A 57,671-nucleotide genomic window follows, 5' to 3' on the forward strand; every position below is an offset into this window, starting at 1 on the left:
ACCTGCGTCATGGCGCTGCTATATCTCTCTCTTATCCATCGAAAAATCCGTCAGGCCGGCCTGACGATGGGCTTGGACCGAGCCCTGGAGACGCTCCGCGGCATCCGTCGCGCTGTCTATCATTATCCCGGATCCGCTCAACCCATACGGAAACTCTGCCTCCTGGAGAGCACCGAACGCGAGCTCCTAACGGCCCTGAAGCTTGATCCCGAGGCCATTTAGGTACTACACCGAGATTAGGGCTATCATCATGATATATAATAAGTTCCGAGATGCCGACAAAGCTATTGGCGAAAGTCGGGTCCGGATCTCCCGTATCGAATCGTGGAATAGCCGCCGCCTCCGGTTGCCCACGTCTCGGGTTTGTCCCAGCCAAAAATTAGTGTATAATCTCCTCTTTTTCCGGGCTTTATACCCGATTATACCGGAATCCGGAGAAACATCATCAGAGGCAAGTTTTAGGAGAATCCGACCGTGAAGAAAACCCTCATCCCGCCCTGCGGCGGAAAACTCGTCGACATCCGCGTCCCGAAGGACGCCCTGCCCGAAGTCAAGGCCCACGCCGCCCGCCTGCCCTCGATCCAGGTCACCGAGCGCGTCGTCTGCGACTTCGAACTTCTGGCAACAGGCGCCTTCTCGCCCCTCGACCGGTTCCTGTCGCATGCCGACTACCGGCGTGTCCTGGGCGATATGCGGCTTGAAAACGGCCACCTCTTCCCGATTCCTGTGACGCTTCCCATCCGCCCCGAGGACGTAACCGGCGGCAAGCTCGAACTCGACAAGGACATCGTCATCCGAAACGCCCAGAACGAGCTTCTGGCCGTAATGACCGTCGAGGAGATCTACGACTGGGACATTCGGGAGACGTCTCTCAAAGTCTTCGGCACGGAAGACCTGCGCCACCCGCTCGTTGCTGAAATGCATCGCTGGGGCCCCAAGAACATCTCCGGGCGCCTCCAGGTGCTGCAGCTTCCCTCCCGCCACGATTTCAAGGAAATCCGCCTGACACCGGCCCAGACGCGGGAGCGGCTCGAAACCTTCGGCCATCCCAATGTCGTCGCCTTCCAGACGCGAAACCCCCTCCACCGCGTCCACGAGGAGCTGACGAAGCGGGCGATCCAGGAGGTCGACGGCGTGCTTCTGCTTCACCCCGTCGTCGGGTTGACCAAGCCGGGCGACGTCGACCACTTCACGAGGGTCCGGACCTACAAGGCCCTGGCCCAGCGTTATTACGACCCCGATCGCATCCTGCTTTCTCTCCTGCCGCTGGCCATGCGCCTGGCCGGGCCGCGAGAGGCCGTCTGGCACATGCTCATCCGGCGGAACTACGGCGCCAATTACCTGATCGTCGGCCGCGACCACGCCGGGCCGGGGAACGACTCGACCGGGAAGCCCTTCTACGGCCCCTACGACGCCCAGGACCTGGCTGAAAAGTGCAGCGACGAGCTCGGCGTCAAGACCCTGCCGTTCACGATGCTGGTCTATCTGCCCGATGAAGGCCGCTACGAGGAAGAGTCGAAGGTCGCCCAGGGCGTCCGCACGGCCTCGATCTCCGGGACGCAGGTCCGCGACGAATACCTCAACAACGGGCGGCTGCTTCCCGACTGGTTCACGCGGCCGGAAGTCGCCGAGATCCTGGCCGAAAGCTACCCGCCCCGCTTCAAGCAGGGCGTCTGCATCTGGTTTACGGGCCTCAGCGGCTCGGGGAAGTCGACGACGGCCGATATCCTGACGCAGTTGCTGCTCGAGCACGGCCGGCAGGTCACGGTCCTCGACGGCGACGTCGTCCGGACGCACCTGACCAAGGGGCTGGGCTTCAGCAAGGAGGACCGCGACACGAACATTCGCAGGATCGGGTTCGTGGCCGCCGAGGTCGTCCGCCACGGTGGAACGGCGATCTGCGCCGCTGTCAGCCCCTATCGGGCGACACGGAACGAAGTGCGGGCCATGGTCGGCGCCGACCGTTTCGTCGAGATCTTCGTGGACACGCCCCTCGAGGTCTGCGAGCAGCGCGACTACAAGGGGATGTACGCCAAGGCGCGGCGCGGCGAGATCAAGGACTTCACGGGAATCGACGACCCCTACGAGGCGCCCGAATCCGCGGAGATCACGCTGGACACGGTGGCGCAGACGCAGGTGGAGAACGCCGAGATCATCCTGAAGTATCTGGTGGAGAGCGGCTTTATCCGCGACGGCGGGGAGTGCGGGGGAAAGTAGGGAACCGGCTCCAATTAAAGAATGGGGTTGATATGAAGGAGAGATGGATTTCCGGGTTCGGCGGTGATGTCCTGCGCGTAACAGCCTTGAAAAGGCGGGCCTTTTTCCTTGCCGCCGACGGTCTCATGATCTATGCCGCCATTTATGCGGCGTTCCTGGTCCGCTTCGATTTTGCCGTTCCCGGAAAATATACGGACCATATCTTCGAATACGGACTTTTGGCGCTTGTGGTCAAATTTGTCTTCCTGATCCTCTTCGGCCAATACAATATCTCCTGGCGGTTTTACAGCCTGAGCGAGATGATGCGGCTTTTTCAAGCGCTGGCCCTGTCCTCGGTGGCCATGGGTGCGGCGATATTTCTTTTTCGTCCTCTTCCGCTTTTTGCGGAGTTTCCCCGGTCGATTCTCATCCTGGATTTCGTTTTCAGCCTGGCATTGATCGGCGGCTTGAGAATCGCAAAAAGAGTGGTTCTGGGTTATCGAATCTGGCCGGAACGATCCATGCAGGGCCGCACCCGCGTGCTGATCGTCGGCGCCGGATCGGCCGGCGAACAGATCGGGCGGGAGATGCTGAACAACCGGAAATCGAAATACTTCCCGGTCGGCTATGTCGACGACGATCCGGCCAAGAAAGGGATTTCGATTCATGGGATCAGGGTTCTGGGGGGGCGCAGGGACATACCGGAGATCGTGAAGAGCTACATGGTGGACGAAATCCTGGTGGCCATCCCTTCGGCCGCGTCCGGCGAAATCCGGAAGATTGTCGAAATCATCCGCGAGGGCAACACCGTCAAATCCATCAAGATCCTGCCGGGGATCATGGACATCATGGAGGGCGAGGTCACCCTGTCCGATATCCAGGAGATCCAGGTCGAGGACTTGCTGGGGCGGGATCCCGTGACCATCGACTATGAGTCCGTGCGCGGATTCCTGGCCGGGAAGCGCGTCCTCATCACCGGCGCCGGAGGATCGATCGGCGGCGAGCTAACCCGGACGGTGTTGTCGTTCAAGCCGGCGAAACTGGCCGCGCTAGATATTGATGAAACCGAGCTTTTCGACCTGATGAATCGCCTGCATCCTTTAGGCTTGAACGTCATCCCTGTGGTCGGCGATGTGCGGAACAGGGAGCGGATGGCCGTGCTGTTCGCGACGTTCAAGCCCGAGGTCGTCATTCACTCCGCCGCCTACAAGCACGTGCCCATTCTCGAGTCCTTTCCCGAGGAGGCCGTCGGCACGAATATCCTGGGGACGAAGATCCTGGCCGAGCTTGCGGCCGAAAACGGAGTGGAAAAGTTCGTCAACATCTCGACCGACAAGGCCATCAATCCGACGAGCGTCATGGGAGCGAGCAAGCGGGCGGCCGAGGAGCTTCTCCGGTCGATGACAAGCGGAAAGGAAACACGGTTCATCTCGGTCCGGTTCGGGAACGTACTCGGCAGCCGGGGAAGCGTCATCCCCTTGTTCAAGGAACAGATCAAGAAGGGCGGCCCGGTCACGGTGACACACCCGGAGATGAAGCGCTATTTCATGGCCATATCCGAGGCCGTGCTCCTTGTCCTGGCGGCGGCGGCGGCCGGCGAGGGCGGAGAGACCTATGTTCTGGACATGGGCGAGCCCGTAAAGATCGTCGATCTGGCCCGGGACATGATCCGGCTCAGCCGGTTCGAACCGGATGTGGAGATTCCCATTGTCTACACCGGGCTGAGGCCGGGAGAAAAGCTTTTTGAGGAGCTTTTGGGAGCCGAGGAGGGATCGGAACCCACGGATCACCCCAAGATTTTCAGGGCCAGGAGTTCGCGGAAAAGCGACGGGAAAAAACTTCTGGAGAAGGTCGAACGGTTGATCGATATGTGCCGCGGGAGCTGTCGCAAAGAGGATGTTCAAGCCCTGCTCAGGGACATCGTCCCGACCTATGTTGCGAACGGCGGGACTCTTTCGTCATCGCCGCGGCCCGCTGAAAAGCCCGGCGGGGGAGATCCTGAAGCGGAAGATTCCGGCGTCGAAGATCCCGGAGGGGGAGATCCCGGCGGGAAGGCTCGGCCGAGAAAAAGCCGCGGCCTGGTTTCCTGAAGCCGGGAATAAATGAAACACGACGCCTATCGATTGATGCTTGTCGCCGGGGCGCGGCCGAACTTTATGAAGATTGCGCCGCTCATGCGGGAACTGCGGAAGCACGGGGATTTCGCCCCGATCCTGGTTCACTCCGGCCAGCACTACGACGAGGCGATGTCGCAGCTCTTCTTCGACGAGCTCGAAATCCCGCGGCCGCAGATCAACCTCGAGGTCGGCTCGGCTTCGCACGCCGTGCAGACGGCGCGCATCATGGAGCGCTTCGAGCCGGTGTGTGTGGAGAACGAGCCGGACGCCGTGCTGGTCGTGGGCGACGTCAACTCGACTGCGGCATGTGTGCTGGTGGCCGCCAAGCTGGGGATCGCGACGATCCACTACGAGGCGGGCCTGCGATCGCGCGACCGGTCCATGCCTGAAGAGATCAACCGCATCGTGACCGACAGCATTTGCGATCTGTTTTTTACGACCTCCGCCGACGCCGACGACAATCTTGTGGCGGAGGGAAAGCCGCGCGACAGGATCCATATGGTCGGCAACCTGATGATCGACACGCTGGTCCATTTCCTGCCGAAGATAAGAGCGGCGAGGGTCGAGCCGGTGGTGATTGGGGGAGGAGCGGGGATTGCGGGCTTGAGCGAGCGCAATGAAGCGGATGCCCAGAGAGTGATTGATGCAGAGAAAATGCCGGGTGCAAAAAGCTCGGAGGGTGAAAAAGGCGTATCGGGCAGGGAGAGTACGGAAAAAGTGCGGGGAACGCAAAGCATGCGGAATACAGGAAAAGCCCAGGGCGCGCGCCCGTATGCGGTTATGACGTTTCACCGCCCCAACAACGTCGATGACCGGGAGGTGTTGGCTGGGCTTGTCGACCAGTGGCGCCGCCTGGCCGCGGACATTCCGATCGTCTTTCCCGTGCATCCGCGAACCCTCAAGCAGTTGAAAGCGTTCGGCCTCTGGGAGCGCATCGAAAAGGCCGAGGGGATGCTCCTCTGCGAGCCCCTGGGCTATCTCCCGTTCATGAATCTCGTCTGCGGCGCCGCGCTGGTGATCACCGACTCCGGCGGCATCCAGGAAGAGACGACGTATCTGCATATCCCCTGCCTGACCGTGCGTCCGAGCACTGAGCGGCCGGTGACCATCCGGCAGGGAAGCAACCGGCTGATCAAGCCCCACGAGGTGGAGAGCGAGTCGCGCCGGGTTCTGGAGGGCGGAGAGCGCTTCGATCAGGTGCCGCCCCTCTGGGACGGCCGTGCGGCCGGCCGCATCGTCGAGAAGCTCCGGCTTCATTATTATGCTTGACAAACATTATTATTGTCATACATAATAACACCAGGGTTTCATGTTCGTCGACAGAGAAAAAGAAAAAAACCGATTGTTGCGGGCGTTCGAGCGCGACAACACCCGTCTGATCGTCGTTTACGGGCGGAGGCGTTGCGGCAAAACCGCGCTTTTGCGCCGCATCCTTCCGCCGAAGGCCGTTTATTTCGCCGCCGATCTTCGGGAGACGGCCCTTCAAATCTCGGGGTTGGCCGACCGCATCGATGAGATCGTCCCGGGGTTCGGCAAGCCCGTATACCCCGACTGGGAAAGCCTCTTCAACAATCTCGGACTGGCCCTGAGGGAACGGACGATCCTGTGCCTTGATGAATTTCCCTATCTGGTCAAGAACAGCCCGGACCTGCCTTCCGTCATCCAGAAAATCGTCGACGCGGGATGGCCGCACATCCTCATCCTCTGCGGTTCTTCGCAGCAGATGATGTACGGCATGGCGCTCGACGGGTCGTCGCCTCTTTACGGGCGATGCGACGAGATTTTGCGGATTCGTCCCATGGAGATCCCGTATCTGAAAGAGTATCTCCGGATCACCGCGGAAGACGCCGTGAGGGAGTTCGGCGTCTGGGGAGGCGTGCCGCGTTATTGGGAAATCCGGCGCCGGTCGAAAAGCTTTGAAGAGGCCGTGAAAAATCATGTGCTGGATCGGGACGGCATCCTCTATGAAGAACCCGAGCGGCTGTTTGCCGATGAAATGCGGACGTCCGTCCAGGCGTTTTCCGTGTTGAGCTTGATCGGATCGGGATGTCATCGCATGTCCGAAATCGCCGGGAGATTGGAAAAACCGGCCACGCAATTATCCCGGTTGACGGCCTTCCTCATCGATCTGGGTTATATCCGAAGGGATGTGCCTTACGGCGAATCGATCCATTCCACCAAGAAAAGTCTTTACAAGATCGATGATCCGTTTCTGAATTTCTACTTCACCTTTCTGGTTCCCCATCGAAGCCGGCTCGAATTCGGTCTGATTGATCCGGTTTGGAATGACATCCGCGGTCGATACGACGGGTATCTCAGCGGAATCTGGGAAGACATCTGTCGCCGGGCCGTTCCACTCATGACGTTTCAAGGAAAAACGTTCAATCCCGCGGCCCGCTGGTGGGGAAACGGTTTGGATGGGAAGCCGATGGAGTTGGACCTGGTTGCGGAATCCATCGACAAAAGCGCGATCCTTCTGGGCGAGGTCGAATGGCGCATGAGAACGCCGGTTGCGAAACTTCAACGAGAATTGGAGCGGAAAAGCCGAAACCTTCCTTTTGCCGGGGGAAAAAGCGTGATCAAAGCGCTTTTTCTTCGAAAGGCGGACGGGGAAGCCGCCAGGGGCGCCGCCGTGCCCGATGAAACGACGCTCGTCATCCCGCCCGGCCGGGTCGTCTCGGCGATGGATGGGTGATCAGGGCGGGTGATCAAGCGGGCCTGCGCCCGGGGGAAACGGCAAAACCGGGCCTGCGTTATGAATGCGGGGCAAATCATGAGGCGAGCGGGGCCTTGACATGCCGGGGCGCACAATGTACAGTATGAATACGTACAATATCGAGAGGAAAGCCGATGCCGCAAATTCTTGACGAAAACAACAGGCGGGTTTCGCTGCGGATCCCGCCCGAGGACAAGGCGCTCCTCGTGCGCGCCGTGGCCCTGCAGCGGACTACTCTGACGGATTTCATGATCCGGCATGCGGTGGAGGCGGCGCGGACTCTGATCGATCAATCCGAAAGATTGGAGCTCAGCGAAAGAGACAGCCGGCTCGTCCTCGAGCTTCTGGAGAACCCTCCCGCGCCGAATGCGAGGCTCCTGAAGGCCGCCCGCGCCCTGCCCGACCGCACGTGACCGCGACTGTTCCTCCCTGGCATGAAGAACCGGTTTCCAAAGCCCATGATCGGTCTGCGTTCGACTGTGGCGACGACATTTTGAATGATTTCCTGAGGCGCCATGCCTGCAAGAGCCATGTCCGGGGCGGGGCCAAAACATTTCTTGCCGTCGAGGATGTCGACCGGAGGCGGATCCTCGGTTTCTACAGTGTCAGCCCGGCATCCATAGCTTTTAACCGCGCCCCCGATCGGGTCAGGAAAGGCCTGGCCCGTCATGACGTTCCCGTTTTCAGGCTGGCAAGGCTGGCCGTCGATCGGACGGTTCAGGGACGCGGCCTTGGCGGACAGCTTCTTCTCGCGGCGGGGCGGAGGTGCCTGTTGGTTGCAGCGCAGGTCGGTGGGGTTGCGCTTCTTATCGACGCCAAAGACGAACGCGCCGCGCGATGGTATGCGGGTTACGGCGCCGTTCCCCTCCTCGATCTGCCGCTTTCCCTGCTTCTGCCCTTCAAAACCATCGAGGCGGCGCTTGCGGAGGCGGGCAAGATTTGAATTGCGGGATATTGACAATTATATACTCGTAAGTATAATACTCGTGAGTATATAATATGTAAATCAGGGACGCTGTGGAATTCATCAACCGGGAAACGGAACTGGCCTTTCTGGAGGGATGCTGGCGCGAAGAGAGCGCCGGGCTTGTCGTCCTCTGGGGAAAGCGGCGGGTCGGCAAAACCGAGCTTGTCAAACGTTTTGTCGAAGGCAAACCGCACATCTACTTTCTGGCCGAAACGACCGGCCCGAAGGAGCAGCTCCTCAGGTTTTCGCGGGCCGTCGGCCGGTTCTTCAGCGAGCCCCTGCTCGAAACGCGGGGTTTCACCGATTGGGAGGAGATCTTTGTCTATCTCCGGAAGAAAAACCGCAGGATCGTCCTCGCCGTCGACGAATTCCCCTATCTGATCCAGTCCAATCCGGCCGCGCCGAGCCTTTTCCAGAAGGGTTGGGACGAACACCTGTCGAAGAGCCCGGTTTGCCTTGTCCTTCTCGGGTCGAGCATAGCCATGATGGAAAACGAGGTCCTGGGCCGCCGGAGCCCGCTTTTCGGACGGCGGACCGGTCAATGGCGGGTCGACCCCATGAGCTTTCGCGCCGCATCCGGTTTCAGAAAGGGTAGCTCGTTCGAGGACCGTCTTTCGCATTACGCCGTGGCCGGCGGCATTCCAGCCTACTGGCTCCAGTTCGATCGCCGGAGCGACATCTGGAGGAACATCGAAGAACGCGTCCTGAGCAAGGGGCGGTTTCTCTATGACGAGGTCGAGTTCCTGCTGAGGGAGGAGTTGCGGGAGCCGCGTTATTATTTCGCCCTGCTGCAGGCCGTCGCCCAGGGCAGGCGGAAGCTCTCCGAGATCGTCAACGCGACGGGGCTGGCCCAGGCCGCGGCCAACAAGTATCTGGGCGTTCTTGCCGATCTGAAGATCGTCGAACGCGAAACTCCCGTGACGGAGGAGCGCCCGCTGAAGAGCAAGAAGGGACTGTATCGGATTGTCGACAACTTCGTTCATTTCTGGTTCAAGTTCGTGTTTCCCCGGCGAGCCGACCTCGAGCTCGGCAAAACGGGCGATGTGCTGAGGGATATCCGGAGGGATTGGGCCGGGTGCGCGGCGCCGGTCTATGAGCAGGTCGCGCGGGAAATCCTGATGGAAAACGAGGACCGGTTTTTCCGGTTCGATGCCGTGGGGCGATGGTGGGACAAAGGCGAAGAAATCGACCTGGTCGCGCTGAACAGGGAGACCAAGCAGGCTCTTCTCGTGGAGGTCAAATGGAGCGAACGGCCGGTCGGACTGGACATCTACGAGGGACTGAAGGCCAAGGCGGGGAAGGTGAGGAAAACCTTGGGGACGTGGGGCGGAGAGGCCGATCTCCGTTTTTGCTTGTTCGGAAAGAAGGGTTTCACCGAGGCCGTGATGCGGAAAGCGGCGGAGGAGGGCGTCGCTCTCTTTACGGGCGAGGGGGATTTGCAAGCTTGAATCGATGGAATGTGGCCGAATGTTGAAAAATCCTTCGATTCTTGTTCTGAACCAGTATTATCCTCCGGATACGGCCGTGTCCGGCCTGTATGCGGCGGAGATCTGCGCGGGGCTGGCCGCCCGCGGATTCGACGTTCATGTCGTCGCGGGGCAGCCGAGCTATACGCGTCCGTCGCATGACGCGCCGGCCCGGGAAAGCCGGGACGGCGTCCGGGTCTATCGTGTGCCCATGGGGCGCGCCCGCGGCCGCGAACGAATGGCGAGACGGATTGCCGGGTATCTCCGTTATCTCGTCGGCGCCTGGAGAACCGGCCGGAAAATCCTGAAGGCGGGGCCCTGCTCGACCGTTCTTGCCTTCAGCAATCCGCCTGTCATCGGTTATGTGGGCGCGCGGCTGGCCGCGGCGGGAGGATGCCGGTTTGTCTGGGTCCTCCACGACATTCATCCCGATGTTCTCGCGGTTTCGGGCTGGCGATTACCCCGCCTGATGGTGTGGGCTTGGGAGGTTGCGAATCGCGCCGCTTTTCGCCGGGCCGAGACCGTCGTGGTGCTGAGCGACGACATGAAGCGGACGCTTGTCGAGCGGAAAGGCGTTCCCGAGAGCAAAGTCCGGGTGATCCCCGTTTGGGGAATCCCGGAAGTCGCGCCGGCGGAGCATCCTCCCGGCCCGAGGGACGAGTGGGGCGCGGCCGAGGGCGAGCTATTGCTTTTGACGTCCGGCAACATGGGCGTCATGCATCCCCTGGATGAGATCCTGGATGCGGCGAAGCGGTTTGCCGACCGGCCCGTCCGCTTTGTCTTTACGGGAGAAGGCGTGAAGCGCCGGCGCCTGGAAGCCCGAGCAGCCGCGGAAAAGATCGACCGGGCGGTGTTTCTCCCGCGGCTTCCGGATGAACAGCTCGTGCGGCTGTTGAGGGCGGCGGATATCGGCTTGGCCTGTCTTCATCCGGGGCTGGAGGATCTGGCGTTTCCATCGCGGCTCTGCGCCTATCTGTCAGCAGGCCGGCCGGTGATCGCCATCATGAATTTAATGAGCAGCCTGACCCGCTGGATCGAGGAAACCGGCTGCGGCTGGAGCGTCTCCGGCGGGCGGGAATTGGAAGATCTCGTCCTGGCGCTTCTGAAAGACCCCGCGGAAATCGCAAGGCGGGGGATCCGTGCGCGGCAGGTTTATGACGACATGTTTCAACGGGCCGAGATTATCGAGGCGTATGCGAAGCTGGCCGGGTCCGGACTTGCTCCCGCAAGGCGTTCAGAGAGATAATGCGGCATGAACAAGGAGAATTCATGAAAGTTCCATTGCTCGATCTCAAAGCGCAGTACGCCGGGATCCGGGACGACATCCGCCGCGCCGTCGATGAAGTCATGGACTCCCAGTATTTCATTCTGGGGCCCAAAGTCGAAGAGCTCGAACACCGGATCGCCGAATATTCCGGAACTGAGCACGCCGTCGGCGTCTCATCCGGAACGGACGCACTTCTGGCCGCCCTCATGGCCGCGGACGTCGGGCCCGGCGACGAGGTCATCACCACGCCCTTCACATTCTTTTCGACGGCAGGGGCCGTCTCGCGGCTGGGCGCCCGGCCGGTCTTTGTCGACATCGATCCCGTGACCTTCAACATGGACCCGGCGAAGATCGCGGGGGCCGTTTCGCCGCGGACGAAGGCGCTGATCCCCATCCATCTTTTCGGGCAGTGCGCCGACATGGACCCGATCCTGGAGGCGGCCCGGGCGAGCGGGCTCTGCGTCATCGAGGACGCCGCCCAGTCGATCGGCGCCGAATACAAGGAGAAGCGGGCCGGGTCCATGGGTCATATGGGAATTTTCTCGTTTTTCCCGTCGAAAAACCTGGGCGGATTCGGCGACGGCGGGATGGTCGTGACCCGGGACGAGGCGCTTCGCGAAAAGCTCGAGATGATCCGCGTCCATGGCTCGAAGCCCAAGTATTTCCACAAGATCGTGGGTGCGAATTTCCGGCTGGATGCGCTGCAGGCGGCCGTTCTCATCGTCAAGCTCGGCCATCTCGACGCCTGGTCAAAGAAGAGACGGGAGAATGCCGCGATCTACGACGCCGGGTTCGCCGAGTCCGGGCTGGTCGCCGCCGGGCATGTCGTGACGCCGGTCGCCGTGTATCGAGAGGGCGGAGATGTGAACCATCACATCTACAACCAGTATACGATCCGGACGACGGACAGAGAGCGGAGAGACGCCCTGCGGGCCTTCCTGGCTGAAAACGGCATCGGGGCGGAAATCTATTATCCCGTGCCGCTTCACCTGCAGGAATGCTTCCGGGATCTGGGCTATAAGGAAGGAGATTTTCCGGAGAGTGAAGCCGCGTCGGCCCGCGTCCTGTCCCTTCCGATCTATCCCGAACTCACGGCGGAGCAGCAGCAGTATGTCGTCCGCAAAATCGCCGAATTCTTCTAGCCGAGCGCCTTATCCTGCTTTGGCTGCTGGATAGCATTGATAATAAAAACATCGATCGTCATGCCCTGCCTCGATGAAGAGCGATTCATCGGGCGGGCGGTCGAAAGCCTGCTCGAAGGCGCGGGGGACGATGTCGAAATTCTCGTCGTCGATGGGGGAAGCCGGGATCAGACGCGAGATCTCGTCCGGGGATTCGCCGAGCGCGGCGCCCCGGTGCGGCTTCTCGACAATCCCCGCCGTCGCGTCAGCGCGGCCATGAACATCGGGATCCGCGAGGCGCGCGGCGATTGGATTGTGCGGGCCGATGCCCACTGTGTCTATCCGCCGCGATACGCGCGGCGGTGCGTCGAACTCCTGGAGAAGACGGGCGCGGCCAACGCGGGCGGCGTCCAGGTCCCGGTCGTCGAGGCATTGGAGGCGCGCGCCGGGGGCGGTTCAGGCCGCGGCTTTCAGGCGGCGGTCGCCCTGGCTCTGCGCCATCCGCTGGGCGTCGGAAACGCCCGCTGGCGCCTGGGACGGCGAAGCGGATTTGTCGATACGGTCTATCTGGGCGCGTTCCGGCGGGACCTCTTCGAGGAGATCGGCGGCTTCGACGAGGAGGCCGACTCCAACCAGGACGCCGAGTTGAACATGCGGATCCGTGCCGCCGGCAAGACGGTTTATCTCGACCACACGCTCGAGGTCCTCTATTATCCGCGGGAGAGTCTCCGCGGGCTGGCCCGCCAGTTTTTCCGCTACGGCCGGGGCCGGGCCCGGACGGCCCTGAAGCACCGGCGGCTGACGTCGTGGCGCCAGGCGGCCGCGCCGCTTCTCCTCGTTGGATTGGGAGGATCGCTGGTTGCGGCGGTCCTGAATCCGATGTTTCTGCTCGTCCCGGCGGCTTATGCGGCAGGGCTTGCCGTATTTGCGCTTCTCTCCCGATTCCCCGGCCTGAAATGCGGCGGCCGTGAGGAAAGTCCGGGGCCATTCGCCGGAACCGGGCGCGTCCCGGCTTCGACGAGGTCCGCGGCGAACGCGCAAGGACAGGCGGGGGCCCGAGCCGGTTTGGGCTGTCGCCTCCGCGTTGCCCTCGTCTGGGCGGTGATGCACATCAGCTGGGGTGCGGGATTCCTCAGCGACCCGTTTCTCCGGAGGAAGTCCGCCGTCATCGGCAATGTCGACTCCGGATCGATGCGGTAACCGGGCTCTTGATCGGCTCTTGATTTAAGATATGATGGATGGGGCGGGAGGTTATGCCATGAAAAAAATCGTCCGGATCTTCAGGGGGTTGTTTGCCGCGGTCGGAATCCTGACGGTTCTGTTTATCGCCTGGATGGCGGCCGGCCTGCCGATCTTCATCGACCGGTGGCTCGTGAAGACGGAGCCTCCGGTCGAGGCCGATTACATTGTCTGCCTGACGAACGGCTTTTTCGCGAACAATATTCCCACCGAGGCGGGCTTCCAGCGGATCTACACCTCCATCCAGCTCCATGCCGACGGCTATGGAAAAAAAGTCGTGATCTCGGGGGGCGGCGCGGGGCGCGTGACCGAGGCGGAAATCTACGGCGAGGCGGCCGTATGGATGGGGCTTCCGCCCGAGGCGTTGGCCTTCGATCCGAAATCGGGATCGACGGTCGACCATCCCCGGTATATCCTGGAAGCGGAAGGCGTGGAGATCACGCGCGACAGCAACCTTCTGATCGTGACCTCGCCCCATCATGCGCGGCGTGTCTGGCTGTGTTTTAGGAAGGCCGGCTACACGAACTACCGGATCGTCGCACGGCATACGGCCCGAAAAGCCGGACCGGAGATCGTGCGCACCCAGCGGGTTTCCGAGTTCAAGGAGTTCCGGCCCAGCGGGAAAGTCTATGACGACCCCATCCTGACGTCCCGCCGCAGAGTAACGAATCTCATGTCCGCGCTCCGGGAGTGGGCGGGGATTGCCTATTATAAGGTTAAGGGTTATATCTGACGGTCCGTGATCCGGTGTTTTCGAGATTGGGAGTGAGGTCGCGCCGTCGGCGATGGACGCCCGCGGCAGCCGTCATCGTCACCGCGGCGGCCGTCTGGCTCAGCGTAAGAAAGACGGATTGGGGGGGCGTTCGGGAAGCCTTTGTCCGGGCGGACTATGGACTTGTCGCGGCGGCGGTTGGTGTTTCGCTCCTGGCCGTTGTTGCACTCAGCGTGAGGTGGCGTTTTCTGCTGCGGCCGGGCGGTGATGTCGGTGTGGGCGAGCTTTTCAAACTGAACATTGTCTCGCAGGCCATCAACATCCTGGCTCCGGGGCGCTTCGGCGAAGTGGCCCGATCGGTGATGGTCGCCCGGACCGGAGGCGACGCAGGCGGGGGGATTTCGACCGCTTTCGCGCTGGGCACGGTCGCCGTCGAAAAGGCGCTCGATTTCCTGGTGTTTGTGGTTCTGTGGGCGCTTGTCCCAGCGCTGTTTTCGATGCGGACGGCCGTGCGGGAATACACGGCGGCCGCGGTGCTGGGAGGCGTCCTGGCCGCGGTGCTTGCCGTCTTTGCCTGGAAACCGGAGTCCGTGCTGCGGGCGGCCGGAAAGGCCCTGCGTTTTCTGCCGGCGAAATTCCGAAGCGGCGGGGCGGACTTTGCGGAGAAGGGCGTCGAAGCCTTCCGGATCCTGCGGCGGCCGGGCGCGGCGCCTGTTCTGGGCGGCCTGACGCTGCTTGTCCTGGCCGGGGAGGTCCTGCCGATCTGGCTGCTCTTTCGGGCCCTCGGACTGGACGTTCCGTTCTGGACCGCCTTTTTCGTCCTCATCGTTCTCCAGGTCGGGAAACTGCCGCCGTCCCTTCCGGGGAAAATCGGCGTCTACCAGTTTGCCGTGATTATGGCTCTGGCGCCCTTCGGTGTGGAGAGGGACGCGGCTCTTGGCTACGGCATCATGCTTCATATTGTGACGTTCGTGCCGCGAATTGTGCTGGGTTTGGTTTTCGGCGCCGGGATGGGCGCTGCGATATGGAGGGGTGGAATGCCGGCGGAAAACCGGGAGGCTGGTGCGAAATGAGGTTTTACGGTTTTTCGCCGCGGCGTGTGCTCGTCCGGAAACACCTCGGGGAGCGGCCGGAGGACGTCGTTTTGGAAATCGGCCCGGGGTCGGGAAACACGGCGCGGGCGGTCCTCGGCCGGACGGCCGGATATTGGGGCGTCGATATCTCCGAGGCGGCCGTGCGGAACCTGCGCGAGGCCTTCGATGGGCGCCGGGATGTCGTTTTCGAGGCGGCCGATGTCTGCGGGGGAGGATTTTTGGGTCGGACCTTCGACCGGGTGTTCTCCGTGGACACGCTGGAGCATGTCGCGGATGGTGCGGCTTTTTTTGGGTTTGCAGGGCGGCATCTTGCGGAGGGAGGAACAGCGGTTGTCTGCTTTCCGAACGGGATGCCGGAACCGAAGGGGGACGCGGGGGTGCGGCACGGCGCGACCTGGTTCGAAACGCGCGAAGAGCTGGAGAGCGCGGCGCGGGCGGCCGGCTTCGAGATCGAGGAGATGCTCGAGATCCGCGACACGGCGTGGCAGCGTGGGGTACGGGTCGTGTTGTGGGAGGGACCGAGGCTGGTTGCCTTGGGGTTGTTGCGGGTCTTGAGGGCGATACGGGAAAATAAACCGGATGTCCCGGTAGGCCGAAGTTCGAGAGTTTCGCGTCCGGGAGAGGCGACTTGCGAAGCTGACAAATGCGATTCGGGCTCGAGACGGCCGTCGGATCGGGACACCTATGAGGGAACGGAGTCTTTCCGCATCAATGCGCGGGGGGGCGTTGTCCGCGATGCGGCGGCCCTTTGGGCGGGGATGGCGCAGGGCGCGGCCCGCCTGTTTCCGCCGTACAGGGCTTTTCCGGCCGGAGCGGATATCATGGAGCGGCGGATTCTTCTGCGACTGCGAAAGACCCGTCCGGAGGCCTCAAAAGAAACCGGTGTTTGACTCAAGAGCTTGTTGGAATTATTCTTGCCCTATGAATTGTTGGGGCGGAGAGACGGCATGACAACCCTGGCGCGCGGCGGCCGGATCGAACGCGTCGGCACGGACTTCGAAGTTCGGCGCCGGGCGGGCGGCGCGGCCCGATATGCCGGGGGGTGGGCCAAACGGGCGATCGATGTTCTTGCGTCGGCGCTTCTTCTTGGGCTGAGTCTTCCCTTCTGGCCGATGCTCGCCCTGATGGTCAAGATCGGGTCGGAGGGGCCCGTGTTTTACAGGCAGACGCGCATGGGGCGGGAAGGGCGCGTGTTTTTCATCCGCAAGTTCCGGTCCATGATTCACCCGGCCGAGGAGAATGGCGCGCTGTGGGCGGGGGAGGGCGATCCGAGGATCACGGTTGTCGGCCATGTTCTGCGGCGGCTGCACCTGGATGAGCTGCCTCAGATGCTCAACGTCCTGCGTGGAGACATGAGCCTGGTCGGCCCGCGGCCGGAGAGGCCCGAGTTCGTGCGGCGGCTTGCGGAGGAAATCCTGCATTACGATCTTCGTCACCGGGTCAAGCCGGGCATCACGGGCTGGGCCCAGGTCAACTACCCCTACGCCTCGTCCATCGAGGCCTCGCGCGAAAAGCTCGACTGGGATCTGTTTTATGTTTTGAATGCCGGGATGGCCCTGGATATGAAAATCCTGTTGAGGACGGCCTTTGCCGTGCTGAAGTGGCGGGAGTGAGGCCTTGGTTCTGAGCCGGTGGCGGGTGCTGGTTTTCGCGGCGGCGGCGGGGTTGATCCTCCATTTCGCTGTTCCGCCGTTCCACAATCCCGACGAACCTCAGCATTTTTCCATCGTGGTGAGAAAGGCCTGGGGGGACGAAAAAAAAGACGAAATCGAACGCGGCATCATCGAAATGATGGATCGGGCGGGTTGGTGGCGGATGGTGGGCATGGGCCAACCCGAGGTATTGCCCCGGAACCTCGCCGATATCCGCTTTATCTCGCGGCGCATGGAAGGTGATATCAAGGATCTCCACCGCGGGTTGCTTCTCTATCATCGCACGGCGGCGATGGTCGTCGGTCCGTTGGCCGGAAAGAACCTGGAGCGCCTCTATGTCCTGAACCGGGCGTTTTCTTATGCGTTGTTTATGGCCGCTCTGCTGGTGCTTTATGGAGCGCTTCAGGCGGTGGTTGCCGGACGGAGGAGGGAGGACGAACCGGACGCGTCGGCGGCTGTTGCGCGGGGAGAGCCCTTGAATATAAGTGAGGGGGCGCCGCTTCTTTTTGTCCTTTTTCTCCCGCAGCTTTTAATGATTGCACTTTCGACGGGCTCGGACGCCTGGTGCATTTTTCTGGGAGCGGTCTTTTTCCGGTCGGCCTTCGCCGTCATCCGCGGCGAGGCGGGAGGGGCCGCGGTGGTTGGACTTTTTGGTGCGACGGTGGCCGGAGTTTTATCCGATCATTCCGTTCTTGTTTTTGCGCCGTTGGCGGTCGTCGCCTCCCTTTTCGCCTTCAAATGGAACAATCCCGTGAGATCCGTTCTCATTGTGTTGTCCTTCGCTCTGGGCATTCTGGTCGTTGCCTTCGTTCTCGTTCAGGTCTTCCCGCTCGAAGTCGAGAGAAATTTCATTTACCTCAAGGCCAGAGTCACGGGATCCCTGAACACGTTCGGAACCGGAATGGATAGCCTGTTTTTCTCTCGTCTTGCTGAAAGCTTTTTCCTGCGGTTCGGCTGGATGGGATTCGGTGCGCCGAGGACCGTCCTATGGGGATGGAAAATATCCGGCCTTGTTGCGTCGTTCGGAATTGTGTTTCTTTTTATCCGGACGATGGTGCGGCGGATGCGGGGGAGAGGCCCGATGTTGAAAGTCCTGGCATTCGCCGCTTTGGCAGCGGTTGTTCAGGCCCTGCTGACCCGCTTGGCGACCACATCGCCCGAGGTCATGTATGCCCAGGGACGCTATCTTTTTCCGATGCTCCTGCCGATCGCCCTTCTGTTTGTGACCGGGTTCCGGGAGTTTTTTGATAGCGTCGAGCGCGGCGCCGCCGGTATTTCGCGGTTGGCCCGCTCGGTTTTTGGGAGGAGAGCGGATAAGATTAATTTTTCCGAGAGCGATGCGAAAGGCTCCTGTTTATCAGGAGGTGTCGCTGAGAAAGAAGCGCGTGGGGTGCGAGACGGCCAAGACGGTTTTTTTGGTCTTGCAGGAAGGGGAGGCGGGGCGGCCTTGTCGGATGAAAAGACGTGGGAGGCGCCGGGGGATGCGCTTGTGCCGATCGGCCCCCGGCCGCCGAGGCTGGGGGAATGGGCCGTAACGGCATTTCTCATCGCCGAGCTGCTCGTTCTCGGCTATGCCGTATGGGCACTGATCATCCCCGCCTTTCACCTCACCCGCTCCACCCCCATACCCGGCATTTAACCCCGCTCAGACTGCTGGAAAATGCTGATAATAAATAAAATGAGCGTTTTTAGGGTGCTTTGGCTGCTGGATGTTGTAGATAATAAATAAGATGCTTAATTTTTCTCTTGAAAAATGGGAGAATAATCGGCAACTTATTTATATTGAACAACATCCAGCAGCCAAAGCAGAAGAAAACAAGACAAATTGTTTAAAATGAGCAAGATCCAGCAGTCTGAGCGGGGAAGATGAAGCGAGGGGCGCTTGAGTACCTGGCCTGTCCGGTTTGTCTCGGCGACCTGGATCTGCGGACGGTTGCCCGCACCAAAGACACCGGTGACTCTCAATCCGCGCCTCCCGACCAGGAATCGCGGGAACCGGAAATCATCGACGGCCTTCTGAATTGCCTCTCCTGCGGGCGGTGGTACCCGATCCGGAATTTCCTGCCCGAGCTCCTGCCCGACCACCTGAGAGATTGGGGGAGGGATTTGGATTTTCTGCGGAGTCTTGAGCCTTGGGTCGGAGCGGAGTCGGCGGAATTTCTGAGCCTCACCGCCGCCCCCCCTGCCCGGCAATCTTCCTCCGCCCAGGACGCCGGCCTGGCCTGGAAGATGTCGGAAATGACCATTGTCGAACGGATCGACGATCCGGGTTTTTTCGGTCCGGGCGATGTCTCGCCCTTCAATCCGGGGAATCCGGGTTTTACAAACCAGCTCATCCGCCGTTTCGGAAACGCCCTCTTTCTTCTCGAACTCAAAGCCGGCGGCGTCGTCCTGGACGCCGGGGCCGGCTATGCCTGGACGAGCGAATGGCTGATGCGATCGGGCTTCGTCCCGATCGGCATCGACATCTGCCGGACCTATCTCGATATCGGCGTCCGCCGCATGCGCGGCCGCATCCCCCACCTGCTTGTCGCCGATGTCGAAAACCTCCCCCTGAAAAGCGGCTGCCTCGACGCCGTGCTGTGTTATGACGCGTTCCACCATGTGCCCGACCGGAAAAGAGCCATGCAACAGTTTTTCCGGGCCATGACCACTCCCGGCCGCGTCGTCCTGGCCGAGCCCGGCGCCGGGCATGAAACCGAGCCGGCCGCCGTCGAGGCCATGCGGCGGTACGGAATTCTCGAAAAAGGGATGTCCCTCCATGACGTCGCCGCGTACTGCCGGGGGATCCCCGGTGCCGTCCCCGAGGAGCATCATATCATCCGGACGATCTCAGGAACGGGCCCCCGAGCCTGCCGGCCCGCCTGGAAAACGATCCTGAAATCCATGCTTTTGGCCGTCATATCCGGACTCGAGTGTCTGGGCGCCAAGGTGCTTCCGGAGAAAATTTCGGCCTCTCTATTCCGGTCGCTGCATTATGCCGACTGCCATTTCTATGTCGTCAAAAAACAAAACAGCGGAAGAGGGAGGAAAGCGGTCATTGTCAGTTCTCAGGCGTTTAGGATAAAATGAATTTCATGATGCGCCCGGCCATTCAATCTCTCCGGGAACTCGCCGATTACCGCGATCTCCTTTACAACCTCACGCTCTCCGAGCTCAAGATCCGCTACCGCGGCTCCCTCCTCGGGTTTCTCTGGACGGTGCTGAATCCCCTCTTCTTTCTTCTCATCCTGGCCTTCGTCTTTTCCCGGATCATCCGTTTCCATGTCGACAACTACACGATTTTTCTCTTCTCAGGGCTCGTCTCCTGGCTCATGGTCCAGCAGACCGTGACCATCGCCACGGCCTCCGTCGTCAACAACCAGCACCTCATCCGCAAAGTCTACATCCCCAAGCTTGTCTTTCCCCTGTCGAGCGTCCTGGCCCGCTACGCCGACCATGCCGTCCTCACGGCCGTGCTTTTTCTCTTCATGGCCCTCTATCGCGCACCCTTCACGCCCTATCTCTTGATTTTACCCTTTGTCATCCTCCTGCACTTCGCTTTCTCGCTCGGCCTGTCCCTCCTCTTCGCCGTGGCCCATATCCGTGTCCGCGACGTCCAGCAGATCGCCGCCGTTCTCTTCCAGGCTCTCTTTTACGCGACTCCCATTCTCTATCCCCTCGAGGCGCTTCCCGAAGGCTTCCGGGCCATCCTGCTCTGGAATCCGGCCTATTACTTCGTCGAATGTCTGCGCTGGCCGGTCTACCGGGGCGGGTTCCCGCCGGCCGATATCCTCCTCACGGCGTCCGGCCTGGCCGCGGCGGCCCTGATCCTGGGTTTCGCCCTGTTCACGCGCAAGGAACGTCTTTTCGTCTTTCACCTGTCATGACGACGACGATGGCTCCGAAAACAACCCGTCCGGCGGTCGTCCTGGACAACGTCGGCGTCCGGTTCCGGCTCGATGCCGCGGGGCCGGTCAGCCTGCGCCGGGACGGCCTCCGGGCCATGAGCACGGTCTTCCGGAGACGCCGGCGGTCCGAGTTCTGGGCCCTGCGCGATATCGGCCTCGATATCCGGCCCGGGGAAATCTTCGGTGTCATCGGCGGGAACGGAGCCGGCAAGAGCACGCTCCTCAAGATCATGGCGGGGATCTACCCGCCGACGACGGGGTCGGTCCGTGTCGAGGGCATCCCGGCTCCGCTGATCGAACTCGGCGCGGCCTTCAATCCGGAGCTTACGGGTGCGGAGAACATCTTTCTCTCCGGGTCGATCTACCGCGTGCCGCGCCGGGAAATCCGCCGCCGTTTCGACGAAATCGCCGAATTTTCGGGAATCCGCGAATTCCTCCACGTCCCCGTCAAGAACTACTCATCGGGAATGTTCATCCGTCTGGCCTTCTCCATCATCATCTTCTTCCGGCCCGATATCGTCCTCATCGACGAGGTTTTTTCCGTCGGCGACGAGATCTTCCAGCAGAAGAGCTTCGAGAAGATTCTGTCGTTCCGGGAGCGTGGGGCGGCCATTGTGCTTGTTTCCCATGACCTCAACCTGGTCGCCCGCATCGCCGGTCGGGTCGCCGTCCTCAGCCGGGGCCGGCTCGCCTTTGTCGGGGAGGCGGGGGAGGCCGTGGCTTTCTACCGCGAACTCCTGCTCGGCGGAGAAAGTCTCGATGCGGTCCCGATCGGTCAAGGCGGAGCCCGGTCCCCGGCGGGGGATTCCCGCCGCTTCGGCGACCGGCGGGTCGAGATCACGTCCGTTGTCTTCACCGGCGCCGATGGTCTTCCTCGGACCTCTTTTCGCACCGGAGAGCAATTCGAGGCGCGGCTCGCCTTCAACTCGAAACTTGGGCCCGGCGAAGGCCGTGCGGTTTTCGGCGTCGGCCTGCACACGGTCTACAGGATGCTGATCTACGGGCCCAATACGCGGGACGGCGGGATGGGGGCTCCCGGCGAGCCGCCCCTCCCTCCCCGCGGTGTCGTCCGCTTCATCGTGCCCTCCCTGACCCTTCTCCCGGGTGATTATCTCTTTTCCGCCTCGGTCTATGATGCGACGCTCAACACGGCCCATGACCACCATGACCAGATGTACCGGTTCCGGGTCGAGGACTGCGGAGCGAAGGAGTTCGGCACAGTCCGGGTCCAATCCCGCTGGGAACTCGAGGAGGCATGACGGTCCGCGCCGTCGCCGGCGACCGGAAAAGACGGGATTTTCCGTGGACGTGGGATCAATTCCAGCGCTACGCCGCCCTCGGCGAAATCCTGGCCGCCTCGAAGCCTGCGGACGGAAGGTCGATCCGCGTGCTCGATGTGGGGGGCGTTTCTCCCGATCGATCGGGGGTGGGCGTCTGGTTCCCGATCCGCCGGATCCATGACGGGCCGTCCGTCGTGTGTGATGTCGCGGACATCGACGCCCGTTCCGCCTTGGAGGAGGGCTCCGGTTGCTATGTCCGGAGCACGGGCGGCGCACTTCCCTTCCCCGACCGGGCGTTCGATGTCGCGGCGGCCCTGGACGTCCTGGAACATGTACCCGCCGCCCGTCGCGAAGCCTTTCTCCATGAATTGTGCCGCGTCTCGTCCGGACTCGTCGTGTTGTCCGCGCCCTGCCGTGATCCCCGGGTCGAGGCCGTCGAGAGCCTCCTAGCGGATCAGGTCCACAGGTTGACCGGCGTCGCCCAGGCTCAACTTGAAGAGCATCGGCGATACGGATTGCCCGATCCCGGATCCGTGTCGGAAATTCTCGGAAGAGAAATGCCCGCCGGATCGGGAGTCGGCTTCGGATCCCTGTCCGACACGCTTCTCTTTCATTACGTCCGGAACGATTTTCTGTTGAGGAGGCGGTCCGGCCGCGTCCTCGAAGCCTTGGACCGGTTCCTGGCGGCCCGCGGTGCGGCCTCGATCCATGAAAAACCCTTTGCCCGGATGCTCTGGGTCTATGGACGGAACATGCCGCAGGCCGATCTCGACGGCCTCCTCCAAGGGATTCTGAAGCGTCCGGCCGGGGCGGATCCCGGCGGGATCGAATCCCCGTCTCCCGGCGATCTGGCGGCGGAGATGGCCGCCTATCACGCCGGGCATACGGTCTCGGCGCTCGTTGCCCTCCCCTCGGGGACGAAACGGCTGGCGTCCTGCCTCGACCATCTTTTGAGCCAGGAAGTGGATTTCGACTTCGAGGTCTGTGTCTGGGATCCGGATGAGAAACCGGACGTGAGGCGGCTTCTTTCCGGGTCTTATCCGGGTGTCCGTGTTTTCGGGTCCGCGGCGGAAGGTGCGACGGCGGGAAGTTTCCTGAAGGCCGTGACGACGTTGCGCGGCGCCTGGACGCTCCTTGTCTCGGACCGCGCCCAACTGCCTCGGGAGGTCTCGACGCGCTTGCTTGAATCGGCCGGCGAGACGGGCGACGGCTCCGTCATCGCCCCCCGGAACGTGCGCCGAAGATATTTCAACGCCGTGTGGATTGGCGGCCGATGGACGCCGGGGCGGCTCCTGGCCGGCCGGATTCCGCGCCCGTCCCGTCATGTGCCGAAGCCGGCGGAGGCCGCCTGGATTTACAGCGAATGTCTTTTTTTCGAGCGGAGCCTGATCTTCTCCCGGCGATTCCCCTCCGGGCGCCTCGGCCGCCGGGACGTTTTCCTGTGGCGGGCCTCCGGGCGGGGTGTCCGTCCGGAATACCTCTCCCGGGTTTCGGTTTTCATCCGCTGACATGAAAATCCTTCACTGCCTGCACAATTATCATCCCGCCCGGGGCGGGGCGGAAGAATTGATGCGCCGTGTCGGCGAACGGCTGGCGGCGCGGGGTCACGAGATTGCGGTTTTGGCGTCCAATGCGTGGTCGGTCGAAAATTATTTTCTTCCGCGATGCGGCCGGGGCCTGATGCCTCCGGGGGAGGAAATATTGAACGGCCTCCGCGTGCGGCGCGTCCCTTTCAGCCGGCGCGGGGCGCGGTTTCTTAATCTCATGCGGGCCGTTGCGCGGCGACTGCCCGTCCCGGGCGGTCCGCGCATCAGGGCGCTCGCCTGGGGGCCGAGGAGCCGGGCCTATGCCCGGGCCGCCGAAGAGGAGGCGGGCCGGGTCGATCTTATCGTCGCCTGTCCCTTACCGACCCTCAATGTCGGTTATGCCTGGAAGGCGGCCCGGAGGCGGAGGCGGCCGCTTGTCGTCGTCCCCTGTTTCCATACCGAGGACCCGTCGACCTACGACAATCCCCTCTATGACCGCTGGATGCGGGGCGCCGAGGCCGTGATTGCCCTCACGGAGGGCGAAAAAGAATACCTGGAGAGAAGACCGGGACTTCGGGGAGTGAATGTCCGGGTGGCAGGCGTCGGGATCGACCTCGACCCAGACGGCGCCCCGGATGGGGATCGAACCCGCGAAAAATACGGCATTCCGGCCGGCGATGTGATTCTCTTCCTCGGCCAGCATGGGCTCCATAAAGGGTTGAAGGATCTCATCGCGGCCATGGAGATCTTCTGGGATGGAGGCGGCCCGGCTTGCCTGGTCATCGCCGGCAACCCGACGTCGCACACTCCGGAGATCGAGAAGTCGGCCTCGGCCGTGTCCGCGGCCCGGGGCCGGAAGATCATCGTGATCAAGGGATTTCCCGAAGAGGACAAGCGTGCCCTCCTGAGAGAGGCTTCGGTTTTCGTCATGGTCTCGCCCTTCGAGTCCTTCGGCATCGTTTTTCTCGAAGCCTGGCGCGAGGGACTTCCGGTCGTGGGATGCGTGCGCGGCGCCTCGGCGAAAGTCATCGAACCTTTCGCCGACGGGTTGCTCGTCGAGGCGGGCCGGCCGCGGGAACTGGCCGGTGCGCTCCTGGCGCTGATCCTCGATCCCGAAACCCGGAGGAGGATGGGGGAGCGCGGCCGGGCCCGGGTCGTTGAACGGTATGCGTGGGAAAATGTTATCATGGAGTGGGAGAAAATCTACCGGGACGCCGCCGGCGCGGGACCGGCGTCGGCGGTCTCACGACGAAGGTGAGAACAACATGAATAAACGAAAGACACGGGGTGCGGCCACGGCGTTTGCGGCCGCCTTTATCCTTTTTGCGATTTTTCCATTCGGATCGGAATCTTCGGCCCCGAAGCCGGCCGGCGGGGCGGCGGTCTCCGGTCCGAACGGCGAGACGGGCGGCGAACTTCCGGTGCCCTCGTTTGCCAACGCGCTCATCGTCAGCATGGAGCACAGCCTCGCAGATACGGCTGAGGTGGAATACATCAAGAAAAATTTTCCCTGGGGGCTCTACGCGTGGCTGTCCTTTTCCCGGACGGCCCTGTTTCTGAATCTGGACTGGTCGGCCGACCCCGCCGAGGCGGACGCGGGCATCGCGCGTTTCAAGAAGGAGGTGGATGACCTGATCGCCCAAGCCCGGAAGGCGGGCGTTCATCTTCACATCGTCGTCTGTTCGGGGCTGGCCCGGGGCCTCCATGTTTACCGGGCGGCCAAGGAAGAGGATGTTCGAAACGCCCAATGGTACAACGACAACAACCTGGCCTCGGACGAACAGATCCGGAATCCCAATGTCTTGGATCAATTCGTCTTCGGGACGCTGTCGCGATATGCCCTGAAGGTGAGGCGAAACCTCGAGGCCAAGGGCCGGGCCGGCTTTGCCCATCTCAAGAGACGCATGGATGAGAACCCCGACATGGTCATCCTGGTCAGCGGCTGGGGCGAGGTTGAGATGAATTTTCATCGGCTCAATCCGGCCCAATTCCCCCAGGAGCGGCTCTGTGATTATTCGCCGTTCGCCGTTTTGGAGTTCCGGGACTGGATCCGGCACGAAGGTCTGTATGCGCCCGGCGGTCCGTTCGCGGGCCAGGGATTCAGAGACGGCGGCGGGAAATACCGGAACGCCATGGGACTCAAGGCATTCAACCGGGACTATGGGACGGCCTTCGAGACTTGGAATCTCCGGTATTTTCACTGGGACCTGGATGAGGCCCGGAGCGAAGATGACCGCCGGGAGAAAAGCACGGGGAGAGCGGGACGGGGCGGACGTCCGGCGGACGAATCCGTATCCCCGGGGATGCGTCCCGATGCGCGGCGCATCCCCTTTGTCGCCTACAATCACAACGGCATGATGCCGGCGGCCGGATCGGCCCATATTCCCGGAGGGTTCGATCCGCCGCGAAACATGAAACCGGGCGACGCTTTCTGGGAGTTGTGGAATCTTTTCCGGGAGACTCTGGTCCATCACTTTGTCCTGGACGCGGCGCGTTGGGCGTCCGAGTCGGGGATCCCGGCCGACCGCTGGTATTCCCACCAGCTTCCCGGGGACTACCTGTTCAACACGTTTCCCGGCACTGAGAGAAAGCCCGCCCGCTCTTATTCGTCGGCCTCGCCGCTCTGGACGGCCGACATCAAGCCTTACGGGAAGATGGGCGCGACGATCTATGACATCAAGTTCCCGAATTTTTTCGCCCGGACGACACGGCATGCTCTTCAGGCCATTTCGGACATGTCCCCGGACTGGGCCCTGCTTGAATACGACGCCGAAACCTATCCCCCGGGATTCGATGTCCAGGAAAGTTCCGTTGAAGATATCCTGGCCCAATACCTGAGGGTCTATGAGTACCGGCCCCGAATCATCAATTTCTGGCGTTGGCAGGATCCGACAAAGGAACACCGGATCAAGGGCATGAACAAGGAGAAAGCCCTGCGGATGTTTGTCGCCGTGGTGCGCGACAAGGCCCGAAAAACCGATCTCGATGTCGTCTTCGATCCTCCTCAGGTGTTCGGTGTTACGGCGAGGCGCACGCAGGAGGCCAAGGGCGTCCGCCTGACCTGGAGCAAAAAAATTTGGGAGGGCCATGACTGGGAATGGAAGGACTGGGGGGATTTTTCCCACTTCGAAATTCTCAGGGGCCGGGAAAGGGATTTCTCCTCCGGAGCGGGCATTGTGATTGGAAAGTCCAGGGATCCGGCTTTCGAGGATGTTTCGGCGGAGGCCGCCCGATCCGATTTCCGGATCCGGGCGGTGAACGTCCGCGGCGTGGCCGGACCTTTTTCGAAAGCCGTCGGCGCGTCGATGGGAAGCCATGTGAAAAAACCGAAGGGATCCTGAGACGGGGCACACGGCCATGAACAAAGGCGATGAACGACGGATCGAACAGGGGTCCGGATTCGCCTTGGTGGAGGACGGTGGAGAGAAGGGAGGCCTGTTCTTCGTTCATGACGGCGGGAGACGTGTGCGGACGGATGCGCTGGGACGGGCGGTGTGGGAAAGTCTGCCCGGACAACGGAACGAGGTTCTATCCCGGGTCAGAAAGCGGCTGGCCGTGCCGGGACCCATGGCGGTGGATTTCCTGGATGTCATGACCGCGGCCGGGATCGTTGGAGAAGCCGGGGGCATGCGGGAGACGGCCCGGACGGAAACAGCCGATGCGCAGAATCGACCTGAAGGGCTTGTCTCGGCCGTTGTCGTGACGAACCGCGGCGAGGCGCACATCCGGACCTGCCTTTCCTCCCTCCGGAACCAGACCTGCGGGGAACTCGAGATCATTCTTGTCGACAACGCTTCGCGCGACAAGACGGCCGAAATTACGGCCCGGGAATACCCGGACGTCCGGCGTGTCCGAATGCGGAAAAACCTTCACTATGCGGCCGGCGTCAATCGGGGCGTCAGGGAGGCACGGGGCGAGTACCTCTTCATCCTCAACGACGATACCGAAGTCGAGCCCTCGTGCATCGAAAACCTCCGGCGGCGGCTGGCCGGGGATCCCGGGGCTGCGGCGGCCGTCCCCGTGATGCGGTTTTTTGACCTCAGGGGCTTCGTGAACAGCGTTGGAAACCACATCCGGGGCAAGGGTTGGGGAAGCGACAACTTCATCGGGGCGGTGGACCTCGGGTTGTTCGATGTTCCGGCCGAGACGCCATCGGCCTGTTTCGGAGCCGTTCTGGTGCGACGGGCGGATTTCGAGAAAACGGGGGGATTGGACGAGGGGTTCACGGCCTACTATGAGGATGTGGACTGGAGTTTCCGGGTCCGGTTCCTGGGGCGGCGGATCGTCACCTGCGGTTCGGCCGTTGTCTATCACAAGTTCGGCGGATCCGCCATGCCCGGGCCGCACAAACTCCGTCTTGTCGTCAGGAACAGGCTCCGGCTCGTTCTGAAACTTTTCCGGGGAAAGATGCGGACCGATTACCTGATCAGCTATGTCAAGGAGGATGCAAAGACGGCGGCGTCGCTCGCCGCTCGGAAGGACTGGCGTGGGGTGAGCGCCTATCCAAGAGCCTACGTGTCTCTCCTGCTGTCGATCCCCGGGATTCTCCGGAAAAGAGCGTCCGTCATGAAAAGGCGGGACCGGGATTTCGACGAGGCCTCGCTTCCCGGAAATGCGAACGCCTATCCCCGGCTGATCGACGACGAGGGATATCCTGTGCTCGATGCCGGGGCGTATTTCCGCCACTATTCCTGGGAATATGAACGATTGCGGGCGGGGGCCGTGATGCGGGGAACGGATGAGACGGCGGAGAGGGCGGCGCCGGGCGCGCGGGAGAGAGAGCCGTCGCCGGAAGAAGGTCGCGTCGCCGTCATCATTGTGAACTGGAACACCCGGGATGCGCTCGCCGCATGCCTGCGTGCCGTCGAAAGGAACGGGGCGGATGTGCCGATCGAGACCCTTGTCGTCGACAACGCCTCGACCGACGGCAGTGCGGATATGGTTGAGACCGATTTTCCGGTTGTGCGGATTTTGAGGAACCGCTTGAATGCGGGCTTTGCCGGAGGCGTGAATGTCGCCCTCAGGGAGCTGATGGCGCGAAGCGGGATCGAGTTTATCCTGCTGTTGAATCCTGATGCCGTTTTGCAGCCCGGCACTCTCGAGGTCCTGGTCCGGCATATGAAAAACCGTCCCGAGGCGGGAGCGTGCGGACCGTCCCTGGTTCTTCCAAACGGACGGCTGCAGCCGGGGGCCGGAGGATTCCTGCCGACGGCCCGAACGGCCTTCGAACACTTTTTCCTTCCGTCCCGTCTTCTTCGGGTTGTGAGGCCGCTTTTTCTCCGGCAGGAGGCCTGGGCCGGCGAAACGACGGCGGTCGAGGTCGAATGGCTTTCGGGAGCCTGTTTGATGGTCCGTCGGCGGGCCGTCGAGCAAACCGGACTTCTCGATGAAAGGTATTTTCTCTATGCCGAGGACATCGACTGGTGCGCCCGGATGGCGGGGCGTGGCTGGCGGATCCATTACCTGCCGTGGGCGGCCGCGGTGCATGCCCACGGCCTGGCCTCGGGAGAGTTTGATGTCCGCTGGCTCCGGGGACTGCTTGACTTCACGGCAAGAACCCGCGGCCGGTTCGATTTTGCCGCCTTCCGGCTGTTTGCCGTTGCCGGTTTTCTGCTCCGCGCAGCGCGCTTTGCCGTGATCGGCCCCCGAGGCCGTGATCTTCCGGGCGGAAAGGCGGCGTGTATGCTGCGATATGCGGGAACGGCCATGACATATCGAAATCAGGCAAAACGAGTTGAAACGCCGGATGTTTTCGAGATATGACAAGAAAAAAATGAAGGCAAAGCGTCTTGCAAGCATAGCGGCATCGATCCTGGCGTCCGTCCTTGCGACCGGGCTTTCCCCCGCCGCGGCTGAAGAGCTGCCCGTGCCGACCAATCAGAATTCGGTCATTATCAGCATTGAACACCCAGTCACAGATACCGCCGAGATCGCTTACATCAAGAACAATATTCCCTGGGGGCTCTATACCAAACTCAGCTTCTCGCGGACGGTGCTGGTTCCTCATCTTGCATGGCAAAGCGACTGGAACGAGGCCGACTCGGGAATCCAGTCCTTTAAAACCCAATTGGACCAGCTTCTGGCCGCCGCGGAAAACGCCGGGATTTTCCTCCATCCCGTCATCTGCTCGGGCCTGGCCCGAATCCTTTGGGTCTATCGCGACGCCAAGATCGAGGATATTCGGAACGCACAGTGGTACAACGACAACAAGATGGCCTCGGACGATCAGGTCCTCGATTCCCAGTTCATGGACACCCGCGTTTATGGGACGCTGTCGAGATATGCCCGCAAGATGCGCCGCAATCTTGAGGCCAAGGCAAAGGCGACGCTGAATTTCATCAAAAAACGTTTGGATGAAAAACCCCACGTCTTTGCGATCACCAGCGGCTGGGGCGAGGTCGAACTCAATTCCGGCCGCCTTGAGCCTTCCTCCTCCCTTCAGAACTGGTTTTGCGATTATTCTCCGTTCGCCGTGCTGGAGTTCCGCGACTGGATCCGCCACACGGGGATGTACGACGACGACGCCGGCCTCTATGCGGGGCAGGGCTGGGCGGCCGGCGGACCGCGTTACCAGGGAGTGAACGGGCTGGCTCAATTCAACGCGGACTTCGGGACGGCGTTCAGCACCTGGGATTTGAAGTATTTCCACTGGAGCCTCGACGACGACTGGGATGAGGATCCGACGGACGACGTCAACAACGATCCCGGCCGCATCCCATACGCGGACTATATTCATGGGGGCATGATGCCGACATCGGGGCCGCACGTCATTGCGGGAGGCTTCGATCCGCCCCGGACCATGGCGCCCGGTACGCCCTTCTATGACCTGTGGCATCTTTTTCGTGAGACCCTGGTCCGGAACTTCGTTCTGGACATGGCCCGCTGGAGTCATGCGGCGGGGATCGCTCCGAGCCGCTGGTACTCCCATCAAATTCCGGCCGACTACCTCTTCGGGACCAGCCCTTCGACGGCGAAAACCGCCCGCTACTACTCGTCGGCGTCCCCGCTTTCGACGTCGGACATCCGTCCCTTCGGGACACCGGGCGCGACGATCTACGACGTCAAGTTCCCGCCCGAGATTTATCCGCCCATATTCGCTCGGACGAGCAAGCATGCCCTGTCCGCCATGGCGGACTTGTCCCCCGATTGGGCGATCCTGGAGTACGACGCTGAGACCTATCCCCGGGATTTCACGGTCGAACAAAGCAGCGTCGAAGACATTCTTGAGCAATACCTCCGGGTGTACGGTTACAATCCCCATATCATCAATTTCTGGCGTTGGAACGATGCCACGGGAGAACACCGGATCAAGGGAATGAACAAGGAGGAGGCTCTCCGCCGGTTCATACTCAAAATCCGCGACAAGGCCCGCCGGAGCCTTGATACGGTCTTCACCCCGCCAAAAGTCCCCGATATATCGGGCGGATATCTCGTCGAAACGGGCAAGATTCGCGTTCAGACCAGCGGGCGGATTTGGGCGGGACGGACATGGACATGGGACGAGTGGGGGGATTTCCTGCATTTGGAAATTCACCGCGGGACGGCCCCCGGATTTACCGTCGGCTCCGGAAGCCTCGTCGGTACGACGGACGGATTTCACCATGATGACGGAACGGCGGATGACGGAAATGCCTATTACTATCGCATGAGGGCGGTCAACATCGCGGGACAGACCGGCCCGGTGTCCGAAGAGATCATGCTTGTTCCGACGGCCGACCCGGTTGCGGTCCTTGACGTGAACCGTTCGAGACTTTTCTACGGCGCCGAGCAGGGAGGTGTCGCGACCTCGGCGCAGGATCTCGTCATTCGCAATATCGGAGACGCGGGGACGGCGCTGAACTGGACGGCGGATCCGGATGTCTTCTGGATATCCGTCAATCCGCCGTCGGGAACGGGGGGCGCCGTCGCAAAAATAGCGGTCCATCCTTCCGGGCTTGCGGAGGGAACCTATTACGGCAACGTCCGGATAGAAGCTCCGGGCGCCCTGAACTCGCCCCGGCTTATTGAAGTTCGGATCCGGGTCTACGCGCCGGGAACGACGTCGGCGCCTTTTGGGAAATTCGAGACGCCGGAAACGGGGGCGACGGTTGTGGGGGCGGTGCCGGTGACGGGTTGGGCTCTTGACGACGTGGAGGTGGCGGGAGTCGACATCAAGCGGGAGCCGCATCCGTCGGACAATCCCGCGGCGATCGGACCGGACGGACTGGTTCTGCTCGGCCGCGGGCTGTTCATCGAGGGGGCGCGTCCGGATGTGGAGAAGGCCTATCCGGGACGTCCTCTGAACTACAGGGCGGGCTGGGGGTTCATGGTCTTGACGAACTGCCTGCCGAACCAGGGCAACGATACGTTCGTGCTCCACGCGATCGCCCGGGACAGGGAAGGGAACGCGACGCACCTGGGGCAAAAAACGATCACGGGGGCGAACGCGGGCTCGGCGCTTCCGTTCGGGACGATCGACACGCCGGCGCAGGGGGGCGTTGTGTCCGGGAGTGCGTACCGGAACTGGGCGTGGACGCTGACGCCGCAGCCGAACATGATTCCGCTCGACGGATCGACGCTGCGGGTGTGGGTGAACGGTCAAGCCTTGGGGAGACCGAATTACGGCTATTATCGTTCGGACATCGCGACGCTGTTTCCGGATTACAGGAACACGGATAACGCGGTGGGGTATTTCGAGCTGGACACGACGCGGTATGAAAACGGTCTACACACGATAAATTGGAGCGTTGCCGACGATGCGGGGAATGCGACGGCGATCGGATCGCGGTTCTTCCGGGTGCAGAACCTCGCCGGTTCGGCGGAGCAGGAGGCTGCGACAATGACGGCCCTTTCCGATCCGTTGCAGCCGCGAAGAGACTTCACGATGAGGCCGGGGTCTCCGACGACTCCGGAGGAGGCGATGAGCCTTCCGGCGCGCATGTCTTTCGTTTATGTCGGGCGGGGGTATACGGGAAGAGGGGCGGAGGAAGCCGCGGCGCCGGATCATCGGGGCGTCGTTCGGCTGGCCATGCGTGAGATCGATCGGATCGAGATCATGTTGGGCGACCCGATGGCTTCCGAGCCCCGCGGCGATATCCATGCGGGCTTTCTTATGGTCGGCGATGAGTTGCGGTCGCTGCCCGCCGGATCGAGACTCGATCCGCGAACGGGGGACTTCACCTGGCAATTGGGCCCGGGCTTCCTCGGCGAATACGCGCTCGTCTTCATCCGGGATGACGGCCGCGGCGGGTGGGAAAGATCCGTTGTCGAAATCACGGTGGCGCCGAGGTATTGATTTTCCGTTCCGGAGAAAGGGCTATGAGAAAAGAGGGGCATGATGAAAAGATCCGGGCCCGGATCGAGCGGTTGACCTGGTATCACACGATCGACCTGGGAGACGGCCTGATCACTCCCGGAATCTTCGATCACCGGCCCTATCTGGCCGAATATGGAATTCCGGCGGATCTCAAAGGGATGACCGTTCTGGATATCGGCGCCGCTTCGGGATTCTTTTCTTTTGAAATGGAGCGACGCGGCGGCGCCGTCACCGCGACCGATCTTCCGAAGATGCAGGATCACGATTTCGGACCGCTCCATCGAGCCGCTCGTGAGGATGGAGAGGACGACAGCTACATCCACAGGCCCTTTCTGCTGGCCCGGGAACTCCTGGGGTCCTCCGTCGAACGGCGCGAGATGAACGTCTACGATATGACCCCGGAGGCGTTGGGAACCTTTGATCTCGTGTTCTGCGGCAGCGTTCTCCTTCACCTCTCGGATCCGGTCCGGGCTCTGTGGAAGATCCGGACCGTCACCCGCCGAACGGCGATCATCGCCACGGTCATTCATCCCCTGCCCACCAGGGAACCCGCCGCCGTTTTTCACGGGAACAGAAGCGGCGATGTCTGGTGGCTGCCGAACCGGAGCGGCTTCGAAGCCATGGTGCAGAGCGCCGGGTCCGCCGGTTGGGAATGGTTTTCGGAGTTTCGTCTGGATTATCGCGACGGCCGGGTGGGCCATCCCCATGGGGTCATCCGGGCTTGGAATTCGACCGAACGCCCCGCAGATCTTCCCCCGCCTCCCAAGGCTCCTCCATCCTCCGGTCCATTGACCCGGGCTCTTCGCCGGCTCAAATCCGGCCTCGGCCGATGCTGAGTCTCCCGAGGAAATCATCTTCAGGGGTGATGAGCGCTCTTGCGGTCTCGTGTACAATATGAGCCCAGAGTGACAAAATGTCGAGGTCTGTTTTTGCAGCTGTCCTTATCGGCGCCGTAGCCTTCGCCTCCGCCCAGGCCCAGGTCACGTCCGTCACGGCGCCGTCGGTCCGGGACGACGTCCGGGCCTGCGCCGATTACGCCGAGGAAGTCCTCCTCGACCGCTGGGATATGAACGAACGCACGGACCTCGGCTGGGCGATCTTCAACGTCGACGAACAGCCGAAATCCTTCCTGACGGACATCTCTTTCGAGAACGGGCTGTTTTCCGCCCGCTCGATTTACACACCCAACAGCCATGAGGACTACTCCGACGCCAAAGTCACCATCCTTGACACGGCTTATCCGGGCTCGGCCAAGTTGGGCAAAACAGGCTGGAATTATCCCATTGACGCATCGAAATACACCCGCCTCGCCCTCCGGATGTATCTTCATCCCATCGACGACGGTCCTTGGGGTCAGATCTTCTGGGCGAAGCAGACGATCTACCAGGGGGTGACGACGTCAAATTCCTTCATGACCTATGGCGGCTGGTATCACTACATCATCGACATTCCCGCCCTCGGAACAGCCGTGGAAAACGGCGGCCCCTGGAGCGGCGATGTCCACTACCTCCGTTTGGATCCCGTCATCAGGAAAGACAAAAACATCAAGATCGACTGGATCCGGCTCGTCCAACACGATCCGGCGCTCGAAAGGACCATCACCTGGACGGGAAGCGGTTTTGTCGATATCTATCTTGACGACGACGCCGACCCCGCAAACGGCAATCTGGGCCTTCTGGCCAAAAGAGTTTCCGGGGGGAGCCACACGTTTCTTGCGGGGGCGCTCGCCGGAGGCGATTACCATGTTGCGATCGCACCCCACGGAACGCAGGATTACGTTTATGCTCCCGGATTCTACCGCGTCAACGCGGTCCCCGTCCTCCAATTCACCAGACCTTCGGCCGAGGGCAGCGATGAAGACTTCGTCACGGTTCATTTCAACGATCCGTGGGACATGATGAATCCCGAGGATGTCGAGTATGCGCTCAACCTGCGCAACCCGCAGTTTACGACCCTCAACTATGAGGACATGGCCGGCCGGTCTTACACAAACCGAAGCGTGTTTCTGGCCGAGGCTGAGCCGGTTCCCGCTCCCGGCTGGGGCGATCCCTTGGTCTACTTCCTCCACTACAACCATCGGGGAGGCACCGTATTCATCGATACAAGCCGGTATTTCAATCTGACTTTCAAAATGGGCATCGAAGGCGCTCATAGTACGAACACCGGATCCATTGCCAGGGTGATTTGGAAAAGAAACGATGAAGATGTCCCGAATGTCAGCAAGGACATTCCCATTCGCCACCTCGCCGGCCGTTGGATCATGAATAAAGTCGTCTGCGATTTGAGAACCCTGCCGATTGAATACAATTCCGAAGGCCAGTTATCGCAATCCGGCTGGACGGGATTCCTGGAAAATTTCCGCATCGATCCCCACGAATTCCGCGACGGGAGACGGTTCTTCTTCGACGAAGTCCGGCTGACGACGGACTGGAGGGCCGATGCGTCCTTCCTTATCGAGTGGACGTTGTGTCGGCCCGGTCCTCCGGCCCGGGTGTCGCTCTATTACGATACGGATGATTCAGGCTATGACGGAACGCTCATTGTGGGCCATTTGGACTCGCCGTCCGGGATCGGGAGCTTTCACTGGGACACGTCATCCGTCCCGGATGGGACGTACTGGGTCTATGCCGTCGTTACGGACGACATCAACACCAACAGAGCTTACGCAGGCGGGCCGATCCACATCCGCCAAGGCGCGGGGAGAACGATCAACCTGTCGAGGGACCTGACCTATTTGGGAGCCGTCGAGAACGGTGTTTCCACCAGCCAAGATACGGTTTTTGTGAGCGAGGCGGACGGGAAGATTCTGAGCTGGGAGGCGGTTTCCGTCAACGGCTTGGTCACGGTGACCCCGTCGAGCGGCACGGGGGATGATGAGATCCAAATCCGCATGGCCACGACCAACCTCAGCCCGGGAACCTATGCGGACAGAATTCGGATATCGGATCCGGGCGCCTTGAATTCGCCCCGGTTTGTCGGGGTTCGGATCCGGGTCTACGCGCCGGGGACGACGTCACCGCCCTTCGGGAGGTTTGAAACCCCGATTTCGGGGTCGACGGTCGTGGGGGCGGTGCCGGTGACGGGTTGGGCTCTTGACGACGTGGAGGTGGTGGGAGTCGACATCAAGCGGGAGCCGCATCCGTCGGACAATCCCGCGGCGATCGGAACGGACGGACTGGTTATGCTCGGCCGCGGGGTGTTTATCGAGGGGGCGCGGCCGGATGTGGAGAAGGCCTATCCGGGACGTCCTCTGAACTACAGGGCGGGCTGGGGGTTCATGGTCTTGACGAACTACCTGCCGAACCAGGGCAACGGGACATTCGTGCTCCACGCGATCGCCCGGGACAGGGAAGGGAACGCGACGCACCTGGGGCAAACGACGATCACGGGGGCCAACGCCGGCTCCGCGCTTCCGTTCGGGACGATCGATACACCGGCGCAGGGTGGCGTTGTATCAGGGAGTGCGTACCGGAACTGGGCGTGGGCGCTGACGCCGCAGCCTAACATGATTCCGCTCGACGGATCGACACTGCGGGTGTGGGTGAACGGTCAGGCCTTGGGGAGACCGAATTACGGCTATTATCGTTCGGACATTGCGACGCTGTTTCCGGATTACAAAAACACGGACAACGCGGTGGGGTATTTCGAACTGGACACGACGCGGTATGAAAACGGTCTTCACACGATAAATTGGAGCGTTGCCGACGACGCGGGGAATGCGACGGCGATCGGATCGAGATTCTTCCGGGTGCAGAATAAGACAGGCGCAGCGGAAAAGGAATTTGAATCCTCGGGGATGGCGGCCGGAAAGGCTTGGGGTAGCCCGAGGCCCCGATCTTTGACGATCGATGGAATCATGAGGCTCCCTCTGCGATTTGATGCCGTGGGGGTGAAGACCGGGTATTCGGAGAATGTTGCGGCGGAGGCCGCGGCGCCCGATCAACGGGGGATCGTCCGGCTGGCGGTGCACGAGGTCGATCGGATCGAGATCGCACTCGGAGACGGAGCTGCGGCCGAGCCGGGTGTTCCGGTTTCTGAAACGCCGCCTTTGACCGTTTTGCCTGTTTCCCGGAATCATGGTCGACCCCTGGACACCGGGGTTGCGCATACGGGTTTCCTTGTGGTCGGTGATGAGTTGCGGACTCTGCCCATTGGATCAAGACTCGATCCGCGGACGGGGCTCTTTACCTGGCAATTGGGTCCTGGCTTCCTCGGCGAATATACGCTGGTTTTCCTGAGAGACCACAACAACGGCCTGAACGACAGAATCACCGTCAAGATCACGGTCGTTCCGAGGTCGGGCTCATCTTGACGCGCCGGCGAATCTTCCCTAGACTGGATTTGTGAAATAAAATGACTGGACGTTTCGGATTCCGGGGGATCCCGGTTTGGGGGATTCTCGCGACCGCCTTGTTTCTCGGCTATTTTGCTGCCTGCTCCCGAGGCTCCGGTGAGCCTCCATCCGTCATCCTGATCTCCATCGACACGGCCCGCGTCGATCGCCTCGGCCTCTACGGCAACCCGCGCCCAACCTCGCCTTACCTGGACGCCATCGGGCGGCGGGGTCTTGTTTTCGACCAGGCGGTCACCGTCACGGAAAACACCCTGATTTCCCATGCCTCCCTTTTCACAGGATTATTCCCGGCGGCCCATGGGACGACATATGAAGACGGAGGAGTCCCCCTGAATTCGGCCTATGTCACGCTCGCCGAGGATTTCCTCGAATCAGGGCTTTATCAAACCGCGGGGTTTGCGGCCCACGGCACCTGGCTGTGTGAAAAATTCGGCATGGACCAGGGTTTCCAGGTTTTTCAAACCGGTTTCCGGTCAGCCGATGTGGTGATCGAGGAAGCGGAGACCTGGTTGAAGGATCGCCGGGATCCGGACAAGCCTTTTTTTCTTTTCATTCATCTTTTCGATCCCCACTCCGATTTCGATGGCCGGCCCTACCAGGCCCCGGAACCCTTCCACGGCCGCTGGACTTCGGGCTATCAGGGGCGCTTTACGGACTGGGAGGAACGCACCCCGAACGGGAGCCTGTTTCTTGTCGCGGTGACGGAGGGACGAATCCGGATTACACCTGAGGAAGCCGAGCACTTCCGCGACCAATATGATGAGGGGTTGGCTTACACGGACGACCGTCTGGGCCGATTCCTGGAGAAACACGGGAGGGACGAAAATCTCTTCGTCGTGATCACTTCGGATCATGGAGAGGAATTTCTCGAACACGGTTATATGCTGCATTCTTCGCTCTATGATCCGGTTGTCCGGATTCCCTTGATCATCGTCCCGCCGCCGCATCTTGAAAGAAGGTACGGGGTGCCCCGCCGCCTCCGGGAGCAGGTCCGTATCGTCGATCTGAGACCCACGATTTTGGACATGGCCGGCCTGCCTCCCCCCGAAGCCTGCCAGGGGGTCAGTCTCAATTCATGGCTGACCGGACGGGATAAGATCTGTCCGGCGGGCCCCGCACCCTTTTATCACACGGCCGTCCGCTGGGACGGCTTCAAGCTTTACGAAACACGACAGGGCCCGGCCCTTTTCGATTTGACCGCCGACCCCGGAGAACAGGTCAATCTCCATGGTCTGCCGGAACATCAGGTAAGAATCGACCGGATGAACGCTTTTCTCCGTAGGCAGGTCAAGCAGGACCTCGAGGTCCGCGCGGTTTTTAGGGATTCCTCAAGGGATCCGCAATCTCCGATGGACGCCCGGGATCTGGACCGGTTGCGGAGCCTCGGCTATATCAAATAAGGAAACCGGGGGAGGGGCCGGAAGGCGCGGAAAGAAAGGCGCCGTCGTCACCGGAGATAGCCGAGGGAACGAAGCCGTTCTTTCTCCTCGGCCGACATTTCCCTGACGAGTTTTTCCGTGTTCTTCTCGAAGCTTTCCTGAAAGGCGCGGGCCTCGGCAATCATCTCTTGAAATTCCTGACGGGAGGCGAGATTTGTCATTTCGCCGGGATCCCGGGCCAGATGATAGACCTCGACGTGTTCGCCCCGGAGAATGATCTTGATGTCGTCCCTGATCAGCGCGTAGTGGACCTGTCGGCCCATGCCGTCGGCATAGATCGTGCGGTGTTCCCAGGGTTTCGAGGTCTGCGGCGTCATCGACATGTCGTCCAGGTCTTTTAACAAGGACCGCCCGTGAAGTGTGGAGGCCGGTTCGTCGCCCAGCCAGTCCATGATGGTGGGGAAAATATCGAGCAACTGGATGCGGTGCCCGTAGATGCCGGACCGGATGTTCTTTCCTTTCATCATGAGGGGGATTCGAAGCACCTCGTCATAGACATCCGGACCGCCGTGGATCCATGATCCGTGCTCGAAAAACCGCTCACCGCGACCGTATAGCTCATCATGGATTGTCTTGAAATGTCGAGAAGACATGAGAACGGCGTCGCGGTAGACATTCACAAGCGTCGTCAACTCTTCGTCCGTCGGGTCTTTGAGAGTGGGGCTGTGGGGAGTTTCCGTGAAATGTCGGAAAAGCCGCTCCAGGATTTCCGGAGAGGCCCCCTTTGAAAACACCCTGTCTTCGAGAGGCGTATCGTAGGGAACATGGGGTTCCATGGTGTGGAAGAAGGCGAGATTTTTGCGTTTTCAAGCGGATTCCAGCAGAAATAGATCTGGTCGAATCCCCGGGAAGCATTGGACAGGTCCAGCCAAGGGTTGTTGATGAATGCGACCGTCATGTAACCCTTGCGCTTGAAATATTCGGCGAGGAGTGTCTCTTTATTGCTGATGAAGGGGTTGTCCGCGGGTTTCTCGACCAGGGTGAACTTGTATTTCCCGGTGAAAAGGGAGGGGAGAGAGTCCGCCGTCGCCGTCGCGTTGGCATAGGCGTTTGAAAAAACCGCTCCGGCGTTGAACTCTTCAAAAAGCGGGGTTTGGATGCCGCCCATATCCGCCCGCAAAGCATCGATCAGGTAGAGAACGACGTTTCTCCGTTCTTTCCAGGGATGGTAGACGCTCATGTTTCCGAGGAAGCCGACCTGTCCGGATTCGCCGGTCACCCGGATGGTCATAACCAGCGGCCCCGCCGCACGGGCGGAGGGGATCACTTCCCGGAAATGTTCAATATCGGAACCCGCCTTGCCGGAGACAAGGACGTCCTCATTGATGCGGATTTCGAAACCGACATCGCGACCGTCCACGCTTCCCAGGTAACCGTCGATAACAACGGGTTCCTCCTCCCTTTCGGGGTTGGGGACAAGGGTGTAAGTGGCTTCGGTTCCGGCCGGGAAGAACACGGACTTCAGACGACGCCGATCTGCGCCGCCGTACCGGTGGTAGTCCAGGACGGGTGCGGTCCTGGTGAAATACACGTTCGGGGAGAGCAGCCGGACGCCGTTCAATCTCAATGTGACGGCCCGCCGGTCCTGTTCCGCTCCCGCAATTTTGATCGTCAGGCGGCCCATCGGGAGGGGATACAGGCCGAATCGCTGGGTTAGGTTGAGAGTCATGATCCGGTCGGCTTTCCCGGTTCCGCCGGGCGAAAAAAACTCGTGGACGAAAATACCCACTCCCCCCTGCAGATCGGTGGCTTCCTCCCGGCCTTTTGGAGTCATGAAAACCTTGATGTCGAGATCATCGCGGGAGTCCAGGTCCAACTCCAGAAGATTCAGTTTACGGGATGTCATGAGATCGTTGTCGAGGGCCAATTGGAGGACGATGTCTTCTCCTGAGATTTTCAGGGTCCCGCGCCGCTGTTTCGCCGAACCCTGTTTCACCTCGATCGCCGGAAGCGGCAATTCGTATATTTCGTGGACAAGGCGGTGCTCGATGCGGATCTTGTCGAAATTTCCAAAAAAATCGTCAAGAAACAGAATGTTATCCAGATGATTCGACTGGCCGGTCTTTTTCGGAATGTTGATGATTTCGGATGCCGCACGCCAGCTCGTGAAGTCTTCCCCGTCGGCTTTGTCCGTTCGGCAACCCGGAAGAACCGTGAGGCATATGATGAACAGGAAAAGAATCGATTTCATAAATTTAAATTATCATACTTGAATGTCCCGTAATCGTCAATTTTTCGCTTTGGCTGCTGGATGTTGTTGATAATAATAGAAATAGTAAAAATTCTGCGGAAAAACAGCGCTTTTAATGTGTAAACGTATAAATATCAACAACATCCAGCAGCCAAAGCAGCGGGAAAAGGGGGTGCTTGAGTCGGTGGGGGGTTCTGATGTAAGATAACCTGGATTTGCGGCCCGAGGGCCGCCTCCGGAGCTCCCATGACCAAAGCCAAACCGATGTCCCCGACAATCGATATGCCGAAGCACTTCGAACATCAGATCCACGAAACGGCCGTCACCGCCCGCTGGGAGACCGCCGACGCTTTCGCCGCCGTTCCCGACGACCGCGCCGACCGCTATGTCATCATGATGCCGCTTCCGAATGTCACCGGCGCCCTCCACATGGGCCACGCCATGGACAACGTCATGCAGGATCTCCTGACCCGCTGGCGGCGGATGTCCGGCGCCAACACCCTCTGGATGCCGGGCACGGACCACGCCGGAATCGCCACGCAGGCCGTCGTCGAAAAACGCCTCTTCGAACTCGAGGGCAAAACGCGCCTGGACATCGGCCGCGAGGCGCTTATCGACAAAATTTGGGCCTGGAAGGACGAATACCAGCAGCGCATCATCCGCCAGCAGAAAAGCATGGGCTGCTCCTGCGACTGGCTCCGTCAGCGCTTCACCATGGACGCCGTCTGCGCCCGGGCCGTGCGCGAGGCCTTTTTCCGCCTCTTCCGCGACGGGCTCGTCTTCCGCGGCGACCGCCTCGTCAACTGGGATTGCCTCCTGCGGACAGCCGTCTCCGACGACGAGATCGTCCACGAGACGGTCCAGGGGCACTTCTGGCATATCCGCTACCCCGTGATCGATCCGCTCCCCGGCGAGCCCGCCCACATCACCGTGGCCACGACCCGGCCCGAGACCATGCTGGGCGACACGGCCGTCGCCTGCCACCCCGAACCCGCATCCGCTCTCGACGAAGCCGCCGCCTCGCTCCGCGCCCGCATCGCCGCCGCCCCGAAAAAAGAAAAACCCCAGCTCGAACGCGAACTCGAGGAGGTCGAGTCCCGCCGCACGTCGCATCTGCCTTTTCTCCTCAAGCTCCGGGACATGGCTCGTGCCGGCCGCAAGGTCCTTCTGCCCCTCCTCGACCGGGAGATCCCGCTCATCCTCGACGCCTGGGCGCGCCCCGAACTCGGCTCGGGCTGCGTCAAGATCACGCCGGGCCACGATCCCAACGACTACGACGTCTGGAGCCGTCACAAAGACGAAATCGCCATCATCAACATCCTGAATCCCGACGGCACGCTGAACGCCGCGGCCGGCCCCTACGCCGGACTCGACCGCATGGATGCCCGGACCCGGGTTGTCTCCGACCTCGAGTCCCGCGGCCTCCTCGAATCCGTCGAGGACCGGGCTGTCGAAATCGGCCACTCCGACCGCTCCAAGACGCCCATCGAGCCCTATCTCTCCAAACAATGGTTTGTCCGCATGGGCGACGTTCCCGGCGGCGTGGCTCTCGGCTCCGGAACCTCGAAACCGTTCCGCTCCCCCGGCCTGGCCCAGGCGGCCATGGACGCCGTCCGCCGCGATTGGGCCTCCCCCTCCGGGTTGAGACTGACCTTCCACCCCGACCACGAGCGCTACGGCGGGACATACACAAGCTGGCTGGCCGAAAAACGCGACTGGTGCATCAGCCGCCAGCTCTGGTGGGGACACCGCATCCCGATCTGGAGCGGGAACTTCGACGCCGCGGGTGCCGCATCCGCCGCCTCAGTCCTCCCTCTCTCCGGCGACGACCGCCTCCACGCCTGGATCGCCGACGCCGAAGGCGGCCTGCGCTCTCCCGGCGAATTCGATATCGCCCGCCCCGCCGCCGCCGATCCCGCCGCCCGCTTCGATCTTCTCGTCTGCCTCCGCGACGAGACGGCCGAAGCCGAACTCGCCCCGCGCCTCGAAGCCGCCGGCCTCGTCCAGGATCCCGACGTCCTCGACACCTGGTTCAGCTCCGCCCTCTGGCCGTTCAGCACGCTCGGCTGGCCCGATCCGGCCACCGCCGCCGTCGATCCCGGCCAGAGGCCGCTCGGCCCCGCCGCCCCCGGCCTTCCCGATGCCCTGGCCTATTACTACCCCGGATCCTGCCTCGTCACCGGGCGCGACATTATCACGCTCTGGGTGGCCCGCATGGTCGTCATGGGCCTCTACCTTCTGGGCGACGTGCCCTTCACCGACAGCTTCATCCACGCCACCATCCAGGACGGAAAAGGCGAGCGCATGAGCAAGAGCAAGGGCAACGGCATCGATCCCCAGGACATCATCGAAAAATACGGCGCCGACGCCATGCGTTACGTCCTCTGCGAAATGCAGACCGGAACCCAGGACATCCGCCTGCCCGTCCAGGCCGTCTCGCCCTACACGGGGGAGATCGTCGAACTGGCCGAAGCCCGGCACGGCCGCACTGTCTTCACCTACATCTGCCCGAAAACCGGCAAGGAATTCGACGTTCTCGGCACCATGCCCGATCTGCCTCTGGCCAAGGTCATCAGCGAGCGCTTCGAGGTCGGCCGGGCCTTCTGCACGAAGCTCTGGAACGCGGCCCGCTTCGCTCTCTCCAACCTCGAGGCGGCCGGCCGAACCGCCGATCCGTCCGCCGCCGCTCCCGCCGCATCCCCCCGCCTCGAATCCGAGGACCGCTGGATCCTGTCGCGGCTCTCCCGGACCATCTCACGGGTCACCGCCCATCTGGCCGATTACAATCCCTCCGCCGCAATCGGCACGGCCCGGGAATTTTTCTGGTCCGACCTCTGCGACCGCTACCTCGAATACGTCAAGCCCCGCTTCAAGGATCCCGAACGCGCTCCCGCCGCCGGGATCGTCCTGGCGCACGCCCTTGACCGCGTCCTCCGCCTCTTTCATCCCGTCGTGCCTTTTATCACCGAGGTCATCTGGGAGCGTCTGAACGCCGTGAGGCCGTATCGGGGCCTGGAGACGCCCGAGGCCGTGCCGGAGCTTCTCATCACGGCCGCCTGGCCCGGCCCGGACCCCTGCCTCGAAGACCCTGCTGTCGAAGCCGATTTCGATACGGTCCAGGATGTCATCCGGGCCGTCCGCGATCTCCGCGCCCTTCACAGCATCCCTCCCTCCCGAAAACTCGAGGCCTTCATCAAAGCCGTCCCCGGCCCGGCCCGCATCCTTTCGGAATTGAAGGACATTCTGGCGCACATGGCCGGACTTTCGAAAATCGAGATCGGCTCCGAGGTCGTCCGGCCGCCCGGATCCGTTGTCCAGGTTCTCGGCGACATGGAAATCTATCTGCCGGGCCTGGTCGATCCGGCCAAGGAGACCGCCCGGCTGAAAGCTCAACTCTCCAAACTCGAAGCCGACCGGGCCAAGGCCGAAGCCAAGCTGGCCAAACCGGACTTTCTCGAGCGGGCGCCCGCGGCCGTCGTCGAATCCGAAAGAAAAAAGCTCGAAGAGCTCTCCGCCCAAATCCGGCTGGTGCAGGACAATCTCCGCGATTTGTAGGCGGCGGCACTGAAATAAGGTGTTGAGCCGGGCCGCCCTGTGAGATAAGATGTTTTCTCCTGTGAAGAGAAAGACCTTTGGAGCCGTTGACTTCGTGAAAATCGCCGCCGCCTCCGTTTTTGTCCTGGCCCATATATGGCTGGTTTTTTTCAAAGCCTGGGACACCCTGGAAATCAATTCCCGGCCCAATGCCGTGCCCTCGCCTCACATCATGGGCGGGACAGAAATCGGGCAGACATTTGTTGCGCCTTCCGACGGGCTGTCCCGCATCGATGTCATGTTTGGAACCTACGGCCGAGACAATAATGAGGACGTTTTTTTCAAGTTGTGGGAAGGCCGACAGGGACAAAAGCCCGTTGCGGAAATCGTCTTCAACGCCTCCGACGTGCTCAATAACCTGTTCACACCCATCGCTTTTGATCCTGTCGCGGGATCGGGCGGGAGACACTATATCTTCATCCTGTCCTCGCCGGATTCGACTCTTGACAACGCCCTGAGCGTCTGGATGAACACCGCGGATGTCTATCCCGGGGGACGGGCCATCCTCAACGGCCGGCCTTTGACCGGAGACTTGACCTTCCGGACCTATTCCCGCAAAACGCCGGCCGGAGCCTGGGGCCGCATTCTTGCCCAAGTTACCGGTTTGCCCGGATCCGGGTCCGCGGTCCTGCTCGCCGCCGCGTTTGTTCTCTTCGAAGCCGTTCAGATCGCCTTTCTTCTCGCGCTTGTCGGAAACTTGAAAAACCGGCGTTTTCGGTCGGGGTTCGATCCGGAGGGTGCCCGTGCCTGACATCCTGGTCATCAGCGACGACGTCGCCGGCGCCCGGATGGCCGGCCCCGGCATCCGGGCCTGGGAACTCGCCCGGCGCCTGGCCGCGGATTTCCGGACGACGCTGGCCGTTCCCGAATATTCTCCCGGCACGCCCGGCGGGGAACCGGGCGGCGGCGCGTTGCCGTTTGAATTGATGCGGTATGCCGTCGGCCGCCCGGCCGCGCTGAGGGATGCGGCGCGAAACAGCCGGATCGTGCTCATCCAGGGATATGTGCTTTCCAAGTTTCCGTTCCTCAAGGACATTCCGGCTTTTCTCGTCTGCGATCTCTATGTGCCCTTCCCCCTGGAAAATCTGTTCGTCCACCGCCGCGGTTCCATGTCGCCCCGGCAACGGGAGGCCGTCCATCTTCACGATTTGAGCGTCTTCAACGACCAGATCGTGCACGGGGATCATTTCCTCTGCGCCAATGAGCGGCAAAGGGATCTCATTCTGGGCGCCCTGATGGCGCTCGACCGGATCGATCCCCGGGCCGTGGAGGATTCCCCCGCGCTCGACGGTTTGGTCAACGTCGTGCCCTTCGGGATCGAGGAGTCGGAGGCGCCGTCTCAACCCGCCGAAAAGCCCGCGCTGCGGGGCGTCGTGCCCGGAATCGGACGGGAGGACATCGTCTTTCTCTGGGGGGGGGTTCTCTGCAATTGGTTCGATCCCCTGACCCTGATCCGGGCCGTGGAACGGGCGGCCGGGAAAAACCCCGCGATCAAACTGGTTTTTCTGTCCACCGGTCACCCCAATCCTCTTCTGGCCGATTTTGAGGCGGCCTCGGATGCCGTCGCCCTTTCGGACGAGCTGGGTCTGACCGGCCGGCATGTGTTCTTCAATCGGGATTGGGTCGATTACGCCCGGCGCGGGGCGTTTTTCCGGGACGCCGACGTCGGAGTCTCCGTCCATGACCTCCATATCGAGACGCGCTTTGCTTTCCGCACGCGTGTTCTGGACTACCTCAAGTTCGACCTTCCGATCCTCTGCACGGAGGGGGATGTCCTGGCCGACCTCGTCCGGGAGAGGCGTCTCGGGCGGGTTGTGCCCTGCGGAGACGTCGAGGGGTTGGCCGGAGCGATGTTGGAACTTGCGGGAGGAGACGGTGTGAGGCGGGAATTCCGGGAGAATATCGCCGGCGTCCGGCCGGAGTTCACCTGGACGAAAACCGCCGCGCCGCTCGTCGACGTCTGCCGCGGCGTTTTTGACGGGCGGTTCGTCAAGCGCTCCAAGCCAAGCCGGCGGACGTTGTCCGCGGTTGCGGCCGGGCGCAATCCCGGCTCCGTCGAAAGGGCGGTCCACGGCCGGCTGTGGTACCTGTCCCAGAAATTGCCGATCGGCGTTCGAGCCGGAATCCGCAGAATTCTGACAGGCGTGGGGCGGCGGCCATGAAAATCGTCATCATCGGCACCCGGGGCGTCCCCGCCCGCTACGGCGGATTCGAGACCTGCGTCGAGGAAATCGGCCGGAGATTGGCCGCCAGGGGCCATGAAATCTGGGTTTACGGCCGTTCGGGCTATTACCGGCGTCAAATCCGGGAATACCTCGGCATGAATGTCATCACCCTTCCCGAGATGCGGGTCAAAACACTGGAGACTCTGGGGCATTCTTTCCTCTCGCTGGCTTTCAGTCTGCGCCGGTCGTTCGACATCTATCTCATCTTCAACACGGCCAACAGCATCTTCCTGCCCATGCCGCGCATCCTGAAAAAAAACGTGGTCCTGCATACCGACGGTTTAGAATGGAAGCGCGGCAAATGGGGCGCCGTCGGCCGCCTGTATCATCGCCTGGCCGAGCGGCTGGCGACGCGGTTCGATATCCCGCTGGTCACGGATTCCGAAGCCATCCGGAATTATTATCGCGAGGCCTACGGCCGGGATTCCCATTACATCTCTTATGGAGGCGACCTGGAACACAGCCGCGAGCCCGGCCTGCTGGACCGCTTCGGCATCCGCCCCGGCGGCTACTTCCTCCAGATCACGCGCTTCGAACCCGAAAACAATCCCCATCTCACGGTCGAGGCCTTCCGGAAATTGAATACGGGCAAAAAGCTCGTTCTCATCGGCGGGACGACCTACCGCGGCCGGTATGCCCGGGAGATGCGAAAACACGGCAACGAGCGAATCGTTTTGCCCGGGTTCGTCTATGACCGGAATATCCTGAGAGAATTGCTCTGCAACTGCCATGCCTATATCCACGGCAACGAAGTCGGAGGAACCAATCCGGCCCTGCTCCAGGCCATGGGGGCCGGAGCTTTCGTCGTGGCCCGCGACGTGCCCTTCAACAGGGAGGTTCTCCGGGATGAGGGACTGTATTTTCGCAAGAATGCCGCCGACCTGTTCCGGAAGATGGCCTGGACCCTGGAGAATCCGGACAAAATGGCCGGAATGAAAGACAGGACGCGGGCTATCATCCGTGAACGTTACGACTGGGACAAGGTCACCCTGACCTATGAAAACCTTTTCAAGAGCCTTCACCGAGATTGAAGGCGGAAGATTCCGGCGGAAGCCGGGCGCTTAGAATCCCGATGACGTCACTGGAACGCGCGGTCTGTCCCCTTTGCGGCGGATCGGCGCGGCGGCCTGTGTGCGTCAAGTTCGATCTTCCGATTGCGTCCTGCCGGGGGTGCGGCTGGTCCTGGCCGACCCCCGGCGGCCCTGGTCCGAACTGATGACCAGATATGATCGGTCGGATTTCGTTGCTGAATGCCTGGCCTCCCTGAAGATATCGGGTGAGACGCTGGACATCAATCATGTCCGGAACCATTTTCACATTCCGCTCGCCTTGCTGGGAGATGCGCCCCGCCACGGAGCCCGCCTCCTGGATGTGGGGTGCGGGCCGGGTTGCTTCATCCTGTCCGCGGCCGGACGGGGATGGGCGGGAGAAGGGGTCGAGGTTTCGACCGCGCTGGCGGCCTTCTCGCGGAACGTCGCGGGAGTCCCTGTCTGGGAAGGGACATTCGAATCCGCCGGAATCCCTGCGGAAGCATACGACGCCGTCACGCTTCTTGACGTCATTGAGCACGTCTGCGAGCCGCAGAAAGTTCTGGCCAAAGCGGCCCGTGTCTTGAAGCCGGGCGGGAAACTCATCGTAAGCACACCGGACTTCCGCAGTCTGAGTCGTCTCATCCTCGGCTGGAACTGGGCCGTTCTCTCTCCCGCCGAACACCTTTTTTATTTCACGGCCGGGACTCTGACCCGGATTCTCAAGGAGTCCGGATTTGAGGTGATGGGGCCGGTTAACGTCCTGACTTTCAATCCTGAGGCTACGCATGCTCCCGGGACGCGCCGCCATCTGCGCTGGCGGCGTATCCACACCCGTTTGGAAAAAACCCGGCTTGTGCGGAAAATCCAGAACCATGAGATGAGACGTCTTCTCGGAATGACGGGGGGATCGGATGCCGTCTTGCCGACCCAAGCATGGAAACGATGCCTGTTGGGCCTCTACGACGGCCTGCGCACGGTCGTCAGAGGAGACATGCTCTATGCGCTTGCCTTTAAAAAAGCAAAAAGCGATTGTGGATAAATGAAGCTGAAAATCTGAAAAGAGAAGAAATCACATTCGGGCGGCGGCCCGGTAGATTTCGAGTGTCCGCCGGGCGGTTTCCCGCCAGGTGAAGTCGGCGGCTCGGATCCGCCCTTTCCTGCGACAGGCACGGCGCATCTCCGGATCCGTCATCATGGCGTGCAGGGCGTCGGCCAGAGCTGCAGGGTCGGAGGGATTGACGGTCAGTGCCGCGCCGGCTGCCGTCTCGGCCAGCGAGGTTGTGTTCGACGTCACAACGGGGACCCCGGCGGCCATGGCTTCGAGAACGGGCAGTCCGAACCCCTCGAAAAGCGAGGGATAGACGAACACGTCGGCGCCCTGGTAAAGCGCTGGCAGGTCCTCGTCCCTGACGAAACCCGTAAACCGGACGGCATTGCCGGCCCGGCGGGCGGCTTCGCTCATGATGCGATCCGAGGTGAAGTCGGCCCGTCCGGCAATGACCAGGGTGTGGGGCGCTTCGGAAGCGGACTTTGCGTCGGCGAAGGCCGTGGCCAGGACGGGCAGATTTTTTCGCGGGTTGAGCCGCCCGACGCACAGGACGTAGGGCCGGACGACGCCGTATCGCACCGCGACATCCCGAATGTCGTCCTCGCTGTGGGGGCGGGAAAAGTCGGGGGATACGCCGTAGGGAACGGCGGCGATTTTCTCGGGGGGCAATTCGTAGGCGCGCAGGATGTCAGTTCGGGAGTACTCCGACCCGGTGATGACCCGCGCCGCCCGAAGAGCTGTTCTGCGGACGAGAATCCGGGATCTGAGATTGAAAAAGCGGGGAAACGTTTGCGGGACGCGAAGAAATCCCAGATCGTGGATCGTGGCCACGAGCTTTCCGTCGTGGACGGGCGGGGCGATGTATTGAACGTGGAGAATGTCGAGGCGGTCGCGGCGGGACATCCGGGCCAGATGAACGGGAATGCGGATGAAGGCTTTTGCGGCCGGGAGGGGGCGGATTTCGGCATTTTCGGGAAGGCGCAGGCCGGCGTAGACGGGATGGGCCGGATCGGTCACATAGAGGATGTAGGTGTTTTCCGAATCGATTTCAAGGAGTCCCTGGATGAGACCGCGGATGTAGGTGCCGTTTCCGGTGCCGCCCGCCTCCGCGGCGTGGGCGTCGATGCCGATGCGCAGGCTCATGGGTCCTCGGGTTGACGATTACAGCATACCACAACTTTTTCCGCAAGCAGGCTTAGACTGAGCCGAGGCTGTGCGCGGGTCGAGATTGCCGTTCCGGCAAGGAAGCGGCCCACGAAGGCGTAGTTGAGCTACGTCGAGTGGGCTGCGACGCAGTCGGAATGGTGAGATCGGGACGCCCGAAGGGTTAAAAGAGCCGGGTATCGGGAAAAGAAAATAAACTCCCGGCTTTTTAACACACAGCCTCGGCAGTGTTGCGTTGAGGGGGCAATTGACGTATCATAAACGTCCGTTCGCGTAAAACCTTGATGTGATTGAGCGGAAGATGTTCTCGGCATTTCGAATCCTAGGTCAATCGTTCAAACGATTCAACGACGACGGGTGCGGCACGTCGGCCGTCGTGATTTCCTATTTTCTCCTGCTCTGTGTCGTGCCGCTCGTCGCCCTGTTCGCCTTCATCTCGGCCCGGATTCTGGGAAGTTCGGAGATCGCCTTCCGAAGCCTGAACATCTTCACCGACGAGTTTTTCGCCAAAATGGACCCGATTTTTTTCCGGAGGCTCGAGGTCGTTTCCGAGGGGGTGGCCAACCTCGGACTGTTCGGTCTGGTCGGATCGGTCGTCGCGGCCAGTTTCGTTTTTTCCAACCTCATCGGCACGATCAACAAAATCTTCCGGGCCGAGTATCACAAATCCTTCTTCTACAACCGCCTCATGGAATTCATCCTGATGTTCTCGATCGGCGTCATCATGCTCTTTTCCCTGTCCATCACGGCCGTCTGGACGGCCGTCCACCGATCGCTCCGGGAAAGCGCCGTGGCGGCGGAATATCTCAGCCCGGAACTGTTGTCCGTGGTCAACAATTTCTTCATCCAGTACATCATGCCCTACGCCCTGACGTTCCTGGTCATGTTCATGATCTACAAGTTCATTCCCGAAGTCCGGGTCGACACCTGGAGCGTCGTCATCGCCTCGGCCGTCGCCGCACTTCTCTGGGAGGCCTTCAAGAGGCTGTTCGCCTTTTACATCGCCAATTTATCCGTGGTCGGAATCGTCCTGTCCCGGCTCCTTCAGGGAACCCTGACCTCCATCATCTTTTTTCTTCTCTGGATCACATTCTCCCTGAGCATTCTGCTGTGGGGAGCGGAACTGGCCGCCGTCCTCAATGAGAGGCGGATCCGGAAAGAGGGGGGGGTATGAAGCTCAAGGACATTGCCGAGATTCTGGGTTGTCTCTTGGAGGGCGAAGGAGAGACCGAAATTACGGGCGTGGCCTCGCTCGAGACGGCCCGAAAAGGCGATCTCGTCTACATAAGCGGTTCGAAACATCGCCCGGCGCTCGACGCCTCATTCGCCTCGGCGGCGGTAATCCCGGAGGGCGAGCGCTATGAGCGGATCCCCGTTATCCGGGCCGCCCATCCCCATCTGGCCTTCATCCGTGCAGTCGAGCTCTTTCATGAGACGCCACGGCCGCAGCCGGGCATCCATCCCCTGGCCTGTGTGGCCGGCGACGCCCGGATCGGCCGGGATGTTTCGATCGAACCGCTGGCCTATGTCGGCGCCGGCGCTTCCATCGGCGACCGGACGATCGTCCGGGCTTTGGCGACGATCTACCCCGGGGCCGAGATCGGCGACGACTGCGTCATCCATTCGCATGTCTCCGTGCGCGAGGGATGCATCGTCGGCGACAGGGTCGTTCTCCATAACGGCGTCGTCGTCGGTGCGGACGGGTTCGGCTACATCCGTCTCGAGGACGGGACGCATCGGAAAATCCCCCAGATGGGCCGGGTGGTCATCGAGGACGATGTCGAGATCGGCGCGAACACGACCATCGATCGTGCGGCCCTCGACGAAACGCGGGTGCGGCGAGGGGCGAAAATCGACAATCTCGTCCAGGTGGCCCACAATGTGGACATCGGCGAAAACGCGATTCTTGTGGCCCAGGTCGGAGTGGCCGGAAGCTCGTCCGTCGGCCGGAACGCCATCCTGAGCGGCCAGGTCGGAATCGCCGACCACGTCCGGATCGGAGACAACGCCATCGTCGCCGCCAAGTCGGGAATCACCAAGGACGTCCCGGACGGCGCCTTTGTCGCCGGCATCCCTCACCAGGACATCCGCGTCTGGCGCAAGATGTGGGTTTTGCTGCCTCAGATCCCGGACATCGTCAAGGACCTGAAGCAGCTCAAGGCCCGCCTCGAGGCCATCGAAAAAGGGTAATCCTTCCAATTCGCGTTTCTTCAGGGCAACGGATTTTTCCGGGTTTTATTTGATGAGGTTGAGTTCGAGCTGGGCGTCGCGGGCCGCCGCGCGCCCTTTTTCGATGTCCCGGAGAAGGTCCGGCGTGATGTCGCCGGTCGGGTAGCGGCCGTCGAAACAGGCGGCGCAGAAATCGACGAGCTCCGGGTTCTCCATGCGGACGGCTTCTTTCAGAGCGTCGAGCGTCTGATAAATGACCTGGTCGGCGCCGATGCGCCGGGCGACCGTCTCCTCGTCGGCGTCCCGGGCCACGAACTCGGTTTTCGTCTGCATGTCGATGCCGTAGACGCAGGGAAAACGGAGAGGCGGGGAATAGACCGTGAAATAGACGGTCTTCGCGCCGCATTCCCGGACCATCTCGACGATGGCCCGCGAGGTGTTGCCGCGGACGATGCTGTCGTCGACGAGAAGGATATTCTTGCCCTGGATTTCAGAAGTGATGGGGTTGAGCTTCTCCCGGACCGAGGCCTTGCGGTTGTTGGCGGCCGGCATGATGAAAGTCCGCCCGATGTAGCGGTTCTTCACGAGAGCTTCGCTGTACTTGAGGTTCAGGGCGCGGCTGATCTCGATGGCCGCATCCCGGGCCGAATCCGGCACGGGGACGACGACGTCGATCGCAAGATTACGTTTGCGGATCTCCTCGGCCAGAAAGCGTCCCAGGTTCACCCGGCATTTGTAGACGTTGGCGCCGTCGATGAAGGAGTCGGGGCGGGCGAAATACACCCATTCGAAAAGACAGGGGGTGTGGGGGCACACGGCGATTCGTTTGGTGTGGACCTGCCGGGCTTTATCGATAAAGACGGCCTCGCCGGGCCGGATGTGACGGATGTCCGAGAAATTGGTGATGTTGAGGCAGACCGTCTCCGAGGCGAAGGCATAGGATGTGAGCAGCCCGTCGGCGCGGCTGCCGTAGGCCAGCGGCTTGATGCCGAAGGGGTCGCGGAAAGCCACGAGACCCTGTTCGGCGATGTAGGCGACGACGGCATAGCTTCCCCGGACCTTGGCGTAGACGCCCTCGACCGCCTGGAAGATGTGCTCGGGCCGGAGCTCGCGCGCCTGTTCCCGGGCCAGGTTCTGGGCGAAGACGTTGAGGATGACCTCGACGTCGCACTCGGAATTCAGGAGACGGTGGTGGGTTTCGAAGAGCTCCGTCCGGAGTTCGTCGTAATTGGTGACGTTGCCGTTGTGGGCCATGATGATGCCGAACGGCGCGTTGATCTGAAACGGCTGGGCGTCCTCTCCGCCTCCGCCTCCGATCGTCGGATAGCGGGTGTGGCCGATGCCGACCGGGCCCGTCAGGCGCGACAGGCTCTTGTCGGTGAAAATGTCGCGGACCAGGCCGTTGCCTTTTTTGGTGTGGAAGCGGCCGTCATAGGTGATGATGCCGGCCGAGTCCTGTCCCCGATGCTGGATGGCGAGGAGACCCTGGTAGAGATCGGGAAACACGTGCCGATCGGAGAGAATGCCGATGACTCCGCACATCTAACGTGATCCTTTCATTTCGATTCGGCGATGGACGCCAGAAGCTCCTCCGGAGTCGCGGCGGCCGTGCCGATCTTTCCGACCACGATGCCGGCCGCGGCGTTGGCCAGAATCGCCGCTTCGAGGATGTCCGTGCCGCTCAGAAGGGCCAGGGCGGCGACGGCGATGACCGTGTCGCCGGCGCCCGTGACGTCGAAGATTTCGCGGGTCACGGCCGGAATGTGGACGGGCGTCATGTCTCTCTCGAACACGGTCATGCCCTGCTCGCCGCGTTTGATGATGAGATAGCGCGCGTCGATGAGGTCGAGGATTTCGGCGCCCGCCCGGACGATCTCGTCGTCGGTGCGGCACGGCCGGCCGACGATGCGCTCGGCCTCGTGATGGTTGGGAGTGAGGAGCGCGGCCGGGGAAAAGTGCCGGATGGAGTTGATTTTGGGATCGACGCAGACGAGCAGGCCCTTGTCGCGGGCGACGGCAAGGATGCGGCCCAGAAAAGGCGCGTTGAAAAAACCTTTGCCGTAGTCCGAGAGGATCAGTCCGTCGCAGGTCTCCGCGGCCAGGAAATCGACGACGCGATTCTCCTGCCGGGAGGACAGGGCGTGTCGTTTCTCCATATCCACGCGGACGATCTGCTGGTGATGGGCGATGATCCGGGTTTTTTCGGTTGTCGGCCGGGACCGGTCGACGAAGATGCCCCGGCTGTCGGGGACGTTTTTGCGGATCCAGCGACCGGCGGTGTCGTGGCCGACGATGCCGATGGGAATCGGCGAGGCGCCGAGGCTTTGGAGGTTGTGGCAGACGTTTCCGGAGCCGCCGAGGGCCAGGGAGTCCTTGCGGACTTCGACGACGGGGACGGGCGCTTCGGGCGAAATCCGGTGGACATCGCCCCAGATGTATTTGTCGAGCATGAGGTCGCCCATGACGAGAACTTTTTTATCCCGGAAGCCGCGGACGGCCGATGTCATGCGTTGGAGAGGGAGTGTGGGATTCACGGAGCGTCCTTTCGGAAAAAAATGGGGTTGGAGGCGATCCACGGAACGCCGGGGTCGAGCGGGGTTTTTTCCAGAAGATGAACTTCGACCCGGTAAACGCCCGGATCGGACGTTTCGTGGACGAGGCGGCCGGCGCCTTCGGCGACGGGGATGCCGCCGCGGAGAAGGCGGATCCTGTGGCGGAAAGCGAACGGTGCCCGGACGGTGAATCGGACCGGACCTGTTGAGGCGATCTGGGATCCCATGGGCCGGCGAAGTTCGGACGTTTCGGCATGGAAGCGGAATCCGGTGGCCTGCGCCGCTGCACCGACGGCGTTGAAAAACCGGCCGAAACGAAGGGCGTCGAGGATTTGGGTTTCGGCGTCTTCGAACGGCTCGGCCGGGGGGCTGTCGAGAAGGACATGGAGATGGAGGAGCGAAAAGGAGGCCCGGTAGAGAAGATGGGTGTCCGAACTGTAATAGCCGAACATCGGCCGGGAAGCAGTGATCTCGTCCCACTTCCGAAAGTCGGCTTCGGGGCGGTCGAGCATGCGGAGAAGGACGGTTTCCGGGCGGAGGAGCAGGGCGGGCAGCCGCGGCGCGATCCGAGGCCAATGGGCCCGGACCATGGCGTCGGTGTTGAGAATTTCCAGGCCGCCGTAGGGGGCGAACCCCCCCCAGGACCAGCGGGTTTTTGAATAGGGGTGGGCGATGACGGTGAAGCCGCCGGCGGCCGCGACGTCGTAGGCGGCATTCTCGGCGATGCGCGGGAAATCTTGGTTCGGCCGGTTGAAGCCGAGAGCGACCAGGTGGCCGCGGTTGACGTTAAGCTCGGATCCGGCCAGGACGAGAACGTCTTCGATTCGGCCTTTTTGATCGAGGGAGGCGAAGTTGGGGTTGCCGTGGTCGGTCAGAATGATGAAATCCAGACCCCGGCGGGCTGCGGCCCGGGCCGCCGTCCGAGGGGTTCCGCGCCCGTCTGAAAAGGTGGTGTGGATGTGATAAACGCCGCGAAGCTCGAAGAGCCCGTCGCCCGCGGCCGGGTCTTGGCCGGGCGGCGGACCGTAGGATCGGAAACTGAGGACGATCCAGCCGAGCCAGACAAGATAGAGAATGCCCAATACGGCCAGACCCCGCCCGATCAGCTTTTTCATTCCTTCAATCTCCCAAAACAGCATTTTATCACATTTCTTCCCCTTCTACTCTGGCTGCTGGAAATATCTGATAACAAATAAATTAGTTAAAAAAATCGCCAAAAAACGGGCTTTTTAGCTGTAAATGTAATTAAATCAATTATTTCCAGCAGCCAAAGTAGAGGGGAGGGTGATGAGGAAGAGGAAGAGGAGGGTGATCTCGGAGTCGGCGAAGTTGTATTCGAAAAAGCCGGCGACGAACAGGGCCGCGGCGGCGGCCAGAGCCCCCGCGGCCGCGGGTTTGACAAGCTCGTTCGCCGGATCCCGGGATCGGGCGATGCGGCGAAGATCGACAACAGCCAGAGCGAAGAAGGCCAGCCAGGCCAGCAGGGCCGGGATGCCGCGTTCCGCCGCGATCTGCAGGATATTGTTGTGGAGGTGGACGTTGTTCCGGGCTTCGGCCGAGAGTCCGTACTTGGGAAGTTGAAACTCCATGTCCACGGTGTTCAAGCCGGTTCCGAAGATCGGGTATTGCTTGATGATCTTGAGGCCGGCCCGGGCGTATTCGATTCGGACCTCGTTCGAAGTCCCGCGCGTCGTGAAAATGCTCTCGACGCGCTTTTTGACTTCAGCGGGCGATCCCAGATAAGCCAGAACCGCGGCCACCGGGACGAGCGCGAGAAGCTTCGGTTTGTAGAGACCCAGGATGACGCAGGCCGCGACGCCGACGCCGATCCAGGCGCTTCGCGTCAAGGTCAGGGCCAGCGCGGGACAGGCGACGAGGAAGGCCGCCCCCCAGAGAAACCGCGACCGCTTGCGGTAAAAGACAAAAAAGCCCAGAGCAACGGCGCAGAACAGGAGCAGAAGCCCGGCCTGGGTCATGTAGTGGCCCATGAAACCCTTGACTCTTTCGTCGGGCTGCAGTCCCGAGGCCACGTGGTAATAGGAGTAGACAAGCGAGGCCGCCGCCGAAATGAACATGGCTGTCAACGTTCTCCTCTTCCAGCTCTCGCCATCGAGAACCATGTAGGCCAGAGGCACCATCAGAAACAGCGTCAGTTCCCGGCCGGCCAGGAAACTCACTTCGGGGTTGACGGAAAAAGCCGCCGAAAGGATCGACCACCCGGCATAAACGATCAGGGGGATGAAGAACCGCGGAAAGACCGGGCCTTCCCTGCGGAGGGCGAGCCGGATGATCCAGAAAACGACGGCCAGATAGAAAAAGATCTGGGCCAGGCTGATCGAAATGAATGAGAACAGAAGGGCCGCGACCAGAGCCCATCCGGGAAGGACGTCCCAAGTCCGGCCGCCTCGACCCTCCGCACCGCTTTTCAATTCACTCATGTCGGCGGGATTATATCACAGACCCATCGGCCATCAGAAGCAACCCAGCCGGACGCAGGCGTCATAGACCTCGCGAACTTCGATCGACCGCAGGCAGCGGAAATCGCCGTGAACGCAGGTTCTCTGGCGGCACGGACGGCAATCGAGGTCGCGTTGGAAAATGATCGGCGTTGCGGCGGGCTTCCACGGCCCGGTGATTTCGGGCACGGTGGGTCCGAAAAGAACGACGGACGGAGTCGGCGTCGTCGCCGCGATGTGCATCGGCCCGCTGTCCGGCCCGATGAAGAGAGACGCCCGGCGGATGATTTCGCGAAGTTCGATGGGGTTGTAGTCGTCGGTCGCCGGAAAGACATTCGAGGGTGTGCGGGCCAGGATCGAGGCGGCCCGCCGTCTGTCGTCCGTTCCTCCCGCAAGCAAGACGCGCACCCGGTCCGTTCGGGCGAGACGGAGAGCGAGCGCCGTCCAATTCTCCTCGCCCCAGTCGCGAAAGGCGTTTCCGGCACCGATGTGGAGGACGACGGCGCGGGTGCCTTCGGGCGCGGCCTTGGCATAAAGCGCGTCGACGCGCTCCCGCTCCTGGGGGAGGGGGTCGGGCAGGCTCATGGGAGGCGGTTCCGGGACATCCAACCCCAGGGCCCGGACGAGATTGACGTGATTCACGACACTGTGGATCCGGCCGTGTTCCGGCCGCCGGGGAACGCGCCGATCGTATGCGAAACTTCTGTATTTCACGCGGTACCCGACTTTGAGACGGGCTCCCGAAAGAGCGGTCAGCCACCAGGCTTTCGGCCCGCCGTGAAAGTCCAGGACGGCGTCGTATTTTTTTCGGCGCGCGGCCCGCGCGGCCGCAAGGACATCGCCGGTCGAGGCGTGGCGCGGCAGGACCACAATATCGTCGAGAGCGGGGTGTCCCTCGACCAGTCTCCGG

42 protein-coding genes (1 of these 42 running past the window's edge) are annotated in these 57,671 nt (G+C 61.7%); 34 read left to right on the forward strand and 8 right to left on the reverse strand.

Features of this window, described 5'->3' with window-relative positions; genetic code table 11:
• From SCM96_05300 to SCM96_05430, 27 genes are all read left to right on the forward strand, one after another.
• On the forward strand, nt 1-222 hold a 222-nt coding region (locus SCM96_05300; GenBank protein ID MDW7760038.1), incomplete at its 5' end, for a hypothetical protein.
• A 252-nt stretch (nt 223-474) separates the two neighbouring features.
• Nucleotides 475-2,217: a bifunctional sulfate adenylyltransferase/adenylylsulfate kinase gene (locus SCM96_05305; GenBank protein MDW7760039.1), complete on the forward strand. Its 1,743-nt coding sequence runs from the start codon at nt 475-477 to the stop codon at nt 2,215-2,217.
• Nucleotides 2,218-2,249: 32 nt separating this feature from the next.
• Nucleotides 2,250-4,286 carry a nucleoside-diphosphate sugar epimerase/dehydratase gene (locus SCM96_05310; GenBank protein ID MDW7760040.1) on the forward strand — a complete coding sequence of 679 codons (2,037 nt, stop codon included), beginning with the start codon at nt 2,250-2,252 and terminating at the stop codon, nt 4,284-4,286.
• Nucleotides 4,287-4,298: 12 nt separating this feature from the next.
• The gene (locus tag SCM96_05315) at nt 4,299-5,582 is read left to right on the forward strand and encodes a UDP-N-acetyl glucosamine 2-epimerase (GenBank protein MDW7760041.1); all 1,284 of its coding nucleotides are present in this window, start codon (nt 4,299-4,301) and stop codon (nt 5,580-5,582) included.
• Nucleotides 5,583-5,622: 40 nt separating this feature from the next.
• The gene (locus SCM96_05320) at nt 5,623-7,008 is read left to right on the forward strand and encodes an ATP-binding protein (GenBank protein ID MDW7760042.1); all 1,386 of its coding nucleotides are present in this window, start codon (nt 5,623-5,625) and stop codon (nt 7,006-7,008) included.
• Nucleotides 7,009-7,163: 155 nt separating this feature from the next.
• The gene (locus tag SCM96_05325) at nt 7,164-7,442 is read left to right on the forward strand and encodes a DUF1778 domain-containing protein (GenBank protein MDW7760043.1); all 279 of its coding nucleotides are present in this window, start codon (nt 7,164-7,166) and stop codon (nt 7,440-7,442) included.
• Nucleotides 7,439-7,972: a GNAT family N-acetyltransferase gene (locus tag SCM96_05330; GenBank protein MDW7760044.1), complete on the forward strand. Its 534-nt coding sequence runs from the start codon at nt 7,439-7,441 to the stop codon at nt 7,970-7,972. The genes SCM96_05325 and SCM96_05330 overlap by 4 nt, the downstream gene beginning before the upstream one ends.
• A gap of 74 nt (nt 7,973-8,046) precedes the next feature.
• Nucleotides 8,047-9,444 carry an ATP-binding protein gene (locus SCM96_05335; protein ID MDW7760045.1) on the forward strand — a complete coding sequence of 466 codons (1,398 nt, stop codon included), beginning with the start codon at nt 8,047-8,049 and terminating at the stop codon, nt 9,442-9,444.
• A gap of 19 nt (nt 9,445-9,463) precedes the next feature.
• The gene (locus SCM96_05340; protein MDW7760046.1) at nt 9,464-10,708 is read left to right on the forward strand and encodes a glycosyltransferase family 4 protein; all 1,245 of its coding nucleotides are present in this window, start codon (nt 9,464-9,466) and stop codon (nt 10,706-10,708) included.
• A 23-nt stretch (nt 10,709-10,731) separates the two neighbouring features.
• On the forward strand, nt 10,732-11,871 hold the full coding sequence (locus SCM96_05345; protein MDW7760047.1) for a DegT/DnrJ/EryC1/StrS family aminotransferase: 1,140 nt from the start codon (nt 10,732-10,734) through the stop codon (nt 11,869-11,871).
• 36 nt (nt 11,872-11,907) lie between these two features.
• Nucleotides 11,908-13,050, forward strand: a complete 1,143-nt coding sequence (locus tag SCM96_05350) for a glycosyltransferase family 2 protein (protein MDW7760048.1) — start codon at nt 11,908-11,910, stop codon at nt 13,048-13,050.
• A 58-nt stretch (nt 13,051-13,108) separates the two neighbouring features.
• A complete protein-coding gene (locus tag SCM96_05355) occupies nt 13,109-13,822 on the forward strand; it encodes a YdcF family protein (protein MDW7760049.1) in 714 nt (237 codons plus the stop codon).
• 32 nt (nt 13,823-13,854) lie between these two features.
• Nucleotides 13,855-14,874 (forward strand): lysylphosphatidylglycerol synthase transmembrane domain-containing protein, encoded by a 1,020-nt coding sequence (locus SCM96_05360; protein ID MDW7760050.1) that lies wholly within the window; start codon nt 13,855-13,857, stop codon nt 14,872-14,874.
• Nucleotides 14,871-15,785, forward strand: a complete 915-nt coding sequence (locus tag SCM96_05365) for a class I SAM-dependent methyltransferase (GenBank protein MDW7760051.1) — start codon at nt 14,871-14,873, stop codon at nt 15,783-15,785. The genes SCM96_05360 and SCM96_05365 overlap by 4 nt, the downstream gene beginning before the upstream one ends.
• A gap of 57 nt (nt 15,786-15,842) precedes the next feature.
• Nucleotides 15,843-16,508, forward strand: coding sequence for a sugar transferase (locus SCM96_05370; GenBank protein MDW7760052.1), 666 nt, complete (start codon nt 15,843-15,845; stop codon nt 16,506-16,508).
• A gap of 4 nt (nt 16,509-16,512) precedes the next feature.
• Nucleotides 16,513-18,186 (forward strand): hypothetical protein, encoded by a 1,674-nt coding sequence (locus tag SCM96_05375; protein ID MDW7760053.1) that lies wholly within the window; start codon nt 16,513-16,515, stop codon nt 18,184-18,186.
• A 227-nt stretch (nt 18,187-18,413) separates the two neighbouring features.
• Nucleotides 18,414-19,619 (forward strand): methyltransferase domain-containing protein, encoded by a 1,206-nt coding sequence (locus SCM96_05380; GenBank protein MDW7760054.1) that lies wholly within the window; start codon nt 18,414-18,416, stop codon nt 19,617-19,619.
• Nucleotides 19,616-20,416 carry an ABC transporter permease gene (locus SCM96_05385; GenBank protein MDW7760055.1) on the forward strand — a complete coding sequence of 267 codons (801 nt, stop codon included), beginning with the start codon at nt 19,616-19,618 and terminating at the stop codon, nt 20,414-20,416. Before SCM96_05380 ends, SCM96_05385 begins: the two co-directional genes overlap by 4 nt.
• An 8-nt stretch (nt 20,417-20,424) precedes the next feature.
• Nucleotides 20,425-21,696: an ABC transporter ATP-binding protein gene (locus tag SCM96_05390; protein ID MDW7760056.1), complete on the forward strand. Its 1,272-nt coding sequence runs from the start codon at nt 20,425-20,427 to the stop codon at nt 21,694-21,696.
• A complete protein-coding gene (locus SCM96_05395; GenBank protein MDW7760057.1) occupies nt 21,693-23,225 on the forward strand; it encodes a class I SAM-dependent methyltransferase in 1,533 nt (510 codons plus the stop codon). The genes SCM96_05390 and SCM96_05395 overlap by 4 nt, the downstream gene beginning before the upstream one ends.
• 1 nt (nt 23,226) lies before the next feature.
• Nucleotides 23,227-24,501, forward strand: coding sequence for a glycosyltransferase family 4 protein (locus SCM96_05400; protein ID MDW7760058.1), 1,275 nt, complete (start codon nt 23,227-23,229; stop codon nt 24,499-24,501).
• A gap of 7 nt (nt 24,502-24,508) precedes the next feature.
• Nucleotides 24,509-26,584 (forward strand): hypothetical protein, encoded by a 2,076-nt coding sequence (locus SCM96_05405; GenBank protein ID MDW7760059.1) that lies wholly within the window; start codon nt 24,509-24,511, stop codon nt 26,582-26,584.
• Between the two features lie 16 nt (nt 26,585-26,600).
• Entirely contained in the window at nt 26,601-29,006 is a 2,406-nt protein-coding gene (locus SCM96_05410) for a glycosyltransferase (protein ID MDW7760060.1), read from the forward strand.
• Nucleotides 29,007-29,016: 10 nt separating this feature from the next.
• A complete protein-coding gene (locus tag SCM96_05415) occupies nt 29,017-32,517 on the forward strand; it encodes a hypothetical protein (protein ID MDW7760061.1) in 3,501 nt (1,166 codons plus the stop codon).
• Nucleotides 32,518-32,540: 23 nt separating this feature from the next.
• Nucleotides 32,541-33,374, forward strand: a complete 834-nt coding sequence (locus SCM96_05420) for a class I SAM-dependent methyltransferase (protein MDW7760062.1) — start codon at nt 32,541-32,543, stop codon at nt 33,372-33,374.
• A gap of 77 nt (nt 33,375-33,451) precedes the next feature.
• Nucleotides 33,452-36,850 carry a hypothetical protein gene (locus tag SCM96_05425; protein MDW7760063.1) on the forward strand — a complete coding sequence of 1,133 codons (3,399 nt, stop codon included), beginning with the start codon at nt 33,452-33,454 and terminating at the stop codon, nt 36,848-36,850.
• A gap of 41 nt (nt 36,851-36,891) precedes the next feature.
• Nucleotides 36,892-38,292, forward strand: coding sequence for a sulfatase (locus SCM96_05430; GenBank protein ID MDW7760064.1), 1,401 nt, complete (start codon nt 36,892-36,894; stop codon nt 38,290-38,292).
• Nucleotides 38,293-38,339: 47 nt separating this feature from the next.
• On the opposite strand, the gene SCM96_05435 is transcribed toward SCM96_05430, so the two are convergent.
• Nucleotides 38,340-38,963 (reverse strand): hypothetical protein, encoded by a 624-nt coding sequence (locus SCM96_05435; GenBank protein MDW7760065.1) that lies wholly within the window; start codon nt 38,961-38,963, stop codon nt 38,340-38,342.
• On the reverse strand, nt 38,960-40,522 hold the full coding sequence (locus tag SCM96_05440; protein MDW7760066.1) for a sulfatase-like hydrolase/transferase: 1,563 nt from the start codon (nt 40,520-40,522) through the stop codon (nt 38,960-38,962). Before SCM96_05440 ends, SCM96_05435 begins: the two co-directional genes overlap by 4 nt.
• A 246-nt stretch (nt 40,523-40,768) precedes the next feature.
• Between SCM96_05440 and SCM96_05445 the strand changes: the two genes are divergently transcribed.
• The 5 genes from SCM96_05445 to SCM96_05465 all read left to right on the forward strand — a co-directional run bounded on the left by SCM96_05445 (nt 40,769) and on the right by SCM96_05465 (nt 48,411).
• A complete protein-coding gene (locus tag SCM96_05445) occupies nt 40,769-44,077 on the forward strand; it encodes a valine--tRNA ligase (GenBank protein ID MDW7760067.1) in 3,309 nt (1,102 codons plus the stop codon).
• Nucleotides 44,078-44,138: 61 nt separating this feature from the next.
• Entirely contained in the window at nt 44,139-44,867 is a 729-nt protein-coding gene (locus SCM96_05450; protein ID MDW7760068.1) for a hypothetical protein, read from the forward strand.
• Complete coding sequence (locus tag SCM96_05455) at nt 44,860-46,278, forward strand: glycosyltransferase family 4 protein (GenBank protein ID MDW7760069.1); 1,419 nt, start codon at nt 44,860-44,862, stop codon at nt 46,276-46,278. Before SCM96_05450 ends, SCM96_05455 begins: the two co-directional genes overlap by 8 nt.
• The gene (locus tag SCM96_05460; GenBank protein ID MDW7760070.1) at nt 46,275-47,372 is read left to right on the forward strand and encodes a DUF1972 domain-containing protein; all 1,098 of its coding nucleotides are present in this window, start codon (nt 46,275-46,277) and stop codon (nt 47,370-47,372) included. Before SCM96_05455 ends, SCM96_05460 begins: the two co-directional genes overlap by 4 nt.
• 100 nt (nt 47,373-47,472) lie before the next feature.
• Nucleotides 47,473-48,411 carry a class I SAM-dependent methyltransferase gene (locus tag SCM96_05465; GenBank protein ID MDW7760071.1) on the forward strand — a complete coding sequence of 313 codons (939 nt, stop codon included), beginning with the start codon at nt 47,473-47,475 and terminating at the stop codon, nt 48,409-48,411.
• A 30-nt stretch (nt 48,412-48,441) separates the two neighbouring features.
• Here SCM96_05465 and SCM96_05470 read toward each other — a convergent pair whose 3' ends face one another.
• Nucleotides 48,442-49,563: a glycosyltransferase family 1 protein gene (locus SCM96_05470; GenBank protein ID MDW7760072.1), complete on the reverse strand. Its 1,122-nt coding sequence runs from the start codon at nt 49,561-49,563 to the stop codon at nt 48,442-48,444.
• A gap of 322 nt (nt 49,564-49,885) precedes the next feature.
• Between SCM96_05470 and SCM96_05475 the strand changes: the two genes are divergently transcribed.
• Nucleotides 49,886-50,758: a YihY/virulence factor BrkB family protein gene (locus SCM96_05475; GenBank protein ID MDW7760073.1), complete on the forward strand. Its 873-nt coding sequence runs from the start codon at nt 49,886-49,888 to the stop codon at nt 50,756-50,758.
• Complete coding sequence (gene lpxD / locus SCM96_05480; GenBank protein MDW7760074.1) at nt 50,755-51,774, forward strand: UDP-3-O-(3-hydroxymyristoyl)glucosamine N-acyltransferase; 1,020 nt, start codon at nt 50,755-50,757, stop codon at nt 51,772-51,774. The genes SCM96_05475 and lpxD overlap by 4 nt, the downstream gene beginning before the upstream one ends.
• A 45-nt stretch (nt 51,775-51,819) precedes the next feature.
• Here lpxD and purF read toward each other — a convergent pair whose 3' ends face one another.
• The 5 genes from purF to SCM96_05505 form a co-directional block, all read right to left on the reverse strand.
• Nucleotides 51,820-53,295, reverse strand: coding sequence for an amidophosphoribosyltransferase (gene purF / locus SCM96_05485; protein ID MDW7760075.1), 1,476 nt, complete (start codon nt 53,293-53,295; stop codon nt 51,820-51,822).
• Between the two features lie 14 nt (nt 53,296-53,309).
• Nucleotides 53,310-54,287 (reverse strand): D-glycero-beta-D-manno-heptose-7-phosphate kinase, encoded by a 978-nt coding sequence (rfaE1, locus tag SCM96_05490; protein MDW7760076.1) that lies wholly within the window; start codon nt 54,285-54,287, stop codon nt 53,310-53,312.
• Nucleotides 54,284-55,420, reverse strand: coding sequence for a hypothetical protein (locus SCM96_05495; GenBank protein ID MDW7760077.1), 1,137 nt, complete (start codon nt 55,418-55,420; stop codon nt 54,284-54,286). Before SCM96_05495 ends, rfaE1 begins: the two co-directional genes overlap by 4 nt.
• A gap of 135 nt (nt 55,421-55,555) precedes the next feature.
• A complete protein-coding gene (locus tag SCM96_05500; protein ID MDW7760078.1) occupies nt 55,556-56,743 on the reverse strand; it encodes an O-antigen ligase family protein in 1,188 nt (395 codons plus the stop codon).
• A 33-nt stretch (nt 56,744-56,776) separates the two neighbouring features.
• Nucleotides 56,777-57,671, reverse strand: the 3' portion of a protein-coding gene (locus tag SCM96_05505) for a glycosyltransferase family 9 protein (protein ID MDW7760079.1). It continues 131 nt past the right edge of the window; the window shows 895 of its 1,026 coding nt (coding positions 132-1,026); the start codon falls outside the window, past its right edge; the stop codon is at nt 56,777-56,779.

The sequence above is a fragment of the Acidobacteriota bacterium genome, from assembly GCA_033549365.1.
GTDB lineage: Bacteria > Acidobacteriota > Aminicenantia > Aminicenantales > Saccharicenantaceae > JAWSUF01.

What these genes read in the sequence shown, in the direction of transcription:
- SCM96_05310 (MDW7760040.1), top strand. Translation starts at nt 2,250, where the DNA reads ATGAAGGAGAGATGGATTTCCGGGTTCGGCGGTGATGTCCTGCGCGTA.
- SCM96_05315 (MDW7760041.1), top strand. Translation starts at nt 4,299, where the DNA reads ATGAAACACGACGCCTATCGATTGATGCTTGTCGCCGGGGCGCGGCCG.
- SCM96_05320 (MDW7760042.1), top strand. Translation starts at nt 5,623, where the DNA reads ATGTTCGTCGACAGAGAAAAAGAAAAAAACCGATTGTTGCGGGCGTTC.
- SCM96_05325 (MDW7760043.1), top strand. Translation starts at nt 7,164, where the DNA reads ATGCCGCAAATTCTTGACGAAAACAACAGGCGGGTTTCGCTGCGGATC.
- SCM96_05340 (MDW7760046.1), top strand. Translation starts at nt 9,464, where the DNA reads ATGTTGAAAAATCCTTCGATTCTTGTTCTGAACCAGTATTATCCTCCG.
- SCM96_05345 (MDW7760047.1), top strand. Translation starts at nt 10,732, where the DNA reads ATGAAAGTTCCATTGCTCGATCTCAAAGCGCAGTACGCCGGGATCCGG.
- SCM96_05355 (MDW7760049.1), top strand. Translation starts at nt 13,109, where the DNA reads ATGAAAAAAATCGTCCGGATCTTCAGGGGGTTGTTTGCCGCGGTCGGA.
- SCM96_05365 (MDW7760051.1), top strand. Translation starts at nt 14,871, where the DNA reads ATGAGGTTTTACGGTTTTTCGCCGCGGCGTGTGCTCGTCCGGAAACAC.
- SCM96_05370 (MDW7760052.1), top strand. Translation starts at nt 15,843, where the DNA reads ATGACAACCCTGGCGCGCGGCGGCCGGATCGAACGCGTCGGCACGGAC.
- SCM96_05380 (MDW7760054.1), top strand. Translation starts at nt 18,414, where the DNA reads ATGAAGCGAGGGGCGCTTGAGTACCTGGCCTGTCCGGTTTGTCTCGGC.
- SCM96_05385 (MDW7760055.1), top strand. Translation starts at nt 19,616, where the DNA reads ATGAATTTCATGATGCGCCCGGCCATTCAATCTCTCCGGGAACTCGCC.
- SCM96_05390 (MDW7760056.1), top strand. Translation starts at nt 20,425, where the DNA reads ATGGCTCCGAAAACAACCCGTCCGGCGGTCGTCCTGGACAACGTCGGC.
- SCM96_05395 (MDW7760057.1), top strand. Translation starts at nt 21,693, where the DNA reads ATGACGGTCCGCGCCGTCGCCGGCGACCGGAAAAGACGGGATTTTCCG.
- SCM96_05400 (MDW7760058.1), top strand. Translation starts at nt 23,227, where the DNA reads ATGAAAATCCTTCACTGCCTGCACAATTATCATCCCGCCCGGGGCGGG.
- SCM96_05405 (MDW7760059.1), top strand. Translation starts at nt 24,509, where the DNA reads ATGAATAAACGAAAGACACGGGGTGCGGCCACGGCGTTTGCGGCCGCC.
- SCM96_05410 (MDW7760060.1), top strand. Translation starts at nt 26,601, where the DNA reads ATGAACAAAGGCGATGAACGACGGATCGAACAGGGGTCCGGATTCGCC.
- SCM96_05415 (MDW7760061.1), top strand. Translation starts at nt 29,017, where the DNA reads ATGAAGGCAAAGCGTCTTGCAAGCATAGCGGCATCGATCCTGGCGTCC.
- SCM96_05420 (MDW7760062.1), top strand. Translation starts at nt 32,541, where the DNA reads ATGAGAAAAGAGGGGCATGATGAAAAGATCCGGGCCCGGATCGAGCGG.
- SCM96_05425 (MDW7760063.1), top strand. Translation starts at nt 33,452, where the DNA reads ATGTCGAGGTCTGTTTTTGCAGCTGTCCTTATCGGCGCCGTAGCCTTC.
- SCM96_05430 (MDW7760064.1), top strand. Translation starts at nt 36,892, where the DNA reads ATGACTGGACGTTTCGGATTCCGGGGGATCCCGGTTTGGGGGATTCTC.
- SCM96_05440 (MDW7760066.1), bottom strand. Translation starts at nt 40,522, where the DNA reads ATGAAATCGATTCTTTTCCTGTTCATCATATGCCTCACGGTTCTTCCG.
- SCM96_05445 (MDW7760067.1), top strand. Translation starts at nt 40,769, where the DNA reads ATGACCAAAGCCAAACCGATGTCCCCGACAATCGATATGCCGAAGCAC.
- SCM96_05460 (MDW7760070.1), top strand. Translation starts at nt 46,275, where the DNA reads ATGAAAATCGTCATCATCGGCACCCGGGGCGTCCCCGCCCGCTACGGC.
- SCM96_05470 (MDW7760072.1), bottom strand. Translation starts at nt 49,563, where the DNA reads ATGAGCCTGCGCATCGGCATCGACGCCCACGCCGCGGAGGCGGGCGGC.
- SCM96_05475 (MDW7760073.1), top strand. Translation starts at nt 49,886, where the DNA reads ATGTTCTCGGCATTTCGAATCCTAGGTCAATCGTTCAAACGATTCAAC.
- lpxD (MDW7760074.1), top strand. Translation starts at nt 50,755, where the DNA reads ATGAAGCTCAAGGACATTGCCGAGATTCTGGGTTGTCTCTTGGAGGGC.
- purF (MDW7760075.1), bottom strand. Translation starts at nt 53,295, where the DNA reads ATGTGCGGAGTCATCGGCATTCTCTCCGATCGGCACGTGTTTCCCGAT.
- SCM96_05495 (MDW7760077.1), bottom strand. Translation starts at nt 55,420, where the DNA reads ATGAAAAAGCTGATCGGGCGGGGTCTGGCCGTATTGGGCATTCTCTAT.
- SCM96_05500 (MDW7760078.1), bottom strand. Translation starts at nt 56,743, where the DNA reads ATGAGTGAATTGAAAAGCGGTGCGGAGGGTCGAGGCGGCCGGACTTGG.